Source organism: Rhodococcus sp. NPDC060090 (assembly GCF_042729855.1).
In the GTDB taxonomy this organism is placed as follows: Bacteria; Actinomycetota; Actinomycetes; order Mycobacteriales; family Mycobacteriaceae; genus Rhodococcus.
The window spans coordinates 57672-114920 of the sequence record NZ_JBHWXB010000001.1 but is presented as its reverse complement, the minus strand read 5'-3'; the positions used below and the strand labels follow the sequence as shown (position 1 = coordinate 114920).

Below are 57249 nucleotides of genomic sequence, written 5' to 3'. Positions count from 1 at the left end.
TGGTTGGCAAACTTCCGCGTGGCACCGTGGCGGTACGTCCGCGGCTGCAACTGGCCCTGGCGTGGGCCGATGTCGTCATCCACGACGTCGAGCGCGGCCGGCGCGCACTCGCGATGGTCGAGCGCGGTCTCGACGCTGACCGGATCACCGGCGACGAGGCCGTCGACGTCGCGGTCGAGGTGGAAGTGGTGCGGCGCATCATCGAGGTGCGGAGCGACCGGACCGGTCCGGACGACGGGCTCCCCGAACGGCTCCTGGCGCGCGCCGGCACGCTCGCACCGATCGTCGTGTCGTCGGGTCTCAACGCCGCGACGTTCGATGCCGTCTATCGCGGTGAATTCGACGAGGCGAGACGGCTACAGGATCTCGCGGCTCCGTACCACGACCTCAATGCCGGGCCGTACAACCTGATGCACGGCAACGCGCTCCTCGGGCTTGCCGCACTCGAACAACTCGACCTCGATGCGGCGGACGGCCTCCTGCGGGAGGCATGGCGATTGTCGCGACTCGGCAGCGGAGCGCACTCGTCGTCGGCGTTGCTCGCCGGATCGGTGCTGGGGGAGTTCCTGTACGAGCAGGGAGAACTCGACGAGGCAGAACGGCTGCTCGACGACGGTTACGAGCTGGGTGCCGAAGGCGGCGTCGTCGATTTCAAGATCGCCCGATATGTGATCGGTGCGCGTGTGAAGGCGATGCGCGGTAAGCGGGACATCGCGCAGGCCCGACTGGACGACGGCGCGCGCGCTTCCGCGGCGATGAAACTGGACCGTCTGGCTGCGGCAGTCGAGAACGAACGTGTCCGGCTCGGGTTTCCGATCGCACATCCGCGACCGGTCGCCGAATACGGCCGCCGACGTCCCGAGACGGGAATTGCCTTGCACACCGCCCAGATCGAAGAGGACACGGCGATCCGCTTGCTGCTCGCCGATCCTTCGCCGGAGCACCTCGTGCTCGCTCATCGGTGGGCGAGTGAGTGGTTCGTGTTGCTACAGGAGCGCGGATTCCTGCACCGCGCGCAGCGAGCCCTCGAACTCGTCACCGAATGCGAAAAGCACGGTGCTGCCCCGGATCACCACTGACCCGGGGCAGCGCCGCGCCGCTAACGATTGCGGATCAGACCCACAGGGTCGCGATGTCCGTGGCCTCGCCCGCCGGCGCGGCCGGCTCGCCCGCGGGAGTCCGGGAGAACCGCGGAGCCGGTGCGTGCTGGGTGATGCCTTCGAGTTCGATGAGCGATCCGCGCGAGGCGATGTGCTCGTTCTCGGGTGCTTCCGCGAACGTGAGAACGGGGGAGACGCACGCGTCGGTGCCGAGGAAGATCGCCGACCACTCGTCGCGCGTCTTCGACAGGAACTTCTCGGTGAACAGCTTCTTCATCTCCGGCCACGACGCCCGGTCGTTCTGGGCGGGCAGCTCGGCCGCGTCGAGGTCGAGACCCTTCAGCAGGAGCGCGTAGAACTGCGGCTCGATCGAACCGACGGCCATGTATTTGCCGTCCTTCGTCTCGTATACCTCGTAGTACGGGGCACCGGTGTCGAGCATGTTCACGCCGCGTTCGTCCGACCATGCGCCGCGGCCGCGGAAGGCCCACATCATGTGCGACAGTGCGAGCGCGCCGTCGACCATCGCCGCGTCGACGACCTGGCCCTTTCCTGACACTCCTCGCTCGACGAGTGCGGAGAGGATGCCGAAGATCAGGAACATCGAGCCGCCGCCGAAGTCGCCGACCATGTTCAGCGGCGGCACCGGACGCTCGCCCTCACGGCCGATCGCGTGCAGTACACCGGTGAGGGAGATGTAGTTGATGTCGTGGCCGGCCGCGTTCGCCAACGGGCCTTCCTGGCCCCAGCCCGTCATCCGGCCGTAGACGATCCGCGGGTTGCGTTCGAGCACCACATCGGGGCCCAGACCCATGCGCTCGGTCACTCCGGGACGGAAACCCTCGATGAGCACGTCGGCGCGCTCGAGCAGCGAGAGCACCTTCTCGATGTCGTCGGGGTTCTTGAGGTCGGCCTCGATGATGCGGCGGTTCCGTTGGATCGGGTCTCGGGCGCCTTCCGGCGGAATCTGGCCGGGTCGCTGGACCGTGACGACGTCGGCGCCGAGATCGGCGAGTAGCGTCGCGGCGTGCGGTCCGGGGCCGAGCCCCTTGAACTCGACGACGCGAATACTCGCGAGGGGACCCTTCTTCTCAACTGATTCAGCGGACACTCGTCGAACCTCACTCCGATGCGTAGGGACTCTCGGAACGGAGACTACCTTAGCGAGCGTTCAGAAAATGACGTGTGTCACGGGCGAGGTCACTGCTCGTACAGGTCCGCCTCGCCCAGGCCGGTCGCTTCGAACGCGTCCTGCAGATCGGCATGCCGCACGACCGTGACGACCTGGTCTTCGACCACGCGGAACGCGATGGCTTCCTCGACGGGAGTGCCGGGGTCGGACGCCCACGTGGACGTCTCCTCGACCACGACGATGCCGTGGTGCACGAACATGCGTCCCATTTCGAGCGTCACGCCCGACGAGGTCGCCCACTCGCGCAGTTCGTCGAGACCCTGATCGGGATCGTCATCGTCGGTGGGAAGCACGATATCGTCGCTGGACAACTCCACCAGCGTCTCGATGTCGTTGCTGTTGACAGCATCGTGCCAGGCCAGGACGGTCGCGATCTCCGAGGTACTCATGGGTCCAAGACTAGTCACAGTGCTCGGTCAACACTCGATTGTGACCCGATCGGTTGCCGTGCGAGGCGCGCACAGAGCAGAGTGGACAACATGACGATCAGCGGCCAACTCGTGAGCTTCGTGCCGAGCACCGATCTCGATGTCTCGGAGATGTTCTATGTCGACACCCTCGGCTTCCGGAAGATCGACCGGGACAACTTCACGCTGGTGATCGACGGTGGCGAAGGAGCCCCCGTGCGGATCACCCTCGTGCAGTCGCGCGGCGAGACCGGATACACCGCCCTGGGCTGGCGGGTTCTCGATCTCGACGAGACCGTCGAGCGACTCCGGGCCAAGGGCGTCGACTTCATTCGGTACACCGGCATGGACCAGGACGACCACGATGCGTGGACCGCGCCCGATGGGCTGCGTGTCGCGTGGTTCCGCGACCCGCACAGCAACGTGCTGTCGCTCATCGAGAATCACGCCTGACACCGCTCAGTCGAGGAAGCTACCCCGCACGAACCCGGCGAACAGCACCGCGAACCCGCCCATCTCGCCGACGATGAGCGCGGCCATCGCCACACCCAGACCCCGCGTGGGATGCGCGAACTGGTTGGTGGTGTCGCGCAGCATGCCGTGCAGGATGTAACTCGCGATCGCGCCGACGAAGAACACCACGACCACCGCGGCCGCCGACAGGTTCACCCATGTCGGCCACGCACTGAGCTCGACGAATACAGCGATGAGCAGCGTCGCGAACGAGTACATCAACGCCGAGCGGTGTGCGATGTCGACGTACGGGTGGGCGAGATGCGTCTCCGACGTCGCCATCTGCCGGTACTTCCACACACCCAGCGCCAGCGCGAGCAGGAAGATCAGCCCCGCCGCGAGCAACGTCATTTCGGTATCGAACCCCACATCCATCGGGCAAGTATGGAGTACTCGGGACGTTCAGCTACAGCCACTCGTGCTTCCGCACGACGGGCAGGCATGGCACGACCCCGAGCGCTGCATCTGCACCCCGCACTGCATGCAGTACGGTGCGTCGGAGCCTCGATCCGGTACCGAGGGTCCAGGCGCGGGAGCATGTCCTTGGCGAGTGTCGACGGTGATGTGTGCGTCGTCCTGCGCGGCCCGTTCACCACCGGTGCGCACGCCGAGTTCCATTCGCTCCTCGGTCTCGAGGTAGTCCACCGCGAGCCTCCGGAAGATGTAGTCGAGGATCGACGAGGCGATCCGCAGATCCGCATCGTCGGTGATACCCGCCGGCTCGAATCGCGTGCTGGTGAACGCCCGCACGAACGTACGCAACGGAACCCCGTATTGCAGGCCGTAACTGACCGCCATGGAGAAGGCGTCCATGATGCCGGCGAGGGTGGAACCCTGCTTCGACACGCGCAGGAACATCTCTCCGGGGCGCCCGTCGTCGTATTCACCGACCGTGACGAAACCCTTGCAGTCGGCCACCCGGAACTCGAACGTGCGTGAATTGCGGGTGCGCGGCAGACGCTCCCGACGCGCCGTGGCGACCGGTGCGAGCGCGGTCTCCTGTGCCTGCGGCGTCGAGGTGGACAACGGTTGTCCGAGCTTGCAGTTGTCGCGGTAGACGGCAAGCGACTTGAGGCCCAGCCGCCACGCATCGACGTACAGGTCGGCGATGTCGTCGACGGTCGCGGCTTCCGGCAGATTCACGGTCTTCGAGATCGCACCCGACAGGAACGGCTGCACCGCCGCCATCATCGTCACATGCCCGCGCGGCGCAATCACATTGCTGCCCATCGATGTTGCGAACACCGGATGATGCTCGGCGCGCACGTGCGGAGCATCCGCGAGGGTGTGCCTGCGGTCGAGGTGGGCGACGATGTCGGCGACCTCGGCCGGATCGTATCCGAGTCGCGACAGCGCGCGCGGCACACTGCGATTGACGATCGACAGGCTGCCGCCGCCCACGAGCTTCTTCGTCTTCACCAAAGCCAAATCGGGTTCGATGCCGGTGGTGTCGCAGTTCATTGCCAGGCCGATCGTGCCGGTGGGAGCGAGCACCGTGACCTGACTGTTCCGCACCCCGTGTGTGGTGCCGTCGGCAACCACGTGCTCCCATGCCTCACGGGCTGCCGCCAGCACCGCCCGGGGAGCGAGTTCGGCATCGATGTCGTCGACGGCGCCGCGGTGCCGGGCGAGCACATCGAGCATCGATTCGCGATTCTCGGTGTAACCGTCGAACGGGCCCAACCGCTTCGCGAGCCGCGCCGACACCTCGTATGCGTGGCCCGTCATCAACGCGGTGATCGCCGCAGCATAGGCGCGACCCGCATCGCTGTCGTACGGCAGACCCGACGCCATCAGCAGCGCACCGAGATTCGCGTATCCGAGGCCGAGCTGCCGGAACCGGCGGGACGTCGCACCGATCTTCTCCGTGGGATAGTCGGCGCGACCGACGAGGATCTCCTGCGCAGTGAGCATCACCGCGACGGCATGCCGGAATCCGTCGACGTCGAATTCGCCGTCTTCGCGCAGGAACCTCAGCAGATTCATACTCGACAGGTTGCATGCGGAGTCGTCGAGGTGCATGTACTCCGAGCACGGGTTGGATCCGTTGATCCGCCCGGTCGCGGCCGCGGTGTGCCAGCGGTTGATCGTGGTGTCGTACTGCATGCCCGGGTCTGCGCACTCCCACGTGGCAGCGGCAATGCGCTGCATGAGGTCTCGGGCCCCGACCGTGCGCACGACTGCGCCGGTCGTCACCGCACGCAGCGGCCACTGCGCGTCGTCGACGACCGCCTGCATGAAGTCGTCGGTGACCCGCACCGAGTTGTTCGCATTCTGATACTGCACCGAATGGATGTCGGAGCCGCTCAGGCCCATGTCGAACCCGGCGCCCGCGAGGACCCGCGCCTTGCGTTCCTCGATAGCCTTGCAGTCGACGAATTCCTCGATGTCGGGGTGGGTGACGTCGAGGATCACCATCTTCGCGGCGCGGCGGGTCTTCCCGCCCGACTTGATGGTCCCTGCCGATGCGTCGGCGCCGCGCATGAAGCTGACGGGACCGGATGCGGTGCCGCCCCCGCCGAGGTGTTCGACCGACGATCGGATGCGCGACAGGTTCACGCCCGCCCCGGAACCACCCTTGAAGATCACCGCCTCCTGCCGGTACCACTCGAGGATCGAGTCGATGGTGTCGTCGACCGACAGGATGAAACAGGCGCTGGCCTGCTGCGGGGTGTCGGGCACACCGATGTTGAACCAGACGGGGCTGTTGAACGACGCCTTCTGATGCACGAGCAGGTGCGTCAGCTCGGCGGCGAACGCAGCCGGGTCGTCGAGGTGACCGTCGGTGGTGCCCCACGCGGTGATCGTGTCGACGATGCGCGCGACGACATCGCGTAGCGAGTGTTCGCGGGCCTCGGTGCCGGGCTGCCCGCGGAAGTACTTCTGCGTGACGATGTCCGTGGCGTTCTGCGACCAGAACTCCGGGAACTCGACGCCGAGCTGTTCGAAGACGACCTCACCGGTGCCGTGATGGACGATGCGGGCGTCGCGGCGCTGCCAGGTCACTTCGTCGGCGGGTTCGATCCCGGGGGTCGTGAACCAGCGGAGATCGGCACGAGTGTGATCGGGGCCCGTCGTGGCGACACGCTGATCTGCGTTGCTCAACTGAGGTGCACTGCTCATCGCTTTCCTTCCGGGACGGCGACGGTTGCCACATATAGTCCCACCATGGTCTCACCGCGTCCCGACATCTCTCCACGTCCCGACATCTCTCCACGTTTCGGCACTCCACTGTCGCCGACCGCTACCCGTGTCCTGCTGCTCGGCTCGGGCGAACTCGGCAAGGAGGTGACCATCGCGTTGCAGCGACTCGGCGTCGAGGTGATCGCGGTGGACCGGTACGCCGACGCCCCGGGTCATCAGGTCGCGCACCGTGCCCACGTCGTGGACATGGGCGACCCGGAGGCCGTACTCGCGATCATCGAGGCCGAACGCCCCCACCTGGTGGTGCCCGAGATCGAGGCCATCGCCACCGATGCACTCGCGACCGTGGAGCAGCGTGGTCTCGCCGAGGTGATCCCCACCGCGCGGGCCACACAGCTGACGATGAACCGTGAGGGCATCCGCCGTCTCGCCGCAGAGGAACTCGGGTTGCCGACGTCGCCGTACCGGTTCGCGCACTCGCCGGGCGAGGTCCGCGCAGCCGCCGAGGCGATCGGTTTCCCGTGCGTGATCAAGCCCGTCATGTCGTCGTCCGGAAAAGGCCAGTCGACGGTGCGTTCCCTCGACGACCTGGACACCGCATGGGAGTACGCCCTCGCCGGGGGACGCATCAACCACGGCACGGTCATCGTCGAAGGGTTCGTCGATTTCGACTACGAGATCACCCAGCTCACCGTGCGTGCCGTCGGAGAATCGGGAGAGATCGAAACCTATTTCTGCGAGCCGATCGGCCACCTGCAGCGCGACGGCGACTACATCGAATCGTGGCAGCCGCAGCCGATGAGCGACGTGGCGCTGGCACGATCGCGGGAAGTCGCGGCGGCCGTGACCGGTGCGCTCGGCGGTCGGGGAGTGTTCGGCGTCGAACTGTTCGTCAAGGGCGACGACGTCTACTTCTCCGAGGTCAGTCCTCGCCCGCACGACACCGGACTGGTGACCATGGGAAGCCAGCGCTACTCCGAATTCGAACTGCACGCCCGCGCGATCCTCGGGCTGCCGGTGGATGTGGAGCAGGTGCGTCCGGGTGCGTCCGCGGTGATCTACGGCGGACTCGACGCGACCGGTATCGCGTTCGACGGCGTCGCCGAGGCCCTGCGTACACCGGAGACGGATGTGCGCCTGTTCGGTAAGCCCGAATCGTTCCTGCGCCGCCGCATGGGTGTGGCCGTCTCGACCGGCCCGGACGTCGACATCGCCCGTGAGCGTGCGACGCGCGCCGCGTCTCTCGTCCACCCGGTGGCGCCGTGAGCACAGGCGCCGAACTTCTCGTCGGCCTGGCGATCCTCGTCGGGCTGATCGGCATCGTCGTACCGATCCTGCCGGGTGTCCTGCTGATCTTCGCGGCGATCGCGGTGTGGGCGTTCATGACCGGCGGCACAGTCGCATGGACGGTGTTCGCGGTCGCGACGGTCGCATTGCTGGTCACCGGTGTCGTCAAATACACCTGGCCCGGTAAGCGGCTTGCGCAGTCGGGAGTGCCCAACCGGTCGCTGATCATCGGCGGGGTGGTCGGAATCGTGGGGTTCTTCGTGATCCCCGTGATCGGCCTGTTCCTCGGATTCCTGCTCGGCATGTACGTGTCGGAGGCGCAACGGCATCGGACACACGGCGGCGCATGGCGTTCGACGGTGGACGCGACGAAGGCCGTGGGCCTGTCGATGCTCGTCGAACTGTTCGGCGGGCTCATCGCCTCGGGCGTGTGGCTGGGCGCCGTGCTGTTCGCCTAGGTTCCCTGCGTCTGAGAACGCAAATGGCCGAATGCCACCTTCATACACTCGAGATGTATGAAGGTGGCATTCGGCCGACAGCGCCGCAGGCGGCGACGGACTACTTGTTGGGTTCCGAGGCGCGGAACATGTCCTCGCGCTCGACGACCTTCACACGCTCGCGACCCTCTGCTTCACCGAGGCTGCGCTCGTGCGCATCGAGGCGGTACCAGCCCTGCCACGTCGTGTACGGCAGCTGCTTCTCCTCGAGGAACTTCACGATGCCGTCCACCTCCGGGTTCTCCGGGGTGTTGAGACGGCCCGCGGCGCGATCCTCGAGCAGGTTCGCGACGGTCTCGTTGGCGTCGCCCTTGGTGTGGCCGATCAGGCCGACAGGACCACGCTTGATCCAGCCGGTGACGTACGTGTGCGGCATGAACCGGTCGGGGCCTTCGATGCTCTCGTCGGCGAGCACGCGTCCTGCCTCGTTGGGGACGGTGCCTGCCTGCTCGTCGAACGGCAGGTTCGCGATGTTCTGCGACAGGTAGCCCACCGCGCGGTATACGGCCTGCACATCCCAGTCGCGGGTCTTGCCGGTGCCGCGGACGTTGCCGGTGCCGTCGAGTTCGGTGCGCTCGGTGCGCAGGCCGACGACCTTGCCGTCCTCACCGAGGATCTCGGTGGGCGACTCGAAGAAGTGCAGGAACAGCTTGTGCGGGCGAGTGCCCGCATCGCGGATGGCCCAGTCCTGCAGGGTGTTGGCGACCATGTCGACCTGCTTGGAGTTGCGGCGCGCCGCCTCGGAGCCTTCGTCGTAGTCGATGTCCTCGGGGGCGACGATGACTTCGATGGTCGGCGAATGGTCGAGTTCGCGCAGTTCGAGCGGCGTGAACTTGGCCTGGGCCGGTCCGCGACGCCCGAAGACGTGCACCTCGACGGCCTTGTTGTTCTTCAGGCCCTCGTAGACGTTCGGCGGGATTTCGGTGGGCAGCAGTTCGTCGCCGGTCTTGGCGAGCACGCGCGCGATGTCGAGTGCGACGTTGCCGACGCCGAGGACCGCGACCTTTTCTGCTTCGAGCGGCCAGCTTCGCGGAACGTCAGGGTGGCCGTCGTACCACGACACGAAGTCGGCGGCGCCGTGGCTGCCGTCGAGCTCGATGCCGGGAATCTGCAGTTCGCGGTCGGCGTTGGCGCCGGTCGAGAAGATCACCGCGTCGTAGAAGCGGTACAGGTCGTCGAGGGTGATATCGACGCCGTAATCGAGGTTGCCGAGCAGGCGCACATTCGGTTTGTCGAGCACCTTGTGCAGTGCAGTGATGATGCCCTTGATGCGCGGGTGGTCGGGTGCCACGCCGTAGCGGATGAGGCCGAACGGCGCCGGCATGCGTTCGAACAGGTCGATGCTCACCCCGGGATCCTGCGCAGTGTCGGACTTCATGAGTGCATCGGCGGCGTAGATACCGGCTGGGCCGGCACCGACGATCGCGACGCGAAGGGGACGGCTCTGATCAGTCACAGGGGATCAACTACCTCTTCGGTGTGCGGACGGACATATCCAGCTTAAATTAAGGCTGCCCTCAGTGGGCGGGCACAGGTCGTGCGGGATGACGGTGGAGAAGAACTCCGGGAAACGTCGGGAGAATCGCTTCAGCGACAACACATGTGGGCACTCACGCGGCACAGGTCGACGGCGAGACGTCGAACAAGCGGAGTGGAGGCCATGGTCAATTCCTACCTCACTAGGGTTTATCGGCGCAAATGCGGCGGATCGGGGTGGATCTGCCGAGGTTAGGATCATCCGCATGGCACAACGGCGTGACCCCGAACCCGACCCCGACGGTCTCGACCCCGACGGCACGACGAGCAGCACCCCCTGGCCGTTCATCGGCGCCGTCCTCGTGATCGTCGTCCTCGCGCTCGCGCTCGTCGTCACGCAGATGCTCTCGCCCGAAGGCGAGACCCTGGACGGCCCCGAACGGGTGACCCGCACGGCCAGTGACTACGTCAAGGCCGTCAACGCGGAGGACGAGGAAGTTCTCGTCATACTCCGCTGCGACGAACTGCCCGACGGTCAGGGTCCACTCGCCGGAGCCGACGGTGACATCGAGTTCGACGGCACGAGCAACATCGTCATCGACGGAGACGAGGCCACCGTCGACGTCACCACCGTGATCGACGGTAAGTCGACCACCGAGACGTGGACGCTGGCACTCGTCAACGACGTGTGGCGCGTCTGCACAGCCTGAACGACGTGTGGCGCGGCTGCACCGCCTGAACGACGTGTGGCAGGTATGCACAGCCTGAGTTCGATCATCCCGCGCATTCGGGCCACGGCGAGCTGTGAAAAGCTGTTCCGGTGAGCTACGCAGGTGACATCTCGCCGCAGCATGCCTGGGAGCTGCTGCAGGAAAATCAGGATGCCGTGCTCGTCGATGTGCGCACCGACGCCGAATGGAAATACGTCGGTGTCCCCGACACCGCATCCATCGGACGCCGCACCCTGTTCGTCGAATGGGTGTCGTACCCGGCAGGTGCCCCCAACGAGCGTTTCGTCGACGAGTTGAAGGACGCCGGGATCGGTAGCGGGCCGGTGATCTTCCTGTGTCGCTCGGGTCAGCGTTCGATCGGCGCCGCCGAAGCGGCGACGGCCGCGGGTCTGGCCCCTGCATACAACGTTCTCGAAGGATTCGAAGGGCCGCTCGATGCCGACAAGCATCGCGGCGGACAGGGCTGGCGGGCCGCAGGCCTGCCGTGGAGGCAGTCGTGAGTGCAATTCCCCAGGGTGGTGCGTTCAGCAAGCCGCTGCCCGATTCCGTTCGCCCGGCCACACTCGGTGTGCGCGGCGGCGTGATGCGCTCCGGGTTCGAGGAGACGTCCGAGGCGCTCTACCTCAATTCCGGGTTCGTCTACGAGTCGGCGGAGGCCGCCGAGCAGGCGTTCACCGGCGAAGTCGACCATTTCGTGTATTCCCGGTACGGCAACCCGACGGTGACGATGTTCGAGGAGCGGCTGCGGCTGCTCGACGGCGCCGAAGCCTGCTACGCCACGGCATCGGGAATGTCCGCGGTGTTCACGGCTCTTGCTGCTCTGCTCGGTAAGGGCGATCGCCTCGTCGCGGCCCGCAGCCTCTTCGGCTCGTGCTTCGTGGTGTGCAACGAGATCCTGCCCCGGTGGGGTGTGGAGACGGTGTTCGTCGACGGTGAAGACCTCGATCAGTGGGAGCAGGCGCTGTCGGTGCCCACCACCGCGGTGTTCTTCGAAACCCCGTCGAACCCGATGCAGACTCTCGTCGACGTGCGCAAGGTCTCCGAGATGGCGCACGCGGCGGGCGCAAAGGTGGTGTTGGACAACGTCTTTGCCACCCCGCTGCTGCAGCGCAGTCTCGATCTCGGCGCCGACATCGTCGTGTACTCCGGCACCAAGCACATCGACGGCCAGGGCCGGGTACTCGGCGGCGCGATCCTCGGTCCGCAGGACTACATCGACGGGCCCGTGAAGAACCTCATCCGGCATACCGGTCCGTCGCTGAGCCCCTTCAACGCGTGGACCCTCCTCAAGGGCCTCGAGACGATGCCCGTCAGGTTGAATGCCGCGGTGGACTCCGCGTTGCGACTCGGCCGGTTCCTGGAGTCGAACGACAAGGTGCGCTGGGTCAAGTACCCCTACCTCGAGTCGCACCCGCAATACGAGCTCGCGACGTCGCAGATGAGCGGCGGCGGCACGATCCTCACCTTCGAACTCGACGCCCCCGAGGGCGAAGGCAAGAAGCGTGCGTTCGAACTGCTCAACAAGTTGCGCATCGTCGACATCTCCAACAACCTCGGCGACACGAAGTCGCTCATCACCCACCCCGCGACCACCACCCACCGGGCCATGGGACCGGAGGGGCGCGCCGCGATCGGCCTGTCCGACGGAGTCGTGCGCCTGTCGGTGGGCCTCGAAGATCACGAGGACCTGCTCGAAGACCTGGAGCAGGCGCTCGCCTGACCCGGAAACGCTGTGGGATACGCTGCGGGTGCTCTGCCAGTCGGGCAGGGCGCCCGCAGCGTTTTCGGTGAAGCCGGTGAAAACCCGGCGCTGTCCCGCAACTGTGATCCCGGTTCCACCGGGTAAGCCAGGTCAGCCGGCACTGCGGACACGTACTGGTCCTCGGACGAAGGACGGTATCGTGCCGCAACTCGTCGTTGCAGCCGTGCTGTTTTCGTCCTCCGAGCCACGGAGGATGGCTGTGCCACTCACTTCCCGCAGGTTTCTCACCGCCGGTGTCGCTGCTCTTGCACTGGTGATCGTCGGCTGCAGCAGCAGTGACGATGCCTCGCCCGACAGCACCGCACCCGCAGAGTCGGGACCTCCGCAGTCCATCGTCTCGCTGAGTCCGACCACCACCGAAATGCTCTACGCCGTCGGTGCGGGCGACCAGGTGATCGCCGTCGACGACCGATCCGATTACCCCGAAGGTGTCCCGGTCACCGAACTGTCCGGCTACAACCCCAACGTCGAGGCCATTCTCGGTTACGACCCCGATCTCGTCGTCACCACCGACGACAACGGCGACCTCGTCGCCGGACTCGGGAACGCCGGCGTCGAGGTCCTGCTTCTTCCCGCTGCCGTCACCCTCGACGACACCTACGCCCAGCTCGAGCAGGTCGGAGCCGCGACCGGCCACGTCGCCGACGCCGCCGAACTCGTCGCGCAGATGCAGACCGAGATCGACGAGATCGTCACATCCGTGCCCGAGCGTGAGACACCGCTGCGGTACTACCACGAACTGGACAACACGTTCTACAGCGTCACCGACGACACCTACATCGGCGAGATCTACTCGATGCTGGGCCTGACCTCCATCGCGACCGGCGGCGACGGTTATCCGCAACTGTCCTCCGAGTTCATCGTCGAGCAGAACCCCGACCTGATCTTCCTCGCCGACTCGCAGTGCTGCGGTGTCACGCCCGAGACGGTCGCCGAACGCGCCGGCTGGGCCGACCTCACCGCCGTCCGCGACGGGCAGGTCCACGTCCTCGACGAGGACATCGCGAGCCGATGGGGTGCGCGCGTCGTCGACCTCGTGCGTGAACTCGCCGCGATCGTCACCGCCGTTCCCGCGGGCCAGCCTGCGCCGTGATCACCTCGCGTCGCCGCGCACTCGTGTTGGGTGGCGCGGTGATCCTTCTCCTCGCGGCGATGCTCGTCGGGATCCTCGTCGGTCCCGCCGGGCTCACCCCGCGCGGTGTGCTGCTCGACATTCTCGACAAGATTCCGTTCGTCGACGTCGACTCGGGTCTGAACACGCGACAACAGGCGATCCTGTGGAACATTCGCATGCCCCGGGTTGTGCTCGGTGTGATCGTCGGAGCGATGCTCGCGATCGCCGGCGCCGCCTACCAGGGCGTTTTTCGCAATCCACTCGCCGACCCGTACCTCCTCGGCGTCTCGAGCGGTGCGGGCCTCGGCGCGACACTCGCGATCGTGGTGGGCGGCGCCGCCGGATTCGCGGGGGTGCCCGTCGCCGCATTCGCGGGTGGGATGCTCGCGGTGGGCGCGACCTACGCGCTCGGACGCACCGTCGGGGGCAGCCGCACCGAAGTCATCATCATCCTCGCCGGTGTGGCGGTCGCGGCGTTCGCGAACGCCATCCAGACGTTCTTCATGCAACTCCACGACGACACCTTGCGTCAGGTGTATTCGTGGATGCTCGGACGCCTGTCCACCGACGGCTGGTCCGACGTGCGGACGGTGCTGCCGTACGTCATCGTCTCCGTCGTCGTGATCATGCTGCACCGGCGCACCCTCGACGTGATGTCGGTCGGCGACGTCGAAGCCTCCAGCCTCGGCATCAACCCGGCCCGGGTGCGGCTGATCCTCGTGTGCATCGCGACACTCGGCACCGCCGCCGTCGTCTCGGCCAGCGGCCTGATCGGGTTCGTCGGCATCGTCATTCCCCACGCGGTGCGGCTGCTGATCGGCCCGGGACACCGACTGCTGTTGCCGTTGTCGCTGATGATCGGCGCAGCGTTCCTCGTGCTCGCCGACGTCCTGGCCCGCACTGTGATGTCACCGGCCGAACTGCCGATCGGTGTCGTGACCGCGGCGATCGGCGCGCCGTTCTTCCTCGTCGTGCTGCGGCGGAGCCGGGGTGTGGCATGAGCGGGGTGACGTGCCGCGGCCTGTGCGCGGAACGCGGCGGCGTACAGGTGCTGCACGACGTCGAACTCGTCGTCGGCGCGGGGGAGTGGGTGTCGCTCGTGGGTCCCAACGGGTCCGGCAAGACCACGCTGCTGCACGCGCTCGCCGGGCTGGTGTCCGCGGCCGGCGACGTCGAGGTCGCGGGGGTGACACCTCGGCACTCGGGTCGTCGCGCCATCGCGCGTGCGGTCGCGCTGATGCCGCAGCGACCCATCGTCCCCGAGGGCGTCACCGTGCGTGAGCTGATCCATCTGGGCCGTACCCCACACATTCCCCGCTTCGGGAGCGAAACCCCGCGCGACCGCGAGATCGTCGAGCGGGTCATCACGCGGCTCGAACTCGAGGACTTCGCATCGCGGCTCGCGACCGCACTGTCGGGTGGAGAACTGCAACGGGTCGTGCTGGCCCGCGCGCTCGCGCAACAACCGCAGGTCCTGTTGCTGGACGAGCCCACCAGCGCCCTGGACATCGGCCATCAGCAGCAGGTGCTCGATCTCGTCGACTCGATGCGACGAGAAGGGGAGTTGACGGTGATTGCGGCCATGCACGATCTGACGTCGGCCAGCCAGTACGGTGAGCGGCTCGTGCTGTTGGACCGAGGGCGGATCGTCGCCGACGGTCTTCCCACGGAAGTCCTCACCGTCGAGCGCATCGCCGACATCTACGGTGCGCGCGTCGAGGTACTCGACCGTCCCGCAGGCCGGGCGGTGCTGCCCTTGCGCGACCACTCCCGACCCGTCGAAGCACAGGAGACGTGATGGAAGTACTGCTGCTGGGCACCGGAGCTGCGGACGGGTGGCCGAGCCCCTTCTGCCGGTGCGGATCGTGTGTGGACGCGGCGGGCAGGCGCGAGATCCGCGGTCAGACGGCAGCATTGGTCGACGACGTGCTGATGCTCGACTGCGGGCCGGAAGCGCCGCGCGCGGCGGTGCGATTCGGCCGGACCCTCGCGGAGGTGCGCCACATCCTCCTCACCCACGCGCACCCGGACCATCTGGGCCCGCAGGCTCTGCTCTTCCGGTCGTGGGTCGAGGCGGGGCATGTCGTCGACGTGATCGGCCCGGCAGATGCCCTCGACGTGTGCCGGCCGTGGGCCGGGCCCGACGATCCGGTCCGGTTCGTGCCGGTGGAGGCGGGCGACGAACTGCCGGTCGGCGAGTACACGGTGCGGGTACTGGCAGCACAACACCGGGTGTTCCGCGACGGCGATGCTGTGCTGTACGACGTCGCCGGACCCGACGGGTCGCGGATCCTGTGGGCCTGCGACACCGGGCCGCTACCCCCGGCCTGGTTCGACACGGTGCGCGGTGCCGCGTTCGATGCGGTGTTCCTCGAGGAGACGTTCGGCGACCGTTCCGAGCTCTCACCAGGGCATCTGGGTCTACCCGAGTTCGCGGAGACCGTCGAGGCCCTGCGGGGGTGTGGCGCCGTGGTGGACTCGACGGATGTCGTCGCGGTGCATCTGGGGCACCACAATCCGCCGATCGCACAGCTTCGGGAACGTGTGCGCAACTGCGGTGCCCGCCTGGGCACCGACGGGGAGGTACTGCGGGTGGGAGCCGGATCGAGAGCGTCGCGGACGCTGGTACTCGGCGGGGTCCGCTCGGGGAAGTCGCGTCACGCCGAGGAACTGTCTGCGGCGTACGGATCGGTGGTGTACGTCGCAACCGGAGGTGTCCGCGAAGGCGACGACGAATGGGCGCACCGTGTCGCGCTGCACCGCGAACGCAGGCCCGGCACGTGGTCGACGATCGAAACCGTCGATGTTGCGGAGATCTTGCGCGAGGCCACGGAGCCGCTGCTGATCGACTGTCTCGGCACGTGGTTGACCGCGCGGCTCGACGTGCACGACGTGTGGAACGGCGGCGACGTGGCGGCCGTCGACGCCGACATCGACGAACTGCTCGACGCATGGAAGGCGTGTCGTGTTCCCGTCGTTGCAGTGAGCAACGAGGTGGGCAGCGGGGTGGTGCCTGCCACCGCGTCCGGGCGGTTGTTCCGTGATCTGCTGGGCCGACTCAACGCGTCGGTTGCGTCCGTGTCGGATTCGGTGACGCTGGTCGTCGCGGGCATCCCTATGCCGTTGCGCTGACACACAACGCGCGCAAATTGGACGTGGGCCACATTTCCTAGTTTCCTGCCTCGAATCGTGGCACACTGGATCCTCGGTGCCAGCGGGCAGAACATGGAGAGGAGGACTCGGATGCGTACCAGGCCAAATGTGTGGAATGGATCGCGATCGATGATCCGACTCCTCGACCATGAAGTCGAAAAGTCCGGTCGACCAACCGGATTCAGCTGCTGACACCCCGATTCCCGGGGTGTGTGCGCCCCGGGTTGCCAGTCGCCTCACCGTGACACCCCGGGCCGTTCACACGTCGAGAATGTGCAATCCAGAAGGACTCGAGTCCCCGCTGCCTGCGTGGGACACACCTGTGCCGCGACGGCCCGGAAGGAGACAGACCGATGACCATGACTTTGGCAGACCTGCTTGCTCCCACCTACGACGCTCCCGACTGGGACGTCGCCGCATGCCGCGGTGACGCCCACCCCGACCGATGGTTTCCGGACCCGAGCGAAGACTTCGACTACGCCGCACGCGTGTGCGCCCGTTGCCCGATCCTCGATTCCTGCCGCACCTATGCTTCCGAAGACAAGCAGTCCGGCGTGTGGGGTGGCCACGAGTACCGTCGCGGCAAGATCATTCGCTGACGCTGCTGTTCGTGTACGCAGCGCTCGAGTGAAAAGGCTTGACCCGGGACACCGTTCACGTTCGCGTCAGAACGGATTGCCGGTTCGGCCCACCAGATCGGCGACCGAGTCGATGATCCGCGTCGGACGGTAGGGGTACAGTTCCACCGACGCGTGGGTGCTGATTCCGGTGAGTACGAGCAATGTTTGGAGCCCGGCTTCGAGGCCGCAGACGATGTCGGTGTCCATCCGATCGCCGATCATCAGAGTGTGCTCCGAGTGCGCACCGATCGCACGGAGCGCTGATCGCATCATCAGGGCGTTGGGTTTGCCGATGAAGTACGGGTCGCGGCCGGTGGCGCGGGTGATCAGCGCGGCGACCGAACCGGTCGCGGGGAGCGACCCTCCGGGTGACGGACCCGTCGGGTCAGGATTCGTCGCGATGAACCGGGAACCACGTTCGACGAGCCGGATCGCGGTCGTGATCGCCTCGAACGAGTAGGTTCGGGTCTCGCCGAGCACCACATAGTCCGGGTCGCTATCGGTCAGTACGTAGCCGATGTCGTGCAGTGCGGTCGTGAGTCCGGATTCGCCGACGACATACGCACTGCCGCCGGGTCGTTGATTCGCGAGGAACGTCGCGGTGGCCAGGGCCGAGGTCCAGATGGATTCCGCAGGCACGTCGAGGCCTGTCCTCAGGAGCCGCGCCCTCAGGTCGCGCGGAGTGCGAATCGAATTGTTGGTGAGCACCATGAACGGAATCTCGTTCGCCCGGAGCTCCTCGAGGAACGCGTCGGCTCCGGGGATGAGGGCGTCCTCGTGTACGAGGACGCCGTCCATGTCCATGAGGTAGTTCCAGACCGGTGCGGTGGCAGGGGCGTCATCCGAACTCACCCGCACAGTCTCTCACCGGAACGTCAGGCGAGGAGCCGGTACAGACCGATCAGGCCGACCACGACGATCACTGTGCGCAGCGCGACGGGCGACAGGCGCCGGCCGTAGTGGGAGCCGAGCCACCCGCCGATCAGTGATCCCACTGCGATCAGCGCCGCGATCGTCCAGTTGATCCGATCGAATGCTACGAGGATGTACATCGTCGCGGCGACGACATTGACGATCAGTGACAGCAGGTTCTTCGCCGCGTTCTGTCGTTGGATGTGGTCGTGCAGAAGCGCACCGAACAGGCCCATCAGCAGGATTCCCTGGGCCGCCGTGAAGTAGCCGCCGTAGATGCCCACCGCGAAGGTGCCCACGATCAGCACTGTCATCCGGACGGGGCCGAGAGCGCCGTCCGCGTCGCCTCCGGCCCGCGCGAGCACCCACTTCTGAATCTTCGGCTGAAATACGACGAGCAGCAGCGCGAGGATCAGCAGCACCGGCACGATCGTCTCGAACACGGTTTCCGGCAGCGTCAACAACAGCCACGCGCCGAGGATGGCTCCGACGAAGGATGCGGGGATCTGCCAGCGTAGCCGCGGCCATTGGCCCCGCAGTTCCTTCCGATATCCCCAGGTTCCCGATATCCCACCTGCAATCAGGCCGATCGCGTTGGACATCGTCGCGGTCACGGGCGGTACACCGAAGGCGATCAACGTGGGGAACGTGATGAGTGTGCCGGAGCCGACGAGCGAATTGATTGCGCCGGCCCCGAGCCCGGCGAGGGCGACGAGGAACAGTTCGAGCGGAGTCACCGAGCGGAGTCTACGGCTCGTCGAAACCGGCGTTGTGTTCGATATCCGGTACCGAATCGAACATAACACCGGTCTCGATGCCGACCGCTCATAGACGTGCGCCTGCTCGGCACAGTGCACGGTGCACCCGTTCGAGGAGGGTGTGCGGCCTGCGGTACAGCAGGTCGGCGCCGACGCGGATGACGGTCCATCCCAGTTCCGGCAGCAGTGCATAGCGGTCGATGTCGAGGGTGCGCTGCGTCCGGTCCGTCCAGTGGTGTGTGCCGTCGTACTCGATCAGCACCCGCCATTGTTTCCACCCCATGTCGGCGCGCGCCACGAACGTGTTGCTGTCGAAGATCTCGATCTGTGTCTCTGGCGTGGGTAGGCCCGCGCGGACGAGAAGCAGCCGGGTGTGTGTTTCGGGTGGTGACGCGGCGCCTCCGTCGACGAGCTCGAGCACCTTTCGCATCGACGCGAGATTCCGGGCGCCCTTGTGCTGTGCGGCGACGGCTTCGATCTCCTGGACCTTCACGCCGGTCGCGTTGCAGAGGGCGTCGATCACTTCGACACACCGGTCGAGGGCGCAGCCGCGAGCGAGATCGAATCCGGTCCGGGCGGGTGTCGTCGCGATGATGCCGTCGACGACGCACGTCTCGATCTCTGCGACGCTGCGCACGACAATGCCCGGTGTCGAATGCAGTTTTCCGGGTCGAACGATCTCCGCGGGCAGTGTCGGGTCGAGCCAGCGCGTCCCGTGCACCGCTGCCGCGGATGGCCCCGCCAGCACGCCGGTCGACCCGGCCCACAGCCACGCCGCCTTCGCGCGCAGCAGCGCAGTGGCCTCCGTACCCGGAGCGATGTACACATTTCGATGCAACTTTGTGAAGTGGTGGGTGAGCCGGTACCTGGTCACTGCCCCCGATGCCAGCGCGTCCGTTCCGGTGAAAGGCTCGTCGAAGTCGACCATGTCCAAGAGCGTGCCCTGTGTCGGGTCTCTCCGGAACTCCGAATGTGCTGTCTGGGGATAACTTCGACGCTATCCCCAGGGGCGAAGAATCGGGACCGACGTTGTGTGCGGTTCTCGAGCGGATTTCGCACACAACGTCGGGTTGGAGCGGAGGCGCCGGGCGGTCCCGTGGGCCGCGCCGCGCGTCGACGTGGACCGCATTAGGGTGGCATCCATGAGCGCCAACGCAGGGTCAGTGTCGAGCATCTACATCGCGGCCCCCGAGGGCGACACCGGGAAATCGGCCGTTGCGCTGGGCGTACTGCAAATGCTGTGCGCCTCCACCGCACGCGTCGGAGTGTTCCGGCCCATCGCCCGCTCCGACAGCGATACGGACTACATCCTCGAACTTCTCCTCGAATACACGACCGTCGACCTCGACTACGCCGATTGCATCGGCGTCACCTACGACGAGGTGCACGCCGACTCCGAATCGGCGCTCAGCGACATCGTCTCCAAGTACCATTCCGTCGCCGATCAGTGCGACGCCGTGGTCATCGTCGGCAGCGACTACACCGAGATCACGAATCCCAGCGAGTTGTCGTTCAACGCGCGGATCGCCGCGAACCTCGACGCACCCGTCCTACTCGTATTGCGCGGCGCAGGGCGTACGCCCGAGGAGATCGCCCAGATCGCAGCGGTGTGCGCGCACGAACTGTCTGCGAACCACGCCCACCTCGGCGGGACCGTCGTCAACCGCTGCGATCCGGATCGTCTCGACGACGTCACCGCGGTGCTCGCCGCCCGCACCGAAACCGTGTGGGCGCTGCCCGAGACCCCGATCCTGATGGCGCCGACGATGGGCGAGCTGCAGACCGCTGTCGGCGGCGAGCTCTACAGCGGTGATCCCGATCTGCTGCAGCGTGAGGTGCTGCGGATCATGGTCGGCGGTATGACGGCCGAGCACATCCTCGAACGCCTCACCGAGGGCGTCGTGGTGATCGTGCCCGCCGACCGGACCGACGTCCTGCTGGCGCTCGTCAATGCAAATGCGGCAGAAGGATTCCCCACGCTCGCGGGCATCATCATGAATGGTGGGTTGCTGCCCCACCCCGCCATTGCGCAACTCGTTGCGGGGCTCAAGCCGAGCCTGCCCATTCTCACCACCGACCTGGGGACCTTCGATACGGCGTCGGCGGCCGACCGCACGCGAGGACGCATGGCACTGTCGGCGCAGCGCAAGATCGAGACCGCGCTCGCCCTGATGGAACAACATGTGGATGCGTCGGAACTACTCGAACGTCTGCGTTTGCCCCGACCTTCGGTGACGACACCGCAGATGTTCGAATACCAGCTCGTCGACCGAGCTCGCGAACAGCGACGTCACATCGTGCTGCCCGAGGGCGACGACGACCGGATCCTGCGCGCTGCGGGGCGAGTCCTGCAGCGCCGCATCGCCGACCTCACCATCCTCGGTGACGAGGTCGCGGTGCGACAGCGGGCGGCGGAGCTCGGCATCGACATCTCGGCGGCGAACATCGATGATCCTCGCACGTCCGCACACATCGACACCTTCGCCGAAGAGTACACGCGACTGCGGGCACACAAGGGCATGACCGTTGATCGGGCACGTGAAATCATGGGCGACATCTCGTATTTCGCCACGATGATGGTGCACCTCGGTATTGCGGACGGCATGGTCTCGGGTGCTGCACACACCACCGCGCACACGATCCGGCCGTCCTTCGAGATCATCAAGACGGAACCGGGTGTGTCGACGGTGTCGAGCATCTTCCTGATGTGTCTGGCAGACCGCGTGCTCGCCTACGGCGACTGCGCAGTGGTGCCCGACCCGACCGCCGACCAGCTCGCCGACATCGCGATCTCGTCGGCGACCACCGCCGCGCGATTCGGCATCGAACCGCGCATCGCGATGCTCTCGTATTCGACCGGCGAATCCGGATCCGGCGCCGACGTCGACAAAGTCCGCACCGCAACGGCTCTCGTGCGGGAACGACGACCGGACCTGCCGGTGGAAGGGCCGATCCAGTACGACGCCGCTATCGAACCATCGGTGGCCAGCACGAAACTTCCCGACTCCGCTGTGGCGGGCAAAGCGACGGTGTTCATCTTCCCCGACCTCAACACCGGCAACAACACCTACAAGGCGGTGCAGCGCAGCGCCGGGGCGGTCGCCGTCGGCCCGGTGCTCCAGGGACTGAACAAGCCCGTCAACGACCTGTCGCGCGGCGCGCTCATCCAGGACATCGTCAACACCGTGGCGATCACCGCGATCCAGACGCAGGGAGACGTGCAGTGAGTACTCCGAGCCCGCTGACGGCCGATACCGTCCTCGTCCTCAACTCCGGCTCGTCGTCGATCAAGTTCCAGCTGATCGACCCGCAGACAGCGGAGGCGCCTGCACACGGACTCATCGAACGGATCGGTGAACCCGACGGGCGCATCATCTTCCACCACACCACGGGCACCGAGGAACACCTCGGCGAGATCCCCGATCATCGATTCGCGCTGCGCAAGGTCCTCGAGATGCTCGAAGGACTCGGCCGCCCTCTCGAAGAGGTCGGTATCGTTGCTGTCGGGCACCGGCTCGTCCACGGCGGCGACCGATTCTACGAGCCGACGCTCATCGACGATGCGGTGGTGCAGGCCGTATCCGACCTGTCGGTGCTCGCACCCCTGCACAACCCGGCGAACGTCATCGGGATGGAGGTGGCCCGCGAAGAGCTGCCCGACGTCCCACACGTGGGAGTGTTCGACACCGCGTTCTTCCACTCGCTCCCGGCCGCCGCAGCTACCTACGCGATCGACAGGGACATAGCTCGGGAGAACGGAGTTCGCCGATACGGATTCCACGGCACCTCACACGAATACGTCTCGAACCGTGCCGCCGACTTCCTGGGTCGCGACTACAGCGAACTGAATCAGGTGGTGCTGCATCTCGGCAACGGTGCGTCGGCGTCGGCGATCGCGGGCGGTCGTCCGCTCGATACGTCGATGGGCCTGACGCCACTCGAGGGCCTCGTGATGGGCACCCGCAGCGGCGACATCGACCCCGGTGTCCTGATGCACCTCAACCGTGCCGCGGGTATGGACGTCGACGAGATCGACCGCGTCCTCAACCGCAGTTCCGGCCTCAAAGGACTGTCGGGCGTCAACGACTTCCGCGCGCTCCTCGAACTGATCGACGACGGAGACACCGACGCGAAACTCGCTTACGACGTGTACGTGCACCGATTGAAGAAGTACATCGGTGCCTACCTCGCGATCCTCGGCGGCATCGACACGATCGTGTTCACCGGCGGGGTGGGGGAGAACAACATCGATGTCCGCCGCGACAGTCTCGCGGGCCTGGACCGGCTCGGCATCGTCGTCGATCCGGAACGCAACGAGGCGTCCGGCGGCGGTGAGCGCCGCATCTCGGCGGACAACTCCCATGTCGAGGTGCTCGTGATCCCCACCAACGAAGAACTCGCCATCGCGCGGGCCGCCGCCGAATTCGCCTAGAGCTCCGCTAGAGAAGGCTGCGGGGCCGGATTGCGTTCGCGAGGTCGACGAGCGTGTAGCGATGCATGCGCACCGGCGCCTGCCTCGCAAGTTGACGCAATGCTGCCTCCGTGCCGCGTCGCAACCCCCGCTCGGTGAACGGCACGTCCAGGAAGCGGGTGTGTTCGTGCCGGCTGCTGTTGCCGGCGCGTACCCATTCGAGCGCGGTGCTCAGTACGAGCGCCTCCATCTGAAGAGCGCGACCCTCATCCGGCGGTAGTGCGGAGACCCGCCGCGCCGCCTCCCTGAGGTCGCTTTCGGTGATCGACTCGATGTCGCCGTCGCGCAACAGGATCAGCGTGCTCGTCATGTTCGCTGCACTGTGATGGCGCGACGTTACCGGTACCTGATCGAGGACATCGACGGCCGAAGCGAGAGCGCCGCGTGCGGTCAGCTGACGCGCCACACCGAATGCGGCACTGACGATGTTGTGGTCGGTGCGCCACACCGTGCGATAGGACTCCTCGCAGAATCGCCGCCACGCCGACGGATCCTCACTCTCCCAATGCTGAAGAATCAGCTCGGAAGTGGCGGCCAGCGCCAGCTTGGGTGCCAGCTCACCCGGCAACGCCTCCAGCACCTTCTCGAATCGTCCGAACCCGACCTCGAACTCCTCCGACAACACCGACGCAAGCCCCGCATACCAGTCGATGCGCCAGTCGGAGCCGATGTCGTTCTCGAGGCGTTGGAGGATCTCGACGGCATGTCCGGCTTCCCCGAGATCGAGATAGGCACGCGTCTCGGCGAGAGTGAGTTCGCGGGAAAACGCCACATCTGCGCTCCCGACGACACGTTCGATCCCGCTCTCGCGGGCGTGCCGCAACGAGTCGAGGGTCTGCTGCGGTTCACTGTGCACCGCGGCAGCGAGCAGGGCCGCGCTCGGATCGTTCGGATCGAGCAGCGGAACCGGAAGCGCAGCAGCCACATCGCGCGCTTCGATCATGGAATCCCGCTCGATTCCATCGACATACACGTCGGTCTGCGCGACCGCCTCGTCGGTCCCGAAAGTAGTGCGCGGAGGACTGAACATGCGGGACAACCCAGGATGCTCGGTGCCGCTCTTCTGCGAAAGGATCTCCCGAAGCACCCCGATCAGCTGGCCCGCGAGCTCGTCGGCCGACGCGAAACGCTGGTTCGGGTCCGGAGCGGTGGCGCGCAGCAACAGTCGGTGAAACGAGTCGTGCTCCGCAAGGATCGGTTCCTCGCCGAGCGCGGGCAGTCCATCGAGGTAACGCCCCTTGTCGGAGGGCATGTCCAGGGTGAGCACCGCGAGAGTGCGCCCGACCGTGTAGATGTCGCTGGCCACCGTCGGCCCGGTCCGCACGATCTCCGGCGCCTGGTAACCAGGTGTGCCGTACAGATACCCGTAGTCCTCGACCGCCGCGACGGCACCGAGATCGATGAGCTTGAGCTGCTCGTCGGTGACCATGACGTTCTCGGGCTTGAGGTCGTTGTAGACCAACCCGATCTCGTGCAGATAGCCGAGCGCGGGCAGCGTCTCGAGGAGATAGCCGATGGCCTGTTCGACGGGCATCCGCTCGTCGGGAAACGTACGGAGCACCTCGCGGAGCGAGTGACCCCCCACGTACTCCATGACGATGTACCCGATCGGAGTGCCGTCCGGCTGCGGGTGCTCGACGAAGTTGTAGATCCGGACGATGCTCGGATGGCTCACCTCGGCGAGAAACTGCTTCTCCGCCACCGCCACCGCCTGCGCTTCCGCGTCGCCGGTGTGCAGAAGTCCCTTGAGGACCACCCACCTGTCACTGACGTTCCGGTCGATCGCGAGGAAGACCCAGCCGAGCCCGCCGTGCGCAATGCATCCCTGCACCTCGTATTGGCCCGCGATCAGCTCGCCCGCCTGCAACACAGGTGTGAACTCGAACCGCGACCCGCACTTCGGGCAGTACCCGGACGTCGGGCCCGGGCCCTTCGGACTGCTGCGCCCGACCGGGGTACCGCACTTCCAGCAGAAACGCTTCCCCTCGGCAACATGAGGATTACGCAATATCGCCGACGCAGGATCGATGGGGGAGGGCACCGGCACATCGACCAGATCCGCGACCCGTCGACGCAGGATCCCGCGGGAGCGGGAACGACGTGTCGAGGATCGTTGTGACGGAGTGCTGGTGTGCGGCGCGGCAGCACCCGAATCGACAGGCAGCGGCGAACGCTGGGTCGCTTGAGCTGAACGCTGGGTCGCTGGAGCTGAACGCTGGGTCGCTGGAGCTGAAGGCTGTGTTTCCTGAGCTGAACGCTGTGTTTCAGGAGCTGAACGCTCGGTCACAGGACCCGAGTCGGGTTCTTCGGGCGGTTCGGTGCCGGACATTGTTACCTCAATCGACGTACGTCGGGGTCGGTGGGGCGGGCGCCGGACCGAGAACCGTGAGGTACCGGTCGTACAACGCGGTCCACGTACCGTCGGTGCGGATCCGGGCGAGAGTGCCGTTGACGGCGCGCACCAGGTCGTCGCTGTCCTGTGCGATACCGATGCCGTACGGCTCGGACCCCAGCGACGGGCCTACCAGCTCGAGATACGGATCCTGCGAGGCGAGCCCGGCGAGGATCGTGTCGTCGGTGGACACCGCATCGACCTGCCGCTGCTGCAGTACGACCAGGCAGTCGGCCCACGACGGCACGGTGAGGATCGACGCCGCCGGTTGCAGCTGCTGCATGCGCGTGAGCGACGTCGTACCCGCCGCGATACACACGCGCCGGCCCGCAAGATCGGCAGCGCTACGAATATCGGAATCCTTGACGACGAGCACCCGCTGCTGCGCCAGGAAATACACCGACGAGAAGTCCACGTGCTCGCGTCGCGCACACGTGATACTCATGGTTTTCGCGACCACGTCGACAGTCGAATCCTGCAGCGCCTTTTCGCGTTCCGCGGAGTTCAGGATCCGGAAGTCCACGGCCTCGGGGTCGCCGAGGATGTCGCGGGCGATCTCCCGGGCGACCTCGACGTCGAACCCCGTGATCCGCCCGGTTGCCGGATCGCGATAGCTCATCAGGTTGCTGCCGGTGTCGAGCCCGACGACCAGCCGACCGCGGGCGCGGATGGCATCGAGCGCGGGACCGGTCTCGCCCCCGGTGGGGCGCAGACTCGCGGTCGGATCGCCGCACTCCTGTGCGGACGGGACCGCGGTCGGGGACGCCGCGACCTGCGCACCCTCGGGCATCGGCATCGCGATGGACGAGACCTCGGTCTCCGAGCTTCGCGGCGGCCCCTCGGTGGCACATCCCGTGGCCATGACCGCGACCGCGCACAGCGCCGCGAGCCCGCCGATGATCCTGCGCCGCGCTGTCACTGGTACTCCCGAAGCCTGGGCCACAATCCGATGATGACGGCGATCAGCGACAGCACCGTCAGCGTCAACGCCATGGGCGCGAGACCGGACAGTGTGCGAGACGCCCGGAACTCGTTGTCGCGAAGTTCTTCGCGGGTCTCCTCGATGCCCTCGCTCAGCGCGGCGTCGAGCCGGGCAAACTGCGCGGTCGCTTCGTCGGGCCCGGGTCCGGTGGCGAGCACGGCGGCAGCGGTGTAATCGCCGCGGTCGAGGGCCGCCACGGTCCGTGCGTGCGAACGCACCCACGCCTGCCGAGCTGCTTCCGCCTGAGACACGGCGTCGGTACCGATCTCCACCGTGCCCCCGTCGGTGTAGTCGTCGAGAAGGTCGCCGAGGCGCGTGATCGTCTCGTCGTAGGCCCCCACATAGATGCCGCCGGCGTCGCGTCGTGCAAGCAGCAGTGTCTCGGCGGTGCGGGACTGCTGCGCGAGGATGCGGCTTTCGGTGAGATCGGAGAGCGGCGCCGCGCCCTGCTCGATGGCACGTTCGGTGGCGCTCGACGACACCAGCCCGGCGACGAGGAGCCAGCACAACAGCACACCCGTTGCGCCGATCGCGAGAATCAGGCCGGGATTGAAGGTACGCCGGGTCTTGCGGCTCACCAGGATGTGGACGGCGCACAACGCTGTCGCGGTGACGAGGAGCAGACCGATCGCACCCCATGGAGGAGCCACTGCGGCACGCTGTGTCGAATTCACCGCCGTCACGCCCTGGGTATGCAGTTCCTGGGCCACCGGCAACATCGACGTCTGCATCAGATTCGATGCTTCCGCCAGGTATGCGGCGCCGACCGGATTGCCGGTGCGATTGTTTGCGCGAGCGGTCTCGATCAGCCCCGTGTACGTGGGAAGCATGCGCGCGATCGCTGCGACATTCTCGGCGCCGAGTTCGTCCTGTGCGGCCAGGCCCGCCGCCGCGACCACGAGTTGCCCGGATGCCTCCGCGACCGCAGCGAGATAGCGGTCGCGCACCTCCGCGGGCTCGATTCCACCCGAGATGAAGCCGGTGACCGCGGCCGCATCGGCTATGGACAATGCGCTGTACAAATTCTGGGCGGCGTTCGCGAGCGGCTCGGTGGTCGCGAGGAGCCGATCGTGGGTGGCTTTCCGGCTACCCGCGACCTGGGCCGACACCACTCCCGACACCACGAGCAGCACGGCGAGCACCAACCCGAGCGAGATCAGCTTCGCCGGTGTCGACCGGAAGAACTCCCGCAGTCCGTCGACGCGATCCGCCGGGTCCTCGGCGTCGTCCGCGGCCCATGCCGAGGATCCGACGGAATCGAGCGGAGGGGTCACGCGCACGTTCACGTTGCACCCCTTCCTGAGAAACTCGATTGTGGCGAGCATATAAGTTGAATGGGCAGTATTGGCATGCGTCCGCATTGTCGGAGTCCATCCGGAGTTCGTGAGCCCCGGAACCCGACACATCATGGGACGTGGTGTCCTCGTGACCGACGAGGGCGAGGAAGGCGGACGCTATGCGTGGTGACGGAGACGGCTGGGCCGTAGGACCCGACGGAGGACGTCGATGGGGTCTGCACGGTGCAGCGGGATTGTTGCTGCGCGCGCCGGGGAACGACGGATCCCCCACGGTGCTGCTCCAGCTCCGCGCGGCGTGGAGCCATCAGGGCGGAACATGGGCGTTGCCCGGCGGTGCCCGCGACAGCCACGAATCCCCCGTCGCCGCGGCGGTACGCGAAGCACACGAGGAAGCCGGAATCGACAGCGACGCGGTCGCGGTGCGCGCCGAGCGGATCACCTCGGGTACCCCAGGCTCCTGGACCTACACGACCGTCGTCGCCGACGCCCCCGCACCACTCGACACCACCATGAACGGGGAGAGCACCGAATTGCGGTGGGTGTCGGAGGCCGAAGTCGAATCGATGCCGCTACACGCGGGATTCGCCGATGCGTGGTCCGCTCTGCGCACCCGGCCTGTGCGGATGCTGCTCGACACCGCGAACGTGCTCGGATCCAGTGGGCCGACCGGCTGGTGGCGCGACCGGCCCGGCGCGACCGGTGCCCTGCTCGCGGACCTCGCGGCCGCGCTCCCTCGCACCATCGAACTTCCGGATGGAACGTTCGGGTGGGTGTCGCGGGTCGAGGCTGTGCTCGAAGGTCAGGCGCGCACCGCGGTCGTCGACGACACCCGCACCCACGTGCACACCGCCGACGGCAGCGGCGACGACGAACTCGCCCGCCTCGCCGCGACCGTGTCTCCCGCTGTGACCACCGCGCTGGATCCGACGGTGACCGTCGTGGTCACCGCCGATCGTGGTCTGCGTGATCGGCTACCGCAGGACACCGTCGCGGTCTCCCCGTCGACTGTGCTGGTCTGGCTGTAGGACGGTCAGGCCGACAGCGCGGCCTTCAGTGCTGCGGCAGCGCCGCGGGGGTCGGCGGCCTTCGTGATCGCCCGCACCACCGCGATGCGCTGCGCGCCCGCCTCGAGCACCTGCGGGAGCCGTTCGAGATCCACGCCGCCGATGGCGAACCACGGCCGCTGCGGATGCGATGCACGAACCTCGCGGATCACCTCGAGCCCCGCTGCGGTGCGCCCCGGCTTCGTCGGGGTGTCCCACACCGGACCGGATGCGAAATAGTCCACGCCCTCCTCGCCGTCGGCGAGAACCGCCTGCGCGCGGCTGGCCGTCGACCGCCCGATGACGATGTCGTCGCCGAGGATCCGCCGCGCCTGCTTCACCGGCAGGTCGCCCTGCCCGAGGTGAAGGATGTCGGCGCCGGACGCGAGCGCGATATCCGCCCTGTCGTTGACCGCGAACAGCGCACCGTGACGTGCGCAGGCATCGGCGATCACCTCGAGCGCGGCGAGCTCCTCACCGGCCTCCAGCCTGCCGAACTTCTTCTCACCCGCGGAATCCTTGTCGCGTAGTTGGACGATGTCGACGCCGCCGACCAAGGCTTCCTCGATGAACCGGGCAAGGTCGCGGGTATCGCGACGGGCGTCGGTGCACAGGTACAACCGTGCGGTCGCGAGGCGCCCCCGGGGATCGGGATGGTTGCCGCGGTAGGTCGTCCGGTAGGTCGTCACGGACAAGACGGTAGCCTCTACTACGAAAGTGACAACACGGGAGTCCCGAGGAACGCGGGGCTGAGAGGGGGCCTGCCGGCCCCGACCGTTATGACCTGAACCGGATCATGCCGGCGCAGGGAGTGAGGTGGATATCGTGTCGACAGTAGCGGTCATCGGCGGTGGAGTGATCGGTCTGGCCGTCGCGTGGCGCGCGGCCCGCGCGGGATGGACGGTCACCGTCCACGATCCCGATCCCGGTTCCGGTGCATCGTGGGTTGCCGGCGGAATGCTCGCACCGTTGTCGGAGGGGTGGCCCGGGGAAGAACACGTCCTCGCGCTCGGCGCGGCGTCGCTGCAGCGCTGGCCCGAATTCGCGCGTGCCCTCGAACAGGAGACCGGTGTCGATGTCTTCACCGCGAGTGCGTCACTGACCGTCGCACTGGACGCCGCGGATGCCACGGACCTGCGCACGATCGCGTCGTGGGTGGGGGAGCAGGGCCACGAGATGCGGATCCTCACGCGAGCCGAGATCCGAGACCTCGAACCGTCGCTCGGCCCGCGGATCAGGCTCGGTCTGCTCGCCCCCACCGAACTGTCCGTCGACAACAGGAAGCTCGTCGAGGCACTGCGTCGCGCTGCCGTCGCTGCGGGCGTCCATTTCGTCCACGCACCCGTCGGTGACCTCGACGAACTGCGCGACGAGCGTGTCGTCCTCGCTGCCGGATCCGCCTCGGCGATGCTGTGGCCCGCTCTTCCCGTCCGGCCGGTCAAAGGTGAGATCCTGCGGTTGCGCACGCGACCCGGCGCGACCCCGCCTCCGCAGCACACCGTGCGCGGCAGCGTCCACGGACGCCCCGCGTATCTGGTGCCGCGCGCCGACGGTCTCGTCGTGGGCGCGACCCAGTACGAAGCAGGCGACACCGAGGTCACGGTCGCGGGAGTGCGCGATCTGATTGCCGACGCCGAAATGCTGTTCCCCGCGATCGGCGAGTACGAACTACACGAGGCGAGTGCGGGCCTGCGCCCGATGAGCCCCGACAACCTGCCGCTGATCGGCAGGTTGTCGGATCGCGTGATCGCCGCGACCGGGCACGGCCGCAACGGAGTCCTGCTCACCGCCATCACCGTCGATGCGGTGCTCGCCGAACTCGCCGACGACCCGCTTCCCGAAGCGACACATGCAGATCCCCGACGATTCGTGAAAGAGAGTGTGCGATGACGAGTCCGATGTCTGTCGGTATCACCGTCAACGGCGAGGAGAAGTACTTCGCCGAGGCGCCGACCACGACGGAGCTCCTGGCGGAGATGGGCCTGCCGGAGAAGGGCATCGCCGTCGCGGTCGACGGTGTGCTGTTCCCGCGTGGCCGCTGGGCCGAGAAGATCGGCAAGGGCGCGCAGATCGAGATCCTCACGGCGGTGCAGGGTGGCTGAGCACGCAACCACGCCGGTGGACCCGGGGCACGACCTACCGCAGTTGACCATCGCGGGACGTTCCTTCTCGTCCCGGTTGATCACCGGTACGGGCGGTGCCGCGAACCTTGCCGTACTGGAGGAGGCGCTGGTCGCGTCGGGCACCGAACTGACCACCGTGGCGATGCGCCGGGTCGACGCGACCTCCGGCACGGGTGTCCTGGACCTGCTGCGCAGGCTCGGAATCGCACCGCTACCGAACACCGCGGGATGCCGTGGCGCGAAGGAGGCCGTACTCACCGCGCAACTGGGTCGGGAAGCTCTCGGCACGGACTGGGTCAAGCTCGAGGTCATCGCCGACGAACGCACCCTGCTGCCTGACGCCATCGAATTAGTTTCTGCTGCAGAGCAACTCGTCGACGACGGTTTCAACGTCCTGCCGTATACCAACGACGATCCGGTGCTCGCGCGGCGACTCGAAGACGTCGGGTGTGTCGCGGTGATGCCGCTCGGGTCGCCGATCGGGACGGGGCTGGGCATCGCCAATCCGCACCACATCGAGATGATCGTCGAATCCGCGGGGGTTCCCGTGATACTCGATGCCGGTATCGGTACCGCCTCGGACGCCGCGCTCGCCATGGAACTGGGCTGCGACGCGGTGCTCCTCGCCACCGCCGTCACGCGCGCCAAGGACCCGGCGCTGATGGCCTCGGCCATGCGGCACGCCGTCGAAGCGGGGTTCCGGGCTCGGCATGCCGGACGCATCCCCAAGCGCTTCTGGGCCCAGGCATCGTCACCTATGGAGCCCTGACGCCCCGGTCACGGCGGTGATGCTGCACATCGGCCGGTTTTCCGGCAGGCTGTCAACCATGATCGAAGTGACCGGACTGACCAAGACCTTCGGTTCAACCACTGCCGTCGACAATGTGACGTTCACTGTCCCACCGGGCATCGTCACCGGGTTCCTCGGCCCCAACGGGGCGGGCAAGTCGACGACGATGCGCATGATCCTGGGGTTGGACCGGCCTACATCGGGTACCGCGCTCATCGAAGGTAAGCGCTATCGGGACCTCTCCCGTCCGCTGCAGACCGTCGGTTCGCTGCTCGACGCGAAGTGGGTGCACCCCAACCGATCGGCGCGCGCGCACCTGCGATGGTTGGCCGCCTCCAACGGCTTGCCCGACACCCGCGTCGACGAAGTGTTGCGCCAGGTCGGGTTGGCCGAGGTCGCAGGCAAACGTGCCGGCGGTTTCTCGCTCGGCATGTCGCAGCGTCTCGGCCTGGCGGGAGCGTTGCTCGGCGACCCGAAAGTGCTGTTGTTCGACGAACCCGTCAACGGCCTCGATCCAGAGGGCATCGTGTGGATCCGCCGATTCATGCAGGCCCTGGCCGCCGAAGGCCGCACAGTGCTCGTGTCGAGTCACCTGTTGTCGGAGATGGCCCAGACCGCCGATCACCTCATCGTGATCGGGCGAGGCAAGCTCATCGCCGACACTTCGGTCGAGGACTTCGTCGATCGAGCGTCGGAATCCCTCGTGGTCGTCCGCAGCCCGCAACTCGACGACCTGCGCATCGCACTCACCGAACGAGGACACACCGTGGTCGACCAGGACGGGGCACTGCACGTGTCGGGCGCCGGTGCCGCAGAGATCGGCGAGCTCGCCGCGGCACGCTCGATCGTTCTGCACGAGCTGGCGAGCCGCCAGGCGTCCCTCGAGGATGCGTTCATGAAACTGACCGGAGGCGACGTGGAGTTCCACGGCACCGGTTTCGACGACGTGATGAAGGGCAGCCTGTGATGGCATCACCAGCAGTGGACACCTTGCGCGCGGAACGCATCAAACTGACCTCGGTGCAGTCTCCGTTCTGGTGCCTGGCGATCATCGTCGCTCTGGGTATCGGCTTCGCTGCGATGATGGGCGCCGTCGCGCGCAGCTCGATGTCGCTCGACGACGAGACCGCTCGGTTCTACTTGACCCCCGATATCGCCACCACCGGCGTCACGGGATTCGGCATCATGGTTCTGATGATCCTCGCGGCATTGTCGGTGACGAGTGAATACCGCTTCGGAGTCATCCGCACCACCTTCACCGCGTCCCCCAACCGTTCTCTCGTACTGATCGTGAAGTCGGTGTTGATCGGTGTGATCGGCGCAGTCGTCACCGGCGCTGTGGGCATGATCGCCGTGTATGTCGCGAAGGCGCTCGCGGGTTCGGAGGCCGGACGCGATCTCGTGCTCGAAGGCGACGCGTGGAAGGCGATCTACGGCATCCCGATCTATGCGTTCCTGTCGGTGTTCCTCGCCGTGGGCGTAGGAACGTTGCTGCGCCAATCGGCAGGCACGATTGCATTGCTGCTGTTGTGGCCCCTGCTCATCGAGCCGCTGTTCTCCTTGTTCGGCCGGGTGGGTCGCGAAATCCAGCCCTTCCTGCCGTTCGCGAACATCAACAACTTCCTCGGTATCGAGCAAGGCGTCGATTTCCATTGGGGTCCGTGGGGCTCTCTGTTGTATTTCGCGGCGTTCACGGCGGTCGTGTTCGGGGCGTCTCTGGTGGTCGTAGGTAATCGCGACGCCTGACCGTGGCAGGCCAGTACGCTCGGACGATGATGCGCGCGGTGATCGGCCGGCCGGCGGCCCTGTTCGTGGTAGCAGCAGCGGTGATCGCGGGCTGCTCGGATAGCACGGACACCGTCCCCCCGCCTGTCGATCCCGCCGCGCTGGCCGACAGCGTGCAGATCGACTCCGTGATGGGCCACCTCACCGAACTCGAACGCATCGCCACCGAGCACGACGGCAACCGCGCGCTCGGCACCGACGGTTTCGACGCGAGCGTCGAGTACGTGGCCGGCGCGCTGCGCGACGCCGGATTCGAGGTGCAGACACCCGAATTCGACGCCACACTCTTCCAGGTCGACGCGCAGAGCCTCGAGGCCGATGGGCAGCCGCTGGGTGTGCGGGCGATGGGTCTCTCGCCCACGACCGGACCAGACGGGCTGACCGCGCCCATCGTCCGGGTACCCGCCGACGACACCCCGGGATGTGACGCCACCGACTACGACGGGCTCGACGTCGCAGGTTCGATCGTGCTGGTCGACCGCGGCGTCTGCACTTTCACGGTCAAGGAACAGATCGCCGCCGACGAAGGGGCGGCGGCTCTGCTCGTCGTCAACAACGAAGACGGGCCGCTCGCCGGTGCTGCGCTCGACGAAGCCGAGGAGCCGACGATTCCGGTCGGTGGCATCGCCGCGGATACCGGTCGGCGGCTCGCCGCGGTGCCTTCTGCGACCCTCGTGCTCGACACTCGGACGGACACGCAGCGCTCGCATAACGTCATCGCGCAGACCGCTACGGGCTCGCCGGACGACGTCGTCGTGGTCGGTGCACACCTCGACAGCGTTATCGAGGGGCCGGGAATCAACGACAACGGCACCGGTGTCGCCGCGGTACTCGAGACCGCCCTGCAACTCGGCAGCGAACCCGGCGTCACCAATGCCGTGCGGTTCGCGTTCTGGGGGGCCGAGGAGGTCGGGCTCGTGGGTTCGAGCCGGTACGTCGAATCGTTGTCCGCTGACGAGCGCAATGCGATCGCCCTGTATCTGAACTTCGACATGCTCGGTTCCCCGAATCCCGGATACCTTGTCTTCGACGGTGACGACTCCGACGCAGACGGCGCAGGCCCGGGACCCGAGGGTTCTGCGGGAATCGAGCGCACCTTCGAGCGGTTCTTCGCCGACCGGGGCATCGATGTGGACGGCACGGACTTCGACGGTCGTTCCGACTACGGCCCGTTCGTCGCCTTCGGGATTCCCGCCGGTGGTTCGTTCACCGGAGCCGACGATGCAAAATCTCCCGAGCAGGCCGACAAGTGGGGAGGCACTGTGGACGAGGCGTTCGATCCGAACTACCACTCGCCGGAGGACACGCTCGACAACATCGATCGCGACGCACTTTCGGTGGCGGCAGCGTCCGTCGCCTACGGCACGGCCGTCTACGCAGTCTCGCTCGACGGCCCGGACGGAGTCCCGAGCGGTGAGCAGCGCACGCAGGCGCGCGAGGCGTTCACCGAATAGCGGATCACCGAACGGCAGGCGTCACGGCTGTTCGTGAAGCCGCCACAGCGGGTTGACCGGTCCGTGCCCCTTGCCGAGGTCGTACGACCATTCGAGGCACTTGGTGACCCATTCTTTCGCAAACGCCACCGCATCCGGCACCGACATGCCGTGGGCGAGCGCCGACGCGATCGCTGCGGCGAGCGTGTCGCCGCCGCCGTGATCGTTGCCTGTGGCGAGGCGAGGGCTGGAGAACTCGAGGAAGCGGTCGCCGTCGAACAACAGGTCGGTGCTCGACTCCGAAGTGCGCAGATGACCTCCCTTGACGATCGACCACTGTGCACCGAGGCCGTGCAGCGCTTCGGCGGCCAGTCTGGCAGTGCGGTCGTCGATCACCTCGATGCCGGTGATGAGCCGGATCTCGTCGAGATTGGGAGTGACGACGGTCGCAAGTGGGATCAGTGCCGAGCGGACAGCTTCGAGTGCGCTCGCATGCAGGAGGGGATCGCCGTGCATCGACGCGCACACGGGGTCGACGACGAGCGGGACGTCCGTGTCGCGGCCGATCCCGACCTCCGCGCACACCGCCGCCACCGCTTCGATGATCTCGGTCGACGCGAGCATGCCCGTCTTGGCCGCGGACACTCCGATGTCCTCGACGACGCACCGCACCTGCGCCGCCACCGTTTCCGGCGGGATCTCGTGGAAGCCGCTCACGCCGACCGAGTTCTGCACGGTCACCGCGGCCACGGCGACACATGCGTGGACTCCACACAGTGCCATCGTGCGCGAGTCGGCCTGGATGCCCGCGCCTCCGCCGGAGTCCGTGCCGGCGATGGTGAGCACACGAATTGGGGTGTGGCCTTGCTCGGCCAGGGGAAGCAGCTGCACGGAGGTGACCCTACCGGTCGCGAATCGAGCCGCGATCGGTGTCAGCACTCTGCTACCGGGAGTGCCATCCCAGCGCAGCGCGCGGGTGCTCTATAGTGGCGTGCGTCACACAATGAATGAGGTCCGGGGAGGCGTTCATGATCAACTTGTCGACGGCGGAGGTGTCCGACAATGCCGATCAGAACCGATTCGAGCTGCGGCTCAACGGCGACCTCGTGGGCATTCTCGGTTATTTCGACACCGAGCATCCGGCGGGCGTTCCCGGCAGGGGACGCCCGGTTGTCGATTTCCTGCACACCGTGATCGTCGAAGACTTCGGGCATCGCGGTCTCGCGGGCATCCTCGTCGGCGGTTCGCTCGACATCGCGCGGAGGCGGGGTTGGCGAGTGCGCCCGGTGTGCACGTACGTGCAGCGGTATCTCACGTCGAATCCCGGCTATCGCGATGTGATCGTGCCGATCGAACCTGCGCGGCGGGCCTGACCGGGCAGAGGTGAGCGCTGCTGCGGCCGCGGACCGGCGCCGCAGCCAGGCTTATTCGGCGAGGTCGACGATCACCGGTGCGTGATCGCTCGCGCCCTTGCCCTTGCGCTCGTCGCGGTCGATCGACGCAGACGTGACCTTCGCCGCGAGAGCGGGCGACCCGAGCGCGAAGTCGATGCGCATGCCCTGCTTCTTCGGGAAACGCAGCTGTGTGTAATCCCAATACGTGTAGACGCCGGGCCCGGGTGTATGCGGCCGCACGACATCGACGAACCCGGCCTCGGTGAACGCCGCGAATGCGTCGCGCTCGGGCTGCGAGGTGTGGGTCTTGCCTTCGAAGAAGGCCGGATCCCACACGTCCTCGTCGGTGGGTGCGACGTTCCAGTCGCCGACGAGGGCGACCGGCAGATCGGGGGTGCCGGAGAGCCAGCCCTGAGCATCGGCGCGCAGTTTGGCGAGCCAATCGAGCTTGTAGGTGTAGTGGGGATCGGCGAGGTCTCGGCCGTTGGGCACGTACAGGCTCCACACCCGGATACCGCCACACGTAGCGCCGATCGCGCGCGCCTCACGGACGGGGGAGATCTCGGGGTCCTTCGAGAATCCGGGCTGATCCTCGAAGCCGATCTGCACATCGTCGAGCCCCACACGCGAAAGGATCGCGACGCCGTTCCACTGACTCAGACCGACATGCGCCACCTGGTAGCCCAACTCCTCGAAGCGGGCATACGGAAACTGCTCGTCCTTGCACTTGGTTTCCTGCATCGCGAGCACGTCGGTGTCGGTTCGCTGCAGCCAATCGACGATTCGATCGGTACGGGCACGGACGGAGTTCACATTCCAGGTAGCGAGGCGCACGGCCCCCACTGTAGGCGACCTAACCGACAGGTTCCGTGACGTACCCGTAGCGATGGTGATCGACGAAACCCAACCCCGCATACAGCTCACGGGAGGCGATGTTTCCGGTCTCGATCTGGACGTAGGCGTGGGTGGCGCCGAGTTCGCGGCCCCACCCCAGGAGCGATCCGCTCAGCAACGTGCCCACACCCTGCCTGCGATGTTCCGCAGAGACCTCGACCGCGCTGAGGCCGGCCCAACGCCGGCCGTCGGGTGCATCGGTGACGGCTACCCGACCGATCGCGATCGGTGCCGTCCCGCGCGCACCGATACGACCGAAACCGAGCGTGCCCGCGGCGACCGCGCCGAGGACAGCACCGGCGACATCGGGAAAGTTACCGCCGCGGTAGAGCGCGAGCCAGTCGGCGTCGGGCTCCGGAGATATGGCCACCGGCCCGGGGCCGGGAGGTAGCGGAACATTGTCGAGATCGGCGGCCATCACCTGGACCTGTTTGCCGGGAACCCCACCCGCCGGGATCGGGGCGAGTCGTTCCGGAAGCAGCAACAGCAGGGGCAGCCCCCGGTCGGCGAACCACCCGTGCAACCGCGCCCGCACCTCGGGATCGGCTGGGTCCGCGACGGTGCCGCGCGGTCCGAGAGGTGTCGCGGAATTGGCCCGGCCGGTGAAACCGCCACCGGCGCGCAGGAACCATCCGTCGATCCAGGCCTGTTCGAGGCCGGGCCAGCCGGCGGCCGCGGCATGTTCGAGCGAGCGGATCTCGGCGGTGCGGATCGGGCGTGCGGACAACGCCTTGAGCGCCACGACGGTGTTCGGAGCGATCTGGACGAGCTTCTTCTCCGCGGTGCGCACGGCGACCGCCGGCTCCATCGACACCAGTTCGCCGATGACATCGGTCACACGATGGCTGTACCCGGCGGGTAAGCGATACCGGACGACGACCCGCGTGCCGAGCGGGATCGCCGTGCCCGGTGCACCGGCAGGACCGTCAGTCGTCATCTTCGTCATCGTCGTGCCCGAAGGGGTCGTCGACGCTCCCGGGCAGCCACGTCAGGCCGGGCACACCCCAACCGGCGCGCTTGATCGTCTTCTTGGCGGCGCGGGCATTGCGTCCGATCAGGACATCGACATACAGGAACCCGTCGAGGTGACCGACCTCGTGCTGCAGCATCCGGGCGAAGAATCCCTGCCCCTCGATCTCGACGGGGTCGCCGTTCTCGTCGGTGCCGGTGACCTTGGCCCAATCGGCACGTCCCGTAGGGAAGTTCTCGCCAGGAACCGACAGACATCCCTCGAGGTCGTCCTCCGGGTCGGGCATGCTCTCCGGGATGTCGGACGTCTCGAGCACCGGGTTGATCACCGCACCGCGTCGGCGGATCACATTGCCGGACTCGTCACGATCGGGGCAGTCGTAGACGAACAGGCGCTTGGCGTACCCGACCTGGTTCGCCGCGAGGCCGACGCCGTTCGCGGCATCCATCGTCTCGTACATGTCGGCGATCAATTGCGCGAGTTCCGCGGGGGTTTCGGTCACCGGTTCGGTGGGATTGTGCAGAACGGGGTCGCCGGTGATGACGATGGGAAGGATGGCCATGGTGAACCAGGATAATGTGCGTGACTCTTCCGTTCGTCGGACCGGTATGTGTCGGCCCCCCGTGATTGAATAACTCGCGGAAACACACAGGTGTCATCGTCATTGTGATTGTCATTGCGGTGTGAGTCATTGCGGTGTGATTCGAAGCAGTCGAGGAGTGAGATGGACGGCGCAGCAGCGCACGGTACGAACCCATCCGAAGTGGAAGAGTCGCGTCCGGACGGCGGTGGCAGCCCTTTCGAGACAGACGGCCCGAACGATATCGGCGAGCACGGCCTGAGTCGCCGCGAGCACGACGTCCTGGCGTTCGAGCGGCAGTGGTGGAAGTACGCCGGCGCGAAGGAAGAAGCGATCAAGGAGTTGTTCGGACTGTCCGCAACTCGCTACTACCAGGTGCTCAACGCTCTGATCGACCGTCCGGAAGCGCTCGCCACCGACCCGATGCTCGTCAAGCGGCTTCGTCGATTGCGCTCCAGTCGGCAGAAAGCGCGCGCCGCTCGTCGCCTCGGATTCGAGACGACACGCTAGCGCGCGGCACGCGTCGGCCGATCGGCCAACTATGGTCGAGGGCGTGAGCAGAACCGCCGAGAACGCGAACCGGGGATCCTCCGGATTACCGCTACGAGCCATTGCGATGCTGCTGATCTCTCTGGCGATCCTCTTCGCCGGGATCGGATTCGCATCGCTCGGCGGTTCGGATGAGGACGCAGCGTCGACAGCGGCCGCCACCACCGAGACCGCCTCGGAGACCAGCTCCGCTGCCGTGCCTGCACCGGCGACAGCCCGGCCTCCTGCTCCGGCGGCCGGGGGATCGCCTCCGAGTGCAGCAGCGGGCGCAGGAGCAGCGGGCGCCGATACACCGAGCCCTGGTACACCGAGCCCCGGTACATCGAGCCTGGGAACATCGGGTGCTGCATCATCGGGTTCGTCGCTTTCCGGAGCAACGGCGTCATCGGCCGACGTGCGCGTCTACAACAACAGCAACATCGCCGGGCTCGCCGCACAGACCGCGACGCTGCTCGAAGACGAGGGCTTCACCATCGCCGAGACCGGCAACTACAGCGAAGGCCTTCTGGCACAGACGTCCGTGTATTACGGCACCGGCTCCGGCGAGCAGGAGACCGCGGAGGCCGTGGCAGGCGCTCTCGGCGTCACCGCGCAGCCGCGTTTCGAAGGAATCGCGGACTCGGCACCGGGTGTGATCGTCATCGTCGCGGAGCCGTGAAATCGATCTCGACAGACGACCGGGCGACGACACTGCCGTCACCGGGAGAGGCGTGAACGGCCCCGGCTATGATCAGGTGACTTTTCGGTACTTCGAAGGAGCGGTTTGATGGCCCCCAGTTCCACTCGTCGCATGACCTGGCGTGCCCTGGCCCCGATCGTCGCGATCGCCGCGGTGGGTCTGAGCGCGTGCTCGAACAACGAGGAAGCCACCACCGTTGTGGGTACCACACCGCCGGTGTGGACGGGGTCGTCGGCACCGGCAGACGATTCGCACGGCAGCGAATCCGAGGACAGTGCATCGGACGGCGACGGCGCGGTGGCGTCGGGCCAGTCTCTCACCGCAGACCTCGAGACCACCGCGGGCGAGTCCGCCGGCACCGTGACCTTCGCCGAGCACGATGGCAACATCGAAGTGACCGTCGACGTCGAAGGCCTCGAACCCGGATACCACGGTGTGCACGTCCACGAGTTCGGTGTGTGTGAGCCCGAGTCGGCGGCTCCCACCGGCGGCGAGCCCGGCGCGTTCCTGTCGGCCGGTGCCCACCTGCAGGTGCCCGGCCACACCGGTGTCCCGGAGAGCGGCGACCTGCTTTCCGTCGTTGTCCACGAGGACGGCTCCGCGACCGCGACGGTCACCACCGCGGCGTTCACGCTCGACGATCTCCAGGGCGACGAAGGAACTTCCGTGGTCGTGCATCAGGACAATGCAGGCGATCGTCTCGCCTGCGGTGTGGTCGGCTGAGCGCACCGCTCGTAATTTCGCTCACAGGGCCCACTCGACCAGCACTCGGTCGGGTGGGCCCTGTGGTTGGATCGAGAAGTGGTTGTCGAATTTCCGGGTTCTCCGCGCCCGACACTCGGTGTGGAATGGGAGATCGCGCTGGTCGACAAGACGACCCGCGAATTGTCCAATACCGCTGCGGTCGTGTTCGACGCGGTCGGTGAGCTCCCGGGCGACACACCGCGTCTGACCAAGGAATTCCTGCGCAACACCGTCGAATTGGTCACCGATGTCCATGACACCGTCGCGGAGGCCGTCGACGATCTCACCGAATCGCTGGGTCTGCTGCGTCGTGCCGCCGACCCGCTCGGCGTCGACCTGATGTGTGCGGGCACCCATCCGTTCGCGCAGTGGACCGACCAGGTGGTTACCCAATCACCAGAATACGACGAGATGATCGAACGCACCCGATGGTGGGGCCGCCAGATGCTCATCTGGGGTGTGCACGTACATGTCGGAGTGTCGTCGCCGCACAAGGTCATTCCGATTCTCAACGCCATGCTCGTCAAGTACCCGCACCTGCTGGCGCTGTCGGCGTCGTCGCCGATCTGGGCGGGGCTCGACACCGGGTACGCCAGCAACAGGGCGCTGATGTTCCAGCAGCTGCCCACCGCCGGACTGCCGTACCACTTCGCCGACTGGGAGCAGTACACCCGATTCATCGAAGATCAGCTCAAATCGGGTGTCATCAGCAAACCCGGTGGGATGCACTGGGACATCCGACCCGCGCCCAGGTGGGGGACCCTGGAAGTCCGGGTCTTCGATGGCATCACCAACATGGCCGAGCTCAGAGCGCTCGTCGCGTTCGTCCACTGTCTCGTCGTCCACTTCGACGAATGTCTCGACCGGGGGGAAGAACTGCCGACTCTCCAGCCGTGGCACGTCAAGGAGAACAAGTGGCGGGCGGCCCGTTACGGCCTCGACGCCGAGGTGATTCTCGATCCTGCCTGCCGCGAACGCCTGGTCACCGACGATCTGCATGATCTGCTCGAGCAGCTCACCCCGACCTCGGCCCGGCTCGGATGCGCCGACGAACTCGCCGCCGTGGCGGACATCCCGGTTCGCGGGGCGTCGTACCAGCGTCAGCGACGTGTTGCGGAGCACTCCGGTGGGGACCTGGTCGCGGTCGTCGATTCGTTGGTCGAGGAGCTGCGCGGCTGAGTGCTTGTGCGGCTGAGTGCTTGTGCGGCTGAGTGCTTGTGCGGCTGAGTGCTTGTGCGGCTGAGTGCTTGTGCGGCCGGGTCGGCGCCCGCTCCTAGACCCGGTAGGGAGGAACGTCCTTCTCGTCGAGAAGCCCGTCGCGGCCGAGCTGTTCCCGATAAGCGATGCTGCCCACACGGTGTGCGATCACGGGTGCGGTGAGCACCATGAACATCCCGGCCAACGCGAGCATCCACACGTCGAACGAGCCCCACAGGCTGAGCATCGCGCCGCTGAGGACGAACAGGAGCCCGATGACCTGAGGTTTCGTCGCCGGGTGCATACGGGAGAGCGTGTCGCGGAAGCGGACGACGCCGATCGCCGCGGTCAGCGAGATCACCGCCCCGATGAGGATCAGTACGTGTCCGACGATGTCCAAGAAGTTGCTCATTCTTCGTCACGCACCCGGAACCGTGCGACCGAGACCGATCCGATGAATCCGACGAGCGCCAGCGCAACCACTGCGGGCGCGAGGGTGGTGTCGCGGGTGTAGACCATCCAGATCGCCACGCCGCAGATGGCGATGGCGAGTAGCGCATCGACTCCGACGAGGCGGTCGAGCGAGCTGGGCCCGGCCAGCACCCGATATCCGATCAGCAGGGACGACGTGAACAGCAGGGCACCCGAAACCACGAGTATCACGGTCATATCGCTTCCTCCGTCCCGCTTCTCCAGGGGCTGGGTTGCCATTCCGAGTCCCGTTCGAAGGTGTCGATGAGAAGACGTTCGATCAATCGTGCGGAGCGGTAGAAGTCGGCGACGGCCTTGTCGGTGCTCACGTCCAGCACGTGCACGTACATGATCCGCCTGACCTGGTCGATCTCGAGGACCATCGTGCCCGGGATGTTGTTCATGATGTCGGTCCACAGGGTGAGCACCAGATCGGACTTGATGGTCAACCGGCATCGCAGTACCCCTGTCACCGGGGGCGCTGCCGGGCGGATCGCCAGCCACGCGACCGAGATCGTCGACTTGATCGACTCGACGAAGATGTACACCCCGAGTCGAAGGGCCGACAGCAGGTGGGCCCGCCCTTCCACCGGCACCTTCGGCAGCGGGAGCAGTACCGCGATGATTCCAGCGACGAACAGCCCGCCGAGGACGTTGGCGATGCTGAAGGTGCCCCACAGAAGTACCCATACGAACGCCATCCAGATGATCACGGACAGGCGTAGTACATTGCCGCGGTTGATCATGGCGTTTCTCCCAACACGGCCTCGATGTACACCGAGCGGTCGCGCAGATTCTCGGCGGCGCGGTCGCTGATGTCGAGCAACGGTCCGGCGAACACGGTCAACGCCACACCGATCACTACCAGCGCGATCGTCGGACCGAGCATTGCTGCCGGCATCTTGCCGACATCAGCCCGCTCCTCGAACGCGATATCGGCTTCGGACTCGTCGATCAGCGCAGACGGCCCGATGTCGGCGAGGTCGCCCTCGGGAGCGTCGGCGCGGGCACGCCAGAACGCCTTGGCCCAGACCCGAGCCACCGCATACAACGTCAAGAGGCTGGTGAGAGTGCCGCCTGCGACGAGAACCCACGCGAGGGCAGACCCGTCCGCGGCGCCCGCCTGCAGCAATGCGACCTTGCCGATGAATCCGGAGAACGGTGGGATTCCGCCGAGGTTGAGGGCGGGGATGAGGAACAGGACGGCGAGCAGCGGGCTCGTCAACGCCAGACCGCCGAGGCGGCGGAGTGACGCGGATCCGGCCTGGCGTTCGATCAGGCCTACGACGAGGAACAGCGTGGTCTGCACCAGAATGTGGTGTGCCACGTAGAACACCGCGCCGCCGAGCCCGGCCTCGTTCGACAACGCGATACCGAACACCATGTAGCCGATGTGGCTGACGAGGGTGAACGACAGCAGACGCTTGATGTCGTTCTGCGCGATGGCACCGAGGATGCCGACGAGCATGGTCAGCAGACCGGCGACAAGCAGTACGCTGTCGAGCTCACCCTGCGGGAAGATCAGGGTGTGTGCACGGATGATCGCGTACACACCGACCTTGGTGAGCAGGCCGGCGAAGACCGCGGTGACGGGGGCGGGAGCGGTGGGATAGGAGTCGGGCAACCACGACGACAGCGGGAAGATCGCGGCCTTGATGCCGAACGCCACCAGCAGCACGCCGAAGATCGCGGTCCGAGTTCCCGAAGGTACGTCGTCCATCCGCAACGCCATCTGCGCCAGATTCAATGTTCCCGTCGCGGCGTAGGCGAACGCCATACCGGCGAGGAAGATCATCGACGACACCATCGAGACCATCACGTACGAGACCCCGGCGCGCACGCGGTCGGCGCTTGCTCCCAAGGTCAAGAGCACGAACGACGCGGCGAGGAGTACCTCGAATCCCACGAACATGTTGAACAGGTCGCCCGCGAGGAACGCGATGTTCAGACCCGCGGTGAGTGCAAGGTAGGTGGGCAGGAAGATCGACACCGGCTGCTGTTCATTGCCGTCGTGGATACCCTGACCGACGGCGAACAGCATGACGGACAGCAACACGATGGCTGCGATGACGAGCATCAGCGCTGCGAGCCGGTCTGCCACCAGGGAGATGCCGATCGGCGCTTCCCACCCGCCGACCTGTACGACCTCGATGCCGTCCTGATCGGCGAAATACAGCAATGCGACCGCGACCACGAGCGACGCGACGAGAGCACCGACGGTGACGAACCGCTGGGCCCGCGGGCGGCGGCCCAGAATAAGGGTGACGGCGGCAGCGAGCAGCGGGATGAGGATGGGCAGCGGGATGAGAACGGCGGTGTCCAGTGTCATCGGTCGTCCCCCTTACCGTCGTTCTCGGCCTTCCCTGCGTTTCCGGTGTCCCCGTCTCCGGCAGCGTCGTCGTCGGTAACGGGAGACGGGAGGGGCCGGGGGCGAGGGTGAGGATTTCCGCTGCCGGGGTTGCGTGGATCGTCGTAGACGGAGTCGGTGGGGTCGTCGAAATCGCCGTCGTGCAGATCCTCGTAGACCTCGAGGTCCTCGATGTTGGTGAGCTGGTCGAGCGGGATCGGATTGCCTTCGGCATCGAACGCGTCGCCGCTCTTGCTCGGTACACCGGTGACCGGGTCGTCGGAGCGGTCGCGACCGGGCGCTTCGGCGAGAGTCCGCCGCCGCGACACCATCGTGTCTTCGGGGTCGTTCTCGACTTCGTCGCGTGCGCGGATCGAGTACGAGCGGTACGTCAGCGCCAGCACGAACGCCGCGATACCCATCGTGATCACGATCGATGTCAGCACCATGGCCTGCGCGAGCGGATCGGCCATCTCTTCCCGGATCACATTGTCGGACCCGACGACGGGGGCGTCTCCGGCCGGGCCGCTGACAGCAATGATCAGCAGGTTGACGCCGTTGCCGATGAGCAGCAGGCCGAGCAGCATCTTGATGATGCTGCGTTCGAGCAGCAGATACACACCGCAGGCGACGAGCACTCCGACGATGACGACCAGCGTGAGATTCGTGGTCATCGGCGCTCACCCACGACCTCGGCGTCGAGCCGGGCTCCGAGGCTTCGCAGCACATCGAGGATCAGTCCGACGACGATCAGGTACACGCCGAGGTCGAAGAACAGCGCGGTGACCAGTTTGATGTCGCCGATCAACGGCAATGTCACCTCGAGGACCGCCGACGAGAGCACCGGCGCACCGAGGAAGAGCGAGAACAGTGCGGTGCCTGCGGCGAAGGTCAGGCCGAGTCCGAGGATCTTGCCGGCGTCGATGGGAACCGCCTCTCCGAGTTCGTAGCGTCCACCTGCCAGATAACGCAGGACGAGAGCCAGCCCGGCGACGAGACCACCGGAGAAGCCGCCGCCCGGGGCGTTGTGTCCGGCGAAGAAGAAGTAGACCGACAGCACCATCATCGTGGGGAACACCAGCCGGGTGGTGACCTCGAGGACGAGCGACCGGTAGCGCGGATCGATCAGATCACCGCCGCGTAGCCAGGTGATCTCGGAGTTCGACCCCGCCGCATCGAGCTGAGAGGCGGGTGCGTCGGAGACACGCGGTGCGGTACCGAACCGGCGGGTGCGGAACACCAGGCTTGCGACGCCGGTCGCGGCGACCAGCAGGACCGAGATCTCGCCGAGTGTGTCCCATGCGCGAATGTCGACGAGCAGCACGTTCACGACGTTCTTGCCGTGGCCGAGTTCATATGCCAACTCGGGGAGTTGCAGCGAGATCGGTTCGGCAGTGCGCGCAGCAACAGCGAACGCTCCGACGACGGTCACCACCGCACCGACCGCGATACCGAGCAGCGCGCGGGGTCCGCGTTTGCCGATCTCGGCCTGCGGATCGCTTTCGGGCGGAAGTTTTCGCAGTACCAGCACGAACATCACGAGGGTGACGGTCTCGACGAGGAACTGTGTCAGTGCCAAGTCGGGGGCGCCCTGCAGTGCGAACAGGACGCCGAGACCGTAGCCGGTGATACCGACCATCAGGACAGCGGCGAGCCGGTTCCGCATCACGGTTGCGGCAATGCCGCCGCCGATCATGATCACGGCGACGGTGAATTGCCACGGGGTGTCCCACACGCGGAACGCAGGTGTGTTGCCCGCCCCGAAGACGAACATCACCACGGTGGGCAGCAGCACGAGGGTGACGAGGATCGTGGCCTGGGTCAGCGGCAGCGAACCTCGCTGGATGAAACTCGTCAGTCTTGTCGACAGGGTGTCCATGCCGCGCAGGGTCGCGTCGTAGATGCGGTCGGCGTTGCCGAGCGGGGGATGTTCGAACCGCAGTCGTGCGACCGTGCGGTGCGCGAGATACAGGCTGATACCACCCACGATGACGACTGCGGTCAGCGCGAGCGGCAGCGTCAATCCGTGGTAGAGCGCCAGGTGGTAGGGCTTGGAGAGGGAGGCAGGCAGCGTGTCGGCGTAGGGCGCGACGAGTGTATCGACCCAGGGTGCCGCGAATCCTGCCGCGAGACCACCGACCGCGAGCAGCGACGGTGCCGAGAGCAGCAGCGGACCGGGAGCGTGAAGGCTCTGTACCGCCGGGCTCGGGCGCTTGAGCTGCTTGCGGCCGAAGGCTCCCCAGATGAAGCGGATGCTGTAGGCGAGGGTGAGGATCGAGCCGAGCACCATGCCCGCGACGACGGCGATGCGCGCCCACTCCGGAAGCACCTCGGCGACCAGTGCTGCCTCGAGCGCGGCCTCCTTGCCGACGAAACCGATGAACGGTGGTAGTCCGGCCATGCTCGCCGCGGCAAGGGCCGCCACCACCGCGAGGATCGGAGTCTTCAACCCGAGGTGCGCGAGTTTGCGGATGTCGCGAGTGCCCGTCGAGTGGTCGATGACCCCGACCACCATGAACAGGCAGGCCTTGAACATGGCGTGCGCGATCACCATCGTCAGGCCGGCGAGTGCTGCTTCACGGCTGCCGATGCCGACCAGTGCGGTGAGGAATCCGAGCTGGCTGACCGTGCCGAACGCGAGAATCAGTTTCAGGTCGAACGCACGGAGCGCGCGCCAGCCGGCGAGGATCATCGAGACGAGGCCGAGGGTGATGACGATCGGTCGCCACGGCGCTGCGTCGGCGAACGCGGGGGCCAGACGCGCGATCAGGTAGATACCGGCCTTCACCATCGCGGCGGCGTGCAGATAGCCGGACACCGGTGTGGGGGCGGCCATCGCACCGGGAAGCCAGAAGTGCAGCGGCACCACCGCGGACTTCGACAATGCACCGATGAGTACCAACACGATGGCGACGCTCGGTAGCCAGCCGGCGGGTGCTGCCTCGATCACCGCGGACAGGTTGTAGCTGCCCACGAGCTGGCCGAGGATGATGATGCCGACGAGCATCGCGAGGCCGCCGGCCGTGGTCACGAGCAGCGCCTGCGTCGCGGCACGGCGACTCGACGCACGTTCGGCATAGTGACCCACCAACAGGAACGACAGAACCGTCGTCAACTCCCAGAAGGTGTACAGCACCAGCATGTTGTCGCTGGTGACCAAACCGAACATGGTGCCGGCGAACGCCACCATCTCGGCTGCGAAGATTCCCAGACGCGGCTCGTCGTCTTCGAAATAGCGCGCGCAATAGAGCAGGATCAGTGAACCGATACCGAGCACCAGCAGGCACATGACGGCGGAGAGGGAATCGAACCGCATGTCGATGTCCATCGACACTGCCGAAGCCCACCGGATGTTCAGTTCCTGCTCGGTACCCCAGTTCGCGATGACCCAGCCCAGGCTCGCCAGCGGCACGAGCGCCAACGGCAGAAACGCGTTTCTCCCCATGACTCTGACCAGCGGCGGTGCCAGGATCGCGGCAACCGCGTGAGCGATGAGTATGGCGAGCAAAAGGCACTCCGTCGGGATCGGGCCAGGCGGCGGGGTGAAACGGTCCTGTATTCAGCCTGCAATCGGAGGTGACCGGCGCAGAATTGACAATGCGACCGACACCGAAGCCGAAACGCGGGACGCCCCGACATGCGCGCCGTTCGCCGTTAATGGGCAAATCGGAATGAGCCCATACTAACGAGAGGCTTTGCACCGTTGCGAATCGGGGGCGACACGGGGAACGACAGGACTCATCTCACCTGCCAGGCGCACACGGCACCCACCGCCGCGAGAGCGAGAGCCGGCCACCGAGGGTCGGCAGGAACCAGCCACACTGCTCCGATCACCGCCGTCATCGGCACCGGCAGAGACAACCCCAACGCAGCGACGGACGCCGATCCGGGCAACGAGGCGGCGAGCGCCAGCCCTGCTCCCGCGGCGATGAGCACCAGGCGCACCGGCAGGGGAACGTTCTCGGCGAACTGCGGCCACAGCACCGCGGCCGTAGAGACGGCCAGCGCCACCACGAGGCCGGCAGCCGCGTACGGAACGTACGGGGAACACCACACGCCGACGGCAACAGCAGCGACCACGAGCAGCGGCAGCCACCACTGCTCGCTGCCGAACAACTCGAGCATCGCCGGATATACCGCAGCCACCGCGCCGGTGACCGCCAGCACGAAGCGGTCGTCACCAGAGGGGACGACACGGGCGACGACCTCGGCGCCGATCACCACCACCACGAGAGCGCCCACCGCGACGAACCACATCCGCGTTCCACCGGACCCTGCCTCGGAGGTCACCAGTTCCCCGAGCAACCGGTAACCGAGAGCAAGCACGCCCGCAGCGAGCGCGGTCACTACGAGTAGTTGCGGGTCGAATCGCTGTGCACGACCCCCGGGCGTGGCGGTCAGCGCCGCCGCGACGAGCGCCACCAGTGCGATCGCCAGCAGCCACTGCGTGATCGTCCACCGCACCGGATCGACCGGCACCTGCACACCGACCGCGGCGGCGGTGAGGAACGCAGACCAGGCACCCGTGAGCAGCGCCCACGGTCCGTTCGATACCGCCCATGCCCCCGCGACCGCGGCGCCCAGCAGCACCCCCGTCGTCCCGGAGGCGACCACACCGACGGTGGTGAGGGTGTCGGTCGAGGCACCCTCCGGCACCAGATATCGGACCGAGCCGAGCACGAGTACCGCGCCGGCTCCCAGCGACCACGCCGTCCGCGGCGAACCGGACCGTTGCAGGCCCACCACCGACACCACGGCGAGGACCGCGGTGATCATCGGCGAGAAGTCGCTGCGGGTGCCGCTCGGGAGCGCCGATTCGCCGACGAGCAGGACGAATCCCGCGACCGCGGATGCGCATGCCGCCGCGGCGAGCGCAGCCGGTGCGCCGGCGCGGACGGACGTCGAGGTCGGCGACACGTCAGCGTCCGTCCGCGTACGCCCGCAGTTGCTCGACCTGCACGGGATCGAGCGACGGCCGGACGGTCTCGCGGGCAGCGGCGACGTCCTCGGAGGTCACCGCAGCCGCGTCGACCCGCCGACGCATCGCGGCCAGCGCCGCCTCGCGCAGGACCGCCGCACAGTCGGCCGCCGAGTAGCCGTCGAGATCCTCGGCGAGCGCATCGAGGTCGACGTCGTCGTCCAAGGGCACCGACCGGCCTGCGGTCTTCAGGATCGCGGCGCGCGCGTCGGCGTCCGGCGGCGGCACGAACACCAGCCGCTCGAGTCGCCCGGGGCGCAGCAGCGCCGGATCGATCAGGTCCGGGCGGTTGGTCGCCCCGACCACCACCACGTCGCGGAGCGGCTCGACACCGTCGAGTTCGGTCAGCAACGATGCCACGACACGATCCGACACCCCGGAGTCCGAACTCTGGCCGCGGCGTGGTGCGAGGGCGTCGATCTCGTCGAGGAACACGAGCGAGGGCGCGGAGTCCCGCGCGCGCTGGAACAGTTCACGCACCGCCTTCTCCGATGCGCCGACCCATTTGTCCATCAGTTCGGCGCCCTTGACGGCGTGCACGCTCAGCCGGCCGGTACTCGCCAGCGCGCGCACGAGAAACGTCTTACCGCAGCCGGGCGGACCGTACAGCAGCACCCCGCGAGGTGGGTCCACTCCCAGTCGCGCGAACGAATCGGGATGCTGCAGTGGCCACAGCACGGCCTCGGTGAGTGCCTGCTTCGTCTCGACCATGTCGCCCACGTCGTCGAGGCTCACGCTCCCGATCGCCAGTTCCTCGGATCCGGAGCGGGACAGCGGCCGGATCACCTCGAGCGCGCCGACGAGGTCGTCCTGCGTCAGTTTCGGTTCGTCGGTGGCGCGGCTCGCGCGAGAGGCGGCGCGCAGCGCGGCCTCCCGGCACAGTGCAGCGAGGTCGGCGACGACGAAGCCGGGGGTGCGCTCCGCGATCGCATCGAGATCGAGGCCGGTGGACGGCACCGATCGCAGCAGCACCTCGAGCTGGGCGCGACGGGTGGCGCCGTCGGGCAACGGCAGCGACAGTTCACGGTCGCAGATCTCGGGTGTCCGCACCCGCGGATCGACGCTGTCGGGTGCGGCGGAGGTCGCGACCAGGGCAACATCGTCGGTCTCGACCGCGTGGCGGAGTTGCTCGAGGATCAGCGTCGCCACCGGCTCCGCGTCGGAGGGCAGAACGGTGTCCACATCGGTGATGAGCAGGACGCCCCCGTCTCGGACCGCGTCGACGACTGCGGTGATCCGCGCCAGTCGATCGGCGGCGGCGAGTGCACCGATACTCGGGCCGTCGACCTCGACGACACGGCGGTTCGCGAGCACCGCCCGCGCGAACGTGGTCTTGCCGACTCCGGCGGGCCCGGTGATCATCACGCCGAGGTGGGGAGACGCGCCGAGGGTGCGCAACAGTTCCGGTTCGTCGAGGGCGAGCTTCAGCCATTCGGCGAGCTTGCCGACCTGCGCCTGCAGTCCGACGAGATCTTCGACGGGGGGTGCCGACGGTCGCTGCGTCCCGGCCTCGGGCGTGTACTCCGTCAACGGTGCGGTGACCGACGGCGCAACAGCCGGTCGGGCATCGGCGGCGTTCCCCGTGGCCCAGGAGACGGCGGTATTCGGCTGGATACTGACCGGACCGGCCGGATCGACGGCCGAGACGGTGAGCAGCTCCGTCGTCCACGCGATACCGAAGGTCCGTGACAGTGCGCGCGTGGTGTCGGCGCTGCTGGTGCCGGGGCCGAGGTCGCGCGGCAGCAGCGACACCGCGTCGCCGACGGTGACGACCTTGCCGAGCAGCGCCTGACGCAAGGTGACGGCGGGGATCGACGCGCTGGCGAGGGACGAGCCGGTGACCGTCACCCCCCGCGCCCCGTACACGGTCACAGGTGCGACGACCACGGTGGCGTTCTCCCGCAGTCCGGTATTGGAGAGGGTGACGTCGTCGAGGAGGATCGTCCCGGTGGGAGTGCCTGCCGGTGCGTGTCCTGCGACGGCCGCGGTGCGCCGCGCCCCGGTGAGTGCGATCGCATCCCATTCGCGCAGCCCGAGGGCGGTGAGCACCTCGGGATGCAAGCGAACGATTCCGCGGCGGGCATCTGCTGCGGAAGTGTTGAGCCGGACGGTCAGCGCGAGTTGTGGGGTGGTCACCCGCACGAGCCTAGATCGTGGTCAGCGTCCGCGCGGGCGACGCAGGCCGAGGCGCGCCGAGGAACGTCCCGTCGCGGTGAGCATGCGTCGGCCAACTGCGCGCCGGGGCCGCAGTGCACGCGACTCGGCGCGGATTGCCCGTCGTTCCGAGGGCTTGATGTCCCACGTCGCAGGGCGCGCCGCCACCCACCGCCGGGAGCGGATCGCGAATGGGATGTGCAGCAGGTACACGCCCACCAGCACCAGCATCAGGATGAACGGATAGGTGACGAGCGCTGCTGCGCCGGCCGCGACGAGCGCCAGCAGGCCGATCGCGAGACGTGGTGGCACCGACACGGACTTCATGGCGAGGGTGGGGATCCGGCTGACGATCAGGCCTGCGGAGATGAGCGTCCACACCAGGACGAGCGGGAACGACGACCACCAGCCGTCGCCCCACTGGATGTACGCCGCAATCGGACTCAACGCGATGATGGCGCCCGCCGGTGACGGCACGCCTACGAAGTACTCACGGGCGTACGCGGGGACGGAGTCGTCCTCGAGCAGGGTGTTGAAGCGCGCCAGGCGCAGAACGATGCTCACTGCGTACAGCAACGCGATGATCCAGCCCAGTGCGCTGTCGTCGAGCAACGTCACGTACAGCACGAGTGCGGGTGCGACGCCGAACGCGATGGCATCGGACAACGAGTCGAGTTCGGCACCGATCTTGCTGGTCGCGTCGAGCAGGCGTGCGATACGACCGTCGAGTGCGTCGAGAACCGCGGCGGCCCCGATCATGCCGAGGGCGATGCCGAGTTCTCCGTCGAGTGCGAACTTCACGGCAGACAGTCCTGCCGACAGCGCAAGGATCGTGATCACGCTCGGTAGCAGACGCACCGCCGCGGGACGACTGCGAGACACTCCGCTGTCGTCCCCGGCGGGTGCACTCGGTTTGAGGGGGGTCACAGCACCGGCGTGGAAGGCAACTGAGCGATGACGGTCTCCGCACCGATCGTGCGCTGACCGCGTTCGACGAGCAGTGTGCTCCCCGCAGGAAGATATGTGTCGACGCGAGAGCCGAAGCGGATGAGTCCGTACGTGTCGCCGATGGGAACCGTGTCGCCCACCTGTGCGTCGCACACGATGCGTCGAGCCAGTAGGCCGGCGATCTGCACGACCCCGACCTGGGTGCCGTCGCGCATCTCGAGCAGCATGCTCGTGCGTTCGTTGACCTCACTCGCGTCGGCGAGGTCGGCGGAGAGGAACTTCCCGGGCTGGTGCACGACCTTGCGGACGATGCCGCCGACGGGACTGCGCTGCACATGTACGTCGAGCACCGACAGGAAGATGCTCACGCGGGGGAGCGGTTCGGTGCCGAGGCCGAGTTCGGCGGGCGGCACGGCCGTGTCGACGAGCGCGACCTCACCGTCGGCGGGTGCGACGGCGATACCGACCCGGTTGGGCGGCACCCGGTGGGGGTGCCGGAAGAACGTCGCGGTGGCGGCGGCGGAAGCGAGGCCCGCACGGCGGACCCACTTGCGCTTGCGGCCGAGTACAGCCACTGCCAGGGGTGCGACGACGAACGGCACTCCGCCGGGGTGAAGCGGCGGAACGGCCTTCTTGATCAGATCGACGACATGTGCTGCACCGCTGGTCGGTGGTGTTCCAGCGGGTGTGGGCTTACGTGCCACGGCTCCTCTTCACTCACGTTCGTCGGGTTGCCCGGACGGGCTGTCCCCAGGACACCCGAGAGTACGTGAGTATAGAGACGTGTGGTCAGACGGCTGCGCGTGCCTCCGCTTCGTTCTTGATCCGGGCGAGGGTGGAATTCATGCCGACGACCATGTCGTCGTCGAAGTTCTCCTGACCTCCGAGGATGTACTTGATGAGGGTCTGCGAGACCTTGCTGGTGCCGGTGGGAGCCTCGCGGCGTTGCACGATCCGGGTGCCCGTCTCGGTGGGTTCGAGGACGAATGACCAGATCGAGCGGTTCTCGTTGACGCGAAAGCGCAGCTCGCGCCCGGGCTCGAACGTGAGAACCTTCGACGTGGTGGGCCACACCAGGACGCCCTTGCGGTTGATGTTGATCGTCGAGGTTCCGGGGCCGACACTGCCGCCGCGGACGATCATCTTGCGGCACTGCGGGCTCCACTCGCCCATGCGCTGCAGATCCGAGACGACACTCCATACCCGGTCGGGGTCTGCTGCGACGTCGATGGTGGCTTCGAGGGTCTTCGACATGGATGCTCCTGCTCGGTGCGTGGTACTCAGGGTTACAAAAATACTGGCGTCGATCGTATCCGATGATGTGGTGGCAGTCACCGGGTCAGGCGCAGAAACGGGTCAGACGCAGGAACGCCCCGAGGTCGACCAGTTCGTCGGGAGTCGACGGTAGATGATCGGTCAACGCACGCGACCGGACGACGATCGCACACCACTGCCCCCGCGAGAGCGCGACGTTGAGCCGGTTGCGCGACAACAGGAACGACATCCCGCGCGGCACGTCCTCGATCGCCGATGCCGTCATCGAGATCAGCACCACCGGAGCCTCACGACCCTGGAACTTGTCGACCGTGCCCACATCGACCCGGGTCAGCCCGACCTCCGCCAGGCCGGACCGGATCATCGCCACCTGCGCGTTGTACGGCGCGACGACGAGCACGTCCTTCTCTCCCACGGGACGCGACGCGCCTTCGGGGCCGTCGCGCCACTCGGTGCCGAGCAGCGTCTGCACCTGGCGCACCACCTCGTCGCTCTCCTCGGCCGAGCACGTCGCGTTGCCGACATGATCGACCGTCACCGTGTGCACCCCCGGTGGGAGTCCGTCGAGGGCGCGCGCGGTGGTTCGGTCGGACTGGGACAACAGCCGTCCCTCGTACGACAGATCCGACACCCGCGCGCACAGGTCGGGATGCATCCGCCACGTGCGTGACAGGAAGAAACCCCGGTCGGCGGGCAGCGCGCCGTGCCCCTCGGCGAGCCAGCCCAGCGCCGACGCGTCGGCGGGTTCGGGGTGCGTGCCCTGACTGACCTGCGGCAACTGCTGAGGGTCGCCCAGGAGCAACAGATTCCGTGCACTCGTCGCGACCGCGACGGTGTTGGACAGGCAGAACTGTCCCGCCTCGTCGATGACCAGCAGATCCAGGCTGCCCGGCGTGATGCAGTTGGTGTTCGTGAAATCCCAAGCGGTGCCACCGACGACATATCCGTCGTGAAGCCCGGCCAGATACCGCGTCAGGGCGTTGGCGTCTTTCGCGGGTGTCCATTCCGGCTCGACGGTCTTCGCCTTCGCCTTCACCACGACTTCGCCGGGAACGCCCGCGGCGACGATACCGTCGAGCATGTTCTCCACCACCGAATGCGACTGCGCGACCACCCCGACCCGCCAGCCGTGTTCGCGGACGAGCGCGGCGACGACGCGGGACCCCGTGTACGTCTTTCCGGTACCGGGCGGACCCTGCACGGCCACATACGAATCGACGAGGTCGAGGACTGCCGAGGTGATCGCGTCCGGGAATCCGCCGTCGCCGACCGGGGGGAGCCCGCCGGAACGCGTGCGCGGCGGGATCCGTCGCAGGATGTCGACACCTGCCGTGGCCGGTAGATCAGGCAGCGACGCGCACATGGCGTCGGCCGCAGATTCGATCGCCTTCTCGATGCCGGCCGCACCGATCGGGGAGCCGGGCGTGACGGCCATCGGCAGAGCCGAATACTCCTCGTCGGTCTGCAGCAACTCCTCGATCACGAGCACGTCGTGGAAATTGCTGCCGGACCGGCGTTCGAGGATCTTCCCGCTCGACCACGCCCGGGTCCACGGGCCGCCGTCGGGCAGCCCGTCCGGTGCCGGCGCCTCGTACAGAAGGAACACCGAATCGCCGGCCCGCGCTGTGCTGCCGGTGTCGAAATCGCCCGTGACCGCCAGGTGGCGCCGGGCCTTGCGCTTGCGCGGTGGCAGATGCCAGTCCTCCTCGACCGCGACGGAGGTCGCGGCGAGCGTGTCGCGGGTCTCGGCCCATTCGTCCACCGGAGTCGACAGCCGGTCGAAGTGTGCCCACCAGAACGGTTTCCGCTCCCGCCGGTGGTAGCCCAGCGAGGCCGCCATCAGCGCCGCCGCCTGCTGGTCGTCGGTGCGTTCACCCGTTGGGTGGGGGCTGTCCGGTAGATGCGCAGCTCGGCCCGCGAATTCCCACAGTGTGACCTCTGCGGGGTGCGGCTCGAGTGGGAGTGCGGCTTCCTCGTGTGTGACGCCGGTGGTGGCGACACCGTGCTCCGCCGCCCGGTCGAGCAGCCAGTTGCGCAGCCTGAACGTCGACACGCAGTCGTCCTCGTTGTACGACGCGATCGAGTCGAGCAGCTTCGAGGCCTCCTCGTTTCGGTCGGCGTCGCGAAGATCGCAGTAGTCGGCGTACGCGACGATCGACGCACCGGCATCGACCACCTCACCTTGCCGCGCCGGCATGTAGAGCGGCTCGAGTTTCTTGATGCTGTACGACGACTCTCCGGTTCGAAGTGATGCGCGCACAATGGGATACAGATCCACCAGGACACCGTCGCGCAGTAGACCGTCGACTTCCTCCTCGCCCACACCGTGCCGGCCCGCCAGGCGCAACAGCGCCGACTTCTCGTACGGCGCGTAGTGGTAGATATGCATCTTCGGGTGCACTCGGCGGCGCTGCGCCACGTACTCGAGGAAATCGAGCAGCGCGCGGCGCTCCTCGGCGCGCGTGTGCGCCCAGAAAGGACGGAACGTCGGAGTGCCGGTGTCTTGTTCGACGACACCGAACAGATACTCGAGGCCCCAGTCGGGGCCGCCGTCCTCGCACCACAGCGGATCGCCCTCGAAGTCGAAGAAGAGGTCGCCGTCGTCCGGGTCGGGCAGGGCCGCAAGAGAACCCGGTTCGTAGACGTCGACGACCGGTTTGCCGGTCTGTTCCTGCCGCACCTGAACCTGCGCTTGTGCCCGCAGTGCGGCGTACGTGCGGTGCGACATGCCCGGCACGGGCTCGTCGCGAGCACAGAGTCTGTCGATCGTCGTGACGTCGCCTGCGATCAGTCGGGCGCGTTGCGTCGACCGCATTCCCGCGACCATCAGCAGGTCGCGGTGTGCCGCCACCTGAGGCTCGCACGTGTCGCAGCGGCCGCACGCGGTGTGTCCGCCGCTGGTCCAGGTCACGGGGTCTCCCGCCCTGTGATGCCCGTCGACCAAGTGCTGCAGATGCCTGCGCCGCTGCGCGTAGACAGGCGCGATGTCGGCGAGGGGATACGACGCGAGCGTGCTGTCGCCCAGGATCAGGTGGGCGTGCGGTGCGACCGGGATTCCGGTATCTGCGAGGGCATCGGCGTAGGCG

At 67.0% G+C, this 57249-nt stretch carries 54 protein-coding genes and 2 riboswitches (2 of these 56 running past the window's edge); of the genes, 26 read left to right on the top strand and 28 right to left on the bottom strand.

What is annotated here, in order from left to right:
- Nucleotides 1-1079: the end of a protein kinase gene (locus ACFWCF_RS00535; RefSeq protein ID WP_378555879.1), read on the top strand. Its footprint begins 2191 nt before the window's first position; the window shows 1079 of its 3270 coding nt (coding positions 2192-3270); its start codon lies beyond the left edge, outside the window; the stop codon is at nt 1077-1079.
- Nucleotides 1080-1113: 34 nt separating this feature from the next.
- Here the strand turns inward: ACFWCF_RS00535 and ACFWCF_RS00530 are convergent, their stop codons facing one another.
- Both ACFWCF_RS00530 and ACFWCF_RS00525 read right to left on the bottom strand, forming a co-directional pair.
- Entirely contained in the window at nt 1114-2211 is a 1098-nt protein-coding gene (locus ACFWCF_RS00530; RefSeq protein ID WP_378492685.1) for a CaiB/BaiF CoA transferase family protein, read from the bottom strand.
- An 89-nt stretch (nt 2212-2300) separates the two neighbouring features.
- Nucleotides 2301-2681, bottom strand: a complete 381-nt coding sequence (locus tag ACFWCF_RS00525; protein WP_378492684.1) for a nuclear transport factor 2 family protein — start codon at nt 2679-2681, stop codon at nt 2301-2303.
- Between the two features lie 90 nt (nt 2682-2771).
- On the opposite strand from ACFWCF_RS00525, the gene ACFWCF_RS00520 reads away from it, so the two are divergent.
- Nucleotides 2772-3152, top strand: coding sequence for a VOC family protein (locus ACFWCF_RS00520; protein ID WP_378555877.1), 381 nt, complete (start codon nt 2772-2774; stop codon nt 3150-3152).
- Nucleotides 3153-3158: 6 nt separating this feature from the next.
- Here the strand turns inward: ACFWCF_RS00520 and ACFWCF_RS00515 are convergent, their stop codons facing one another.
- The gene (locus ACFWCF_RS00515) at nt 3159-3587 is read right to left on the bottom strand and encodes a hypothetical protein (protein ID WP_378555875.1); all 429 of its coding nucleotides are present in this window, start codon (nt 3585-3587) and stop codon (nt 3159-3161) included.
- Nucleotides 3588-3614: 27 nt separating this feature from the next.
- Nucleotides 3615-6335, bottom strand: a complete 2721-nt coding sequence (locus ACFWCF_RS00510) for a vitamin B12-dependent ribonucleotide reductase (protein WP_378555873.1) — start codon at nt 6333-6335, stop codon at nt 3615-3617.
- Nucleotides 6336-6380: 45 nt separating this feature from the next.
- Between ACFWCF_RS00510 and purT the strand changes: the two genes are divergently transcribed.
- Entirely contained in the window at nt 6381-7622 is a 1242-nt protein-coding gene (purT, locus tag ACFWCF_RS00505; RefSeq protein WP_378555871.1) for a formate-dependent phosphoribosylglycinamide formyltransferase, read from the top strand.
- Nucleotides 7619-8101, top strand: coding sequence for a DUF456 domain-containing protein (locus ACFWCF_RS00500; RefSeq protein ID WP_378555869.1), 483 nt, complete (start codon nt 7619-7621; stop codon nt 8099-8101). The genes purT and ACFWCF_RS00500 overlap by 4 nt, the downstream gene beginning before the upstream one ends.
- A gap of 100 nt (nt 8102-8201) precedes the next feature.
- Here ACFWCF_RS00500 and ACFWCF_RS00495 read toward each other — a convergent pair whose 3' ends face one another.
- Nucleotides 8202-9596, bottom strand: a complete 1395-nt coding sequence (locus tag ACFWCF_RS00495) for an FAD-dependent oxidoreductase (RefSeq protein ID WP_378555867.1) — start codon at nt 9594-9596, stop codon at nt 8202-8204.
- A 286-nt stretch (nt 9597-9882) separates the two neighbouring features.
- On the opposite strand from ACFWCF_RS00495, the gene ACFWCF_RS00490 reads away from it, so the two are divergent.
- The 8 genes from ACFWCF_RS00490 (at nt 9883) to ACFWCF_RS00455 (ending at nt 16975) form a co-directional block, all read left to right on the top strand.
- Nucleotides 9883-10326, top strand: coding sequence for a hypothetical protein (locus ACFWCF_RS00490; protein ID WP_378555865.1), 444 nt, complete (start codon nt 9883-9885; stop codon nt 10324-10326).
- Between the two features lie 110 nt (nt 10327-10436).
- Entirely contained in the window at nt 10437-10847 is a 411-nt protein-coding gene (locus ACFWCF_RS00485) for a rhodanese-like domain-containing protein (RefSeq protein ID WP_378555863.1), read from the top strand.
- Nucleotides 10844-12067 (top strand): O-succinylhomoserine sulfhydrylase, encoded by a 1224-nt coding sequence (locus ACFWCF_RS00480; protein ID WP_378555861.1) that lies wholly within the window; start codon nt 10844-10846, stop codon nt 12065-12067. The genes ACFWCF_RS00485 and ACFWCF_RS00480 overlap by 4 nt, the downstream gene beginning before the upstream one ends.
- Before the next feature lie 12 nt (nt 12068-12079).
- Nucleotides 12080-12226: riboswitch (cobalamin riboswitch) on the top strand.
- A gap of 76 nt (nt 12227-12302) precedes the next feature.
- On the top strand, nt 12303-13202 hold the full coding sequence (locus ACFWCF_RS00475; RefSeq protein WP_378555859.1) for an ABC transporter substrate-binding protein: 900 nt from the start codon (nt 12303-12305) through the stop codon (nt 13200-13202).
- Nucleotides 13203-13261: 59 nt separating this feature from the next.
- Nucleotides 13262-14224 (top strand): FecCD family ABC transporter permease, encoded by a 963-nt coding sequence (locus ACFWCF_RS00470; protein WP_378556641.1) that lies wholly within the window; start codon nt 13262-13264, stop codon nt 14222-14224.
- Nucleotides 14221-15021 carry an ABC transporter ATP-binding protein gene (locus ACFWCF_RS00465; RefSeq protein WP_378555857.1) on the top strand — a complete coding sequence of 267 codons (801 nt, stop codon included), beginning with the start codon at nt 14221-14223 and terminating at the stop codon, nt 15019-15021. Before ACFWCF_RS00470 ends, ACFWCF_RS00465 begins: the two co-directional genes overlap by 4 nt.
- Nucleotides 15021-16355, top strand: coding sequence for a bifunctional adenosylcobinamide kinase/adenosylcobinamide-phosphate guanylyltransferase (gene cobU / locus ACFWCF_RS00460; RefSeq protein ID WP_378555855.1), 1335 nt, complete (start codon nt 15021-15023; stop codon nt 16353-16355). The genes ACFWCF_RS00465 and cobU overlap by 1 nt, the downstream gene beginning before the upstream one ends.
- Nucleotides 16356-16729: 374 nt before the next feature.
- A complete protein-coding gene (locus tag ACFWCF_RS00455) occupies nt 16730-16975 on the top strand; it encodes a WhiB family transcriptional regulator (RefSeq protein ID WP_378491174.1) in 246 nt (81 codons plus the stop codon).
- Between the two features lie 66 nt (nt 16976-17041).
- On the opposite strand, the gene ACFWCF_RS00450 is transcribed toward ACFWCF_RS00455, so the two are convergent.
- The 3 genes from ACFWCF_RS00450 to ACFWCF_RS00440 all read right to left on the bottom strand — a co-directional run bounded on the left by ACFWCF_RS00450 (nt 17042) and on the right by ACFWCF_RS00440 (nt 19594).
- Nucleotides 17042-17800, bottom strand: coding sequence for an HAD-IIA family hydrolase (locus ACFWCF_RS00450; protein ID WP_378556639.1), 759 nt, complete (start codon nt 17798-17800; stop codon nt 17042-17044).
- A 71-nt stretch (nt 17801-17871) separates the two neighbouring features.
- The gene (locus ACFWCF_RS00445) at nt 17872-18645 is read right to left on the bottom strand and encodes a sulfite exporter TauE/SafE family protein (protein WP_378491175.1); all 774 of its coding nucleotides are present in this window, start codon (nt 18643-18645) and stop codon (nt 17872-17874) included.
- A gap of 88 nt (nt 18646-18733) precedes the next feature.
- On the bottom strand, nt 18734-19594 hold the full coding sequence (locus ACFWCF_RS00440; RefSeq protein ID WP_378555853.1) for a DUF559 domain-containing protein: 861 nt from the start codon (nt 19592-19594) through the stop codon (nt 18734-18736).
- A 214-nt stretch (nt 19595-19808) separates the two neighbouring features.
- Between ACFWCF_RS00440 and pta the strand changes: the two genes are divergently transcribed.
- A complete protein-coding gene (gene pta, locus ACFWCF_RS00435) occupies nt 19809-21893 on the top strand; it encodes a phosphate acetyltransferase (RefSeq protein ID WP_378555851.1) in 2085 nt (694 codons plus the stop codon).
- A gap of 14 nt (nt 21894-21907) precedes the next feature.
- Entirely contained in the window at nt 21908-23098 is a 1191-nt protein-coding gene (locus ACFWCF_RS00430; RefSeq protein ID WP_378556637.1) for an acetate kinase, read from the top strand.
- Between the two features lie 7 nt (nt 23099-23105).
- Here the strand turns inward: ACFWCF_RS00430 and ACFWCF_RS00425 are convergent, their stop codons facing one another.
- Genes ACFWCF_RS00425 through ACFWCF_RS00415 form a run of 3 tightly spaced genes read right to left on the bottom strand, consistent with a single transcriptional unit; the run spans nt 23106 to nt 27797 of the window.
- Nucleotides 23106-25466, bottom strand: coding sequence for a tetratricopeptide repeat protein (locus ACFWCF_RS00425; protein ID WP_378555849.1), 2361 nt, complete (start codon nt 25464-25466; stop codon nt 23106-23108).
- 7 nt (nt 25467-25473) lie between these two features.
- Nucleotides 25474-26391, bottom strand: coding sequence for a glutamate ABC transporter substrate-binding protein (locus tag ACFWCF_RS00420; protein ID WP_378556635.1), 918 nt, complete (start codon nt 26389-26391; stop codon nt 25474-25476).
- Between the two features lie 53 nt (nt 26392-26444).
- A complete protein-coding gene (locus tag ACFWCF_RS00415; protein WP_378555847.1) occupies nt 26445-27797 on the bottom strand; it encodes a hypothetical protein in 1353 nt (450 codons plus the stop codon).
- 170 nt (nt 27798-27967) lie between these two features.
- Here ACFWCF_RS00415 and ACFWCF_RS00410 point away from each other — a divergent pair, with 170 nt between their 5' ends.
- A complete protein-coding gene (locus tag ACFWCF_RS00410; protein WP_378555845.1) occupies nt 27968-28834 on the top strand; it encodes an NUDIX domain-containing protein in 867 nt (288 codons plus the stop codon).
- 5 nt (nt 28835-28839) lie between these two features.
- On the opposite strand, the gene thiE is transcribed toward ACFWCF_RS00410, so the two are convergent.
- A complete protein-coding gene (gene thiE, locus ACFWCF_RS00405; protein ID WP_378555843.1) occupies nt 28840-29541 on the bottom strand; it encodes a thiamine phosphate synthase in 702 nt (233 codons plus the stop codon).
- Between the two features lie 26 nt (nt 29542-29567).
- Nucleotides 29568-29682, top strand: a riboswitch (TPP riboswitch).
- On the opposite strand from thiE, the gene thiO reads away from it, so the two are divergent.
- The 6 genes from thiO to ACFWCF_RS00375 all read left to right on the top strand — a co-directional run bounded on the left by thiO (nt 29678) and on the right by ACFWCF_RS00375 (nt 35004).
- The gene (thiO, locus tag ACFWCF_RS00400) at nt 29678-30742 is read left to right on the top strand and encodes a glycine oxidase ThiO (RefSeq protein WP_378555841.1); all 1065 of its coding nucleotides are present in this window, start codon (nt 29678-29680) and stop codon (nt 30740-30742) included. (Overlaps the previous riboswitch by 5 nt.)
- The gene (gene thiS, locus ACFWCF_RS00395) at nt 30739-30954 is read left to right on the top strand and encodes a sulfur carrier protein ThiS (protein WP_378555839.1); all 216 of its coding nucleotides are present in this window, start codon (nt 30739-30741) and stop codon (nt 30952-30954) included. The genes thiO and thiS overlap by 4 nt, the downstream gene beginning before the upstream one ends.
- Nucleotides 30947-31744 carry a thiazole synthase gene (locus tag ACFWCF_RS00390; protein WP_378491185.1) on the top strand — a complete coding sequence of 266 codons (798 nt, stop codon included), beginning with the start codon at nt 30947-30949 and terminating at the stop codon, nt 31742-31744. The genes thiS and ACFWCF_RS00390 overlap by 8 nt, the downstream gene beginning before the upstream one ends.
- Before the next feature lie 58 nt (nt 31745-31802).
- Nucleotides 31803-32732 (top strand): ABC transporter ATP-binding protein, encoded by a 930-nt coding sequence (locus ACFWCF_RS00385; RefSeq protein ID WP_378555837.1) that lies wholly within the window; start codon nt 31803-31805, stop codon nt 32730-32732.
- Nucleotides 32732-33511 (top strand): ABC transporter permease, encoded by a 780-nt coding sequence (locus tag ACFWCF_RS00380; RefSeq protein WP_378555835.1) that lies wholly within the window; start codon nt 32732-32734, stop codon nt 33509-33511. Before ACFWCF_RS00385 ends, ACFWCF_RS00380 begins: the two co-directional genes overlap by 1 nt.
- Before the next feature lie 26 nt (nt 33512-33537).
- Nucleotides 33538-35004, top strand: coding sequence for a M28 family peptidase (locus ACFWCF_RS00375; RefSeq protein ID WP_378555833.1), 1467 nt, complete (start codon nt 33538-33540; stop codon nt 35002-35004).
- Between the two features lie 21 nt (nt 35005-35025).
- Here ACFWCF_RS00375 and thiD read toward each other — a convergent pair whose 3' ends face one another.
- Nucleotides 35026-35874: a bifunctional hydroxymethylpyrimidine kinase/phosphomethylpyrimidine kinase gene (gene thiD, locus ACFWCF_RS00370; RefSeq protein WP_378555830.1), complete on the bottom strand. Its 849-nt coding sequence runs from the start codon at nt 35872-35874 to the stop codon at nt 35026-35028.
- A gap of 137 nt (nt 35875-36011) precedes the next feature.
- Between thiD and ACFWCF_RS00365 the strand changes: the two genes are divergently transcribed.
- Nucleotides 36012-36356, top strand: a complete 345-nt coding sequence (locus tag ACFWCF_RS00365; protein ID WP_378555828.1) for a GNAT family N-acetyltransferase — start codon at nt 36012-36014, stop codon at nt 36354-36356.
- A gap of 51 nt (nt 36357-36407) precedes the next feature.
- On the opposite strand, the gene ACFWCF_RS00360 is transcribed toward ACFWCF_RS00365, so the two are convergent.
- Genes ACFWCF_RS00360 through ACFWCF_RS00350 form a run of 3 tightly spaced genes read right to left on the bottom strand, consistent with a single transcriptional unit; the run spans nt 36408 to nt 38803 of the window.
- On the bottom strand, nt 36408-37211 hold the full coding sequence (locus ACFWCF_RS00360; RefSeq protein ID WP_378555826.1) for an exodeoxyribonuclease III: 804 nt from the start codon (nt 37209-37211) through the stop codon (nt 36408-36410).
- A 19-nt stretch (nt 37212-37230) separates the two neighbouring features.
- A complete protein-coding gene (locus tag ACFWCF_RS00355; protein ID WP_378555824.1) occupies nt 37231-38208 on the bottom strand; it encodes a GNAT family N-acetyltransferase in 978 nt (325 codons plus the stop codon).
- A complete protein-coding gene (locus tag ACFWCF_RS00350; RefSeq protein ID WP_378555822.1) occupies nt 38198-38803 on the bottom strand; it encodes a peptide deformylase in 606 nt (201 codons plus the stop codon). Before ACFWCF_RS00350 ends, ACFWCF_RS00355 begins: the two co-directional genes overlap by 11 nt.
- A gap of 162 nt (nt 38804-38965) precedes the next feature.
- Here ACFWCF_RS00350 and ACFWCF_RS00345 point away from each other — a divergent pair, with 162 nt between their 5' ends.
- The 4 genes from ACFWCF_RS00345 (at nt 38966) to ACFWCF_RS00330 (ending at nt 41972) form a co-directional block, all read left to right on the top strand.
- Nucleotides 38966-39331, top strand: coding sequence for a DUF3263 domain-containing protein (locus ACFWCF_RS00345; RefSeq protein ID WP_378555820.1), 366 nt, complete (start codon nt 38966-38968; stop codon nt 39329-39331).
- 31 nt (nt 39332-39362) lie between these two features.
- Nucleotides 39363-40028 (top strand): LytR C-terminal domain-containing protein, encoded by a 666-nt coding sequence (locus tag ACFWCF_RS00340; RefSeq protein ID WP_378555818.1) that lies wholly within the window; start codon nt 39363-39365, stop codon nt 40026-40028.
- Nucleotides 40029-40136: 108 nt separating this feature from the next.
- Nucleotides 40137-40772: a superoxide dismutase family protein gene (locus ACFWCF_RS00335; RefSeq protein ID WP_378555816.1), complete on the top strand. Its 636-nt coding sequence runs from the start codon at nt 40137-40139 to the stop codon at nt 40770-40772.
- A gap of 78 nt (nt 40773-40850) precedes the next feature.
- Nucleotides 40851-41972 carry a glutamate--cysteine ligase gene (locus tag ACFWCF_RS00330; protein ID WP_378555814.1) on the top strand — a complete coding sequence of 374 codons (1122 nt, stop codon included), beginning with the start codon at nt 40851-40853 and terminating at the stop codon, nt 41970-41972.
- A gap of 94 nt (nt 41973-42066) precedes the next feature.
- Here the strand turns inward: ACFWCF_RS00330 and mnhG are convergent, their stop codons facing one another.
- From mnhG to ACFWCF_RS00270, 12 genes are all read right to left on the bottom strand, one after another.
- Complete coding sequence (mnhG, locus tag ACFWCF_RS00325; RefSeq protein WP_378555812.1) at nt 42067-42402, bottom strand: monovalent cation/H(+) antiporter subunit G; 336 nt, start codon at nt 42400-42402, stop codon at nt 42067-42069.
- Nucleotides 42399-42659, bottom strand: a complete 261-nt coding sequence (locus ACFWCF_RS00320; protein WP_378555810.1) for a monovalent cation/H+ antiporter complex subunit F — start codon at nt 42657-42659, stop codon at nt 42399-42401. Before ACFWCF_RS00320 ends, mnhG begins: the two co-directional genes overlap by 4 nt.
- A complete protein-coding gene (locus ACFWCF_RS00315) occupies nt 42656-43204 on the bottom strand; it encodes a Na+/H+ antiporter subunit E (RefSeq protein ID WP_378556633.1) in 549 nt (182 codons plus the stop codon). The genes ACFWCF_RS00320 and ACFWCF_RS00315 overlap by 4 nt, the downstream gene beginning before the upstream one ends.
- Nucleotides 43204-44790: a Na+/H+ antiporter subunit D gene (locus ACFWCF_RS00310; RefSeq protein ID WP_378555808.1), complete on the bottom strand. Its 1587-nt coding sequence runs from the start codon at nt 44788-44790 to the stop codon at nt 43204-43206. Before ACFWCF_RS00310 ends, ACFWCF_RS00315 begins: the two co-directional genes overlap by 1 nt.
- On the bottom strand, nt 44787-45482 hold the full coding sequence (locus ACFWCF_RS00305; protein WP_378555806.1) for a Na(+)/H(+) antiporter subunit C: 696 nt from the start codon (nt 45480-45482) through the stop codon (nt 44787-44789). Before ACFWCF_RS00305 ends, ACFWCF_RS00310 begins: the two co-directional genes overlap by 4 nt.
- On the bottom strand, nt 45479-48316 hold the full coding sequence (locus ACFWCF_RS00300; protein WP_378555804.1) for a Na+/H+ antiporter subunit A: 2838 nt from the start codon (nt 48314-48316) through the stop codon (nt 45479-45481). Before ACFWCF_RS00300 ends, ACFWCF_RS00305 begins: the two co-directional genes overlap by 4 nt.
- A gap of 230 nt (nt 48317-48546) precedes the next feature.
- Nucleotides 48547-49725, bottom strand: coding sequence for a hypothetical protein (locus ACFWCF_RS00295; protein ID WP_378555802.1), 1179 nt, complete (start codon nt 49723-49725; stop codon nt 48547-48549).
- 1 nt (nt 49726) lies between these two features.
- Nucleotides 49727-51922, bottom strand: a complete 2196-nt coding sequence (locus ACFWCF_RS00290; protein WP_378555800.1) for an AAA family ATPase — start codon at nt 51920-51922, stop codon at nt 49727-49729.
- A gap of 21 nt (nt 51923-51943) precedes the next feature.
- Nucleotides 51944-52798 (bottom strand): CDP-alcohol phosphatidyltransferase family protein, encoded by an 855-nt coding sequence (locus tag ACFWCF_RS00285; RefSeq protein ID WP_378556630.1) that lies wholly within the window; start codon nt 52796-52798, stop codon nt 51944-51946.
- A gap of 65 nt (nt 52799-52863) precedes the next feature.
- Nucleotides 52864-53592: a phosphatidylserine decarboxylase gene (locus ACFWCF_RS00280; RefSeq protein WP_378555798.1), complete on the bottom strand. Its 729-nt coding sequence runs from the start codon at nt 53590-53592 to the stop codon at nt 52864-52866.
- Nucleotides 53593-53677: 85 nt separating this feature from the next.
- Nucleotides 53678-54142: an SRPBCC family protein gene (locus tag ACFWCF_RS00275; RefSeq protein WP_378555796.1), complete on the bottom strand. Its 465-nt coding sequence runs from the start codon at nt 54140-54142 to the stop codon at nt 53678-53680.
- Nucleotides 54143-54227: 85 nt separating this feature from the next.
- Nucleotides 54228-57249, bottom strand: partial view of a TM0106 family RecB-like putative nuclease gene (locus ACFWCF_RS00270; RefSeq protein ID WP_378555794.1) — the 3' portion only. Its footprint extends 443 nt past the window's final position; the window shows 3022 of its 3465 coding nt (coding positions 444-3465); its start codon lies off the right edge, out of view — the gene reads right to left on this strand; its stop codon occupies nt 54228-54230.

What these genes read in the sequence shown, in the direction of transcription:
- ACFWCF_RS00525 (WP_378492684.1), bottom strand. Translation starts at nt 2,681, where the DNA reads ATGAGTACCTCGGAGATCGCGACCGTCCTGGCCTGGCACGATGCTGTC.
- ACFWCF_RS00520 (WP_378555877.1), top strand. Translation starts at nt 2,772, where the DNA reads ATGACGATCAGCGGCCAACTCGTGAGCTTCGTGCCGAGCACCGATCTC.
- ACFWCF_RS00515 (WP_378555875.1), bottom strand. Translation starts at nt 3,587, where the DNA reads ATGGATGTGGGGTTCGATACCGAAATGACGTTGCTCGCGGCGGGGCTG.
- ACFWCF_RS00510 (WP_378555873.1), bottom strand. Translation starts at nt 6,335, where the DNA reads ATGAGCAGTGCACCTCAGTTGAGCAACGCAGATCAGCGTGTCGCCACG.
- purT (WP_378555871.1), top strand. Translation starts at nt 6,381, where the DNA reads ATGGTCTCACCGCGTCCCGACATCTCTCCACGTCCCGACATCTCTCCA.
- ACFWCF_RS00490 (WP_378555865.1), top strand. Translation starts at nt 9,883, where the DNA reads ATGGCACAACGGCGTGACCCCGAACCCGACCCCGACGGTCTCGACCCC.
- ACFWCF_RS00475 (WP_378555859.1), top strand. Translation starts at nt 12,303, where the DNA reads ATGGCTGTGCCACTCACTTCCCGCAGGTTTCTCACCGCCGGTGTCGCT.
- ACFWCF_RS00470 (WP_378556641.1), top strand. Translation starts at nt 13,262, where the DNA reads ATGCTCGTCGGGATCCTCGTCGGTCCCGCCGGGCTCACCCCGCGCGGT.
- ACFWCF_RS00465 (WP_378555857.1), top strand. Translation starts at nt 14,221, where the DNA reads ATGAGCGGGGTGACGTGCCGCGGCCTGTGCGCGGAACGCGGCGGCGTA.
- cobU (WP_378555855.1), top strand. Translation starts at nt 15,021, where the DNA reads ATGGAAGTACTGCTGCTGGGCACCGGAGCTGCGGACGGGTGGCCGAGC.
- ACFWCF_RS00455 (WP_378491174.1), top strand. Translation starts at nt 16,730, where the DNA reads ATGACCATGACTTTGGCAGACCTGCTTGCTCCCACCTACGACGCTCCC.
- ACFWCF_RS00450 (WP_378556639.1), bottom strand. Translation starts at nt 17,800, where the DNA reads ATGGACATGGACGGCGTCCTCGTACACGAGGACGCCCTCATCCCCGGA.
- ACFWCF_RS00440 (WP_378555853.1), bottom strand. Translation starts at nt 19,594, where the DNA reads ATGGTCGACTTCGACGAGCCTTTCACCGGAACGGACGCGCTGGCATCG.
- pta (WP_378555851.1), top strand. Translation starts at nt 19,809, where the DNA reads ATGAGCGCCAACGCAGGGTCAGTGTCGAGCATCTACATCGCGGCCCCC.
- ACFWCF_RS00425 (WP_378555849.1), bottom strand. Translation starts at nt 25,466, where the DNA reads ATGTCCGGCACCGAACCGCCCGAAGAACCCGACTCGGGTCCTGTGACC.
- ACFWCF_RS00420 (WP_378556635.1), bottom strand. Translation starts at nt 26,391, where the DNA reads ATGGCCACGGGATGTGCCACCGAGGGGCCGCCGCGAAGCTCGGAGACC.
- ACFWCF_RS00410 (WP_378555845.1), top strand. Translation starts at nt 27,968, where the DNA reads ATGCGTGGTGACGGAGACGGCTGGGCCGTAGGACCCGACGGAGGACGT.
- thiS (WP_378555839.1), top strand. Translation starts at nt 30,739, where the DNA reads ATGACGAGTCCGATGTCTGTCGGTATCACCGTCAACGGCGAGGAGAAG.
- ACFWCF_RS00385 (WP_378555837.1), top strand. Translation starts at nt 31,803, where the DNA reads ATGATCGAAGTGACCGGACTGACCAAGACCTTCGGTTCAACCACTGCC.
- ACFWCF_RS00380 (WP_378555835.1), top strand. Translation starts at nt 32,732, where the DNA reads ATGGCATCACCAGCAGTGGACACCTTGCGCGCGGAACGCATCAAACTG.
- ACFWCF_RS00375 (WP_378555833.1), top strand. Translation starts at nt 33,538, where the DNA reads ATGATGCGCGCGGTGATCGGCCGGCCGGCGGCCCTGTTCGTGGTAGCA.
- ACFWCF_RS00365 (WP_378555828.1), top strand. Translation starts at nt 36,012, where the DNA reads ATGATCAACTTGTCGACGGCGGAGGTGTCCGACAATGCCGATCAGAAC.
- ACFWCF_RS00355 (WP_378555824.1), bottom strand. Translation starts at nt 38,208, where the DNA reads ATGACGACTGACGGTCCTGCCGGTGCACCGGGCACGGCGATCCCGCTC.
- ACFWCF_RS00350 (WP_378555822.1), bottom strand. Translation starts at nt 38,803, where the DNA reads ATGGCCATCCTTCCCATCGTCATCACCGGCGACCCCGTTCTGCACAAT.
- ACFWCF_RS00345 (WP_378555820.1), top strand. Translation starts at nt 38,966, where the DNA reads ATGGACGGCGCAGCAGCGCACGGTACGAACCCATCCGAAGTGGAAGAG.
- ACFWCF_RS00340 (WP_378555818.1), top strand. Translation starts at nt 39,363, where the DNA reads ATGGTCGAGGGCGTGAGCAGAACCGCCGAGAACGCGAACCGGGGATCC.
- ACFWCF_RS00335 (WP_378555816.1), top strand. Translation starts at nt 40,137, where the DNA reads ATGGCCCCCAGTTCCACTCGTCGCATGACCTGGCGTGCCCTGGCCCCG.
- mnhG (WP_378555812.1), bottom strand. Translation starts at nt 42,402, where the DNA reads ATGAGCAACTTCTTGGACATCGTCGGACACGTACTGATCCTCATCGGG.
- ACFWCF_RS00320 (WP_378555810.1), bottom strand. Translation starts at nt 42,659, where the DNA reads ATGACCGTGATACTCGTGGTTTCGGGTGCCCTGCTGTTCACGTCGTCC.
- ACFWCF_RS00310 (WP_378555808.1), bottom strand. Translation starts at nt 44,790, where the DNA reads ATGACACTGGACACCGCCGTTCTCATCCCGCTGCCCATCCTCATCCCG.
- ACFWCF_RS00305 (WP_378555806.1), bottom strand. Translation starts at nt 45,482, where the DNA reads ATGACCACGAATCTCACGCTGGTCGTCATCGTCGGAGTGCTCGTCGCC.
- ACFWCF_RS00275 (WP_378555796.1), bottom strand. Translation starts at nt 54,142, where the DNA reads ATGTCGAAGACCCTCGAAGCCACCATCGACGTCGCAGCAGACCCCGAC.